The sequence below is a fragment of the Streptomyces purpurogeneiscleroticus genome, from assembly GCF_020024005.1.
Taxonomy (GTDB): Bacteria; Actinomycetota; Actinomycetes; order Streptomycetales; family Streptomycetaceae; genus Streptomyces; species Streptomyces purpurogeneiscleroticus.
Map to the genome: position 1 here is coordinate 1 of NZ_NHSG01000170.1, position 57,671 is coordinate 57,671.

The 57,671-nt window shown below is 68.9% G+C and carries 42 protein-coding genes (1 of these 42 running past the window's edge); 32 read left to right on the forward strand and 10 right to left on the reverse strand.

What is annotated here, in order from left to right; genetic code table 11:
• Positions 1-514: 514 nt before the first annotated feature.
• The 3 genes from CCS38_RS09905 to CCS38_RS09915 form a co-directional block, all read right to left on the reverse strand.
• Positions 515-1,255 carry a class I SAM-dependent DNA methyltransferase gene (locus CCS38_RS09905; protein ID WP_223732837.1) on the reverse strand — a complete coding sequence of 247 codons (741 nt, stop codon included), beginning with the start codon at positions 1,253-1,255 and terminating at the stop codon, positions 515-517.
• A 152-nt stretch (positions 1,256-1,407) separates the two neighbouring features.
• Positions 1,408-2,241 (reverse strand): aldo/keto reductase, encoded by an 834-nt coding sequence (locus tag CCS38_RS09910; protein ID WP_308050780.1) that lies wholly within the window; start codon positions 2,239-2,241, stop codon positions 1,408-1,410.
• Between the two features lie 165 nt (positions 2,242-2,406).
• Positions 2,407-4,233 (reverse strand): AMP-dependent synthetase/ligase, encoded by a 1,827-nt coding sequence (locus CCS38_RS09915; RefSeq protein WP_223732838.1) that lies wholly within the window; start codon positions 4,231-4,233, stop codon positions 2,407-2,409.
• 637 nt (positions 4,234-4,870) lie between these two features.
• On the opposite strand from CCS38_RS09915, the gene CCS38_RS09920 reads away from it, so the two are divergent.
• The 10 genes from CCS38_RS09920 (at position 4,871) to CCS38_RS09965 (ending at position 16,098) form a co-directional block, all read left to right on the forward strand.
• A complete protein-coding gene (locus CCS38_RS09920) occupies positions 4,871-5,941 on the forward strand; it encodes a glycoside hydrolase family 43 protein (protein ID WP_223732839.1) in 1,071 nt (356 codons plus the stop codon).
• 240 nt (positions 5,942-6,181) lie between these two features.
• Positions 6,182-6,835 carry a TetR/AcrR family transcriptional regulator gene (locus CCS38_RS09925; RefSeq protein WP_223732840.1) on the forward strand — a complete coding sequence of 218 codons (654 nt, stop codon included), beginning with the start codon at positions 6,182-6,184 and terminating at the stop codon, positions 6,833-6,835.
• 55 nt (positions 6,836-6,890) lie between these two features.
• Positions 6,891-7,874, forward strand: coding sequence for an ABC transporter ATP-binding protein (locus tag CCS38_RS09930; RefSeq protein ID WP_223732841.1), 984 nt, complete (start codon positions 6,891-6,893; stop codon positions 7,872-7,874).
• Between the two features lie 21 nt (positions 7,875-7,895).
• Entirely contained in the window at positions 7,896-9,029 is a 1,134-nt protein-coding gene (locus tag CCS38_RS09935) for an ABC transporter permease (RefSeq protein WP_223732842.1), read from the forward strand.
• Positions 9,030-9,075: 46 nt separating this feature from the next.
• A complete protein-coding gene (locus tag CCS38_RS09940; RefSeq protein ID WP_223732843.1) occupies positions 9,076-10,182 on the forward strand; it encodes an ABC transporter permease in 1,107 nt (368 codons plus the stop codon).
• Between the two features lie 64 nt (positions 10,183-10,246).
• Positions 10,247-11,878 (forward strand): NAD(P)/FAD-dependent oxidoreductase, encoded by a 1,632-nt coding sequence (locus CCS38_RS09945; protein ID WP_223732844.1) that lies wholly within the window; start codon positions 10,247-10,249, stop codon positions 11,876-11,878.
• A gap of 41 nt (positions 11,879-11,919) precedes the next feature.
• Positions 11,920-13,173: a cytochrome P450 gene (locus tag CCS38_RS09950; protein ID WP_223732845.1), complete on the forward strand. Its 1,254-nt coding sequence runs from the start codon at positions 11,920-11,922 to the stop codon at positions 13,171-13,173.
• Between the two features lie 9 nt (positions 13,174-13,182).
• Positions 13,183-13,626 (forward strand): SCP2 sterol-binding domain-containing protein, encoded by a 444-nt coding sequence (locus CCS38_RS09955; protein WP_223732846.1) that lies wholly within the window; start codon positions 13,183-13,185, stop codon positions 13,624-13,626.
• The gene (locus tag CCS38_RS09960; RefSeq protein ID WP_223732847.1) at positions 13,619-15,247 is read left to right on the forward strand and encodes an FAD-dependent monooxygenase; all 1,629 of its coding nucleotides are present in this window, start codon (positions 13,619-13,621) and stop codon (positions 15,245-15,247) included. The genes CCS38_RS09955 and CCS38_RS09960 overlap by 8 nt, the downstream gene beginning before the upstream one ends.
• A 113-nt stretch (positions 15,248-15,360) precedes the next feature.
• Positions 15,361-16,098 (forward strand): response regulator transcription factor, encoded by a 738-nt coding sequence (locus CCS38_RS09965; protein WP_223732848.1) that lies wholly within the window; start codon positions 15,361-15,363, stop codon positions 16,096-16,098.
• A 55-nt stretch (positions 16,099-16,153) separates the two neighbouring features.
• Here the strand turns inward: CCS38_RS09965 and CCS38_RS09970 are convergent, their stop codons facing one another.
• Positions 16,154-20,797: a beta-ketoacyl synthase N-terminal-like domain-containing protein gene (locus tag CCS38_RS09970; RefSeq protein WP_223732849.1), complete on the reverse strand. Its 4,644-nt coding sequence runs from the start codon at positions 20,795-20,797 to the stop codon at positions 16,154-16,156.
• A 234-nt stretch (positions 20,798-21,031) separates the two neighbouring features.
• On the opposite strand from CCS38_RS09970, the gene CCS38_RS09975 reads away from it, so the two are divergent.
• The 12 genes from CCS38_RS09975 (at position 21,032) to CCS38_RS10030 (ending at position 41,701) form a co-directional block, all read left to right on the forward strand.
• Positions 21,032-22,714 (forward strand): NAD(P)/FAD-dependent oxidoreductase, encoded by a 1,683-nt coding sequence (locus tag CCS38_RS09975; RefSeq protein ID WP_223732850.1) that lies wholly within the window; start codon positions 21,032-21,034, stop codon positions 22,712-22,714.
• Positions 22,715-22,805: 91 nt separating this feature from the next.
• Entirely contained in the window at positions 22,806-24,137 is a 1,332-nt protein-coding gene (locus CCS38_RS09980) for a cation:proton antiporter (protein WP_223732851.1), read from the forward strand.
• A 32-nt stretch (positions 24,138-24,169) separates the two neighbouring features.
• Entirely contained in the window at positions 24,170-25,312 is a 1,143-nt protein-coding gene (locus CCS38_RS09985; RefSeq protein WP_223732852.1) for an acyl-CoA dehydrogenase family protein, read from the forward strand.
• Entirely contained in the window at positions 25,309-26,775 is a 1,467-nt protein-coding gene (locus CCS38_RS09990) for an AMP-binding protein (RefSeq protein WP_223732853.1), read from the forward strand. Before CCS38_RS09985 ends, CCS38_RS09990 begins: the two co-directional genes overlap by 4 nt.
• The gene (locus tag CCS38_RS09995) at positions 26,772-27,335 is read left to right on the forward strand and encodes a flavin reductase family protein (protein ID WP_223732854.1); all 564 of its coding nucleotides are present in this window, start codon (positions 26,772-26,774) and stop codon (positions 27,333-27,335) included. Before CCS38_RS09990 ends, CCS38_RS09995 begins: the two co-directional genes overlap by 4 nt.
• Positions 27,332-35,887, forward strand: a complete 8,556-nt coding sequence (locus tag CCS38_RS10000) for a type I polyketide synthase (protein ID WP_223732855.1) — start codon at positions 27,332-27,334, stop codon at positions 35,885-35,887. The genes CCS38_RS09995 and CCS38_RS10000 overlap by 4 nt, the downstream gene beginning before the upstream one ends.
• Positions 35,888-35,889: 2 nt before the next feature.
• Positions 35,890-37,218: a crotonyl-CoA carboxylase/reductase gene (gene ccrA, locus CCS38_RS10005; RefSeq protein ID WP_223732856.1), complete on the forward strand. Its 1,329-nt coding sequence runs from the start codon at positions 35,890-35,892 to the stop codon at positions 37,216-37,218.
• Between the two features lie 29 nt (positions 37,219-37,247).
• Positions 37,248-38,264, forward strand: coding sequence for a 3-oxoacyl-ACP synthase III family protein (locus tag CCS38_RS10010; RefSeq protein WP_223732857.1), 1,017 nt, complete (start codon positions 37,248-37,250; stop codon positions 38,262-38,264).
• 36 nt (positions 38,265-38,300) lie between these two features.
• Positions 38,301-39,185, forward strand: a complete 885-nt coding sequence (locus CCS38_RS10015) for a 3-hydroxybutyryl-CoA dehydrogenase (protein WP_223732858.1) — start codon at positions 38,301-38,303, stop codon at positions 39,183-39,185.
• Positions 39,169-39,927 (forward strand): thioesterase II family protein, encoded by a 759-nt coding sequence (locus CCS38_RS10020; RefSeq protein WP_223732905.1) that lies wholly within the window; start codon positions 39,169-39,171, stop codon positions 39,925-39,927. Before CCS38_RS10015 ends, CCS38_RS10020 begins: the two co-directional genes overlap by 17 nt.
• Positions 39,928-40,031: 104 nt before the next feature.
• Positions 40,032-40,298, forward strand: coding sequence for an acyl carrier protein (locus CCS38_RS10025; protein ID WP_223732859.1), 267 nt, complete (start codon positions 40,032-40,034; stop codon positions 40,296-40,298).
• A 59-nt stretch (positions 40,299-40,357) separates the two neighbouring features.
• The gene (locus CCS38_RS10030; protein ID WP_223732860.1) at positions 40,358-41,701 is read left to right on the forward strand and encodes an NAD(P)/FAD-dependent oxidoreductase; all 1,344 of its coding nucleotides are present in this window, start codon (positions 40,358-40,360) and stop codon (positions 41,699-41,701) included.
• A 194-nt stretch (positions 41,702-41,895) separates the two neighbouring features.
• Here CCS38_RS10030 and CCS38_RS10035 read toward each other — a convergent pair whose 3' ends face one another.
• The gene (locus tag CCS38_RS10035) at positions 41,896-43,437 is read right to left on the reverse strand and encodes an acyl-CoA carboxylase subunit beta (protein ID WP_223732861.1); all 1,542 of its coding nucleotides are present in this window, start codon (positions 43,435-43,437) and stop codon (positions 41,896-41,898) included.
• Between the two features lie 558 nt (positions 43,438-43,995).
• Between CCS38_RS10035 and CCS38_RS10040 the strand changes: the two genes are divergently transcribed.
• From CCS38_RS10040 to CCS38_RS10050, 3 genes are all read left to right on the forward strand, one after another.
• Positions 43,996-44,781 (forward strand): AfsR/SARP family transcriptional regulator, encoded by a 786-nt coding sequence (locus CCS38_RS10040; RefSeq protein WP_223732862.1) that lies wholly within the window; start codon positions 43,996-43,998, stop codon positions 44,779-44,781.
• A 94-nt stretch (positions 44,782-44,875) separates the two neighbouring features.
• Positions 44,876-45,421 carry a TetR/AcrR family transcriptional regulator gene (locus CCS38_RS10045; protein WP_263301890.1) on the forward strand — a complete coding sequence of 182 codons (546 nt, stop codon included), beginning with the start codon at positions 44,876-44,878 and terminating at the stop codon, positions 45,419-45,421.
• A gap of 207 nt (positions 45,422-45,628) precedes the next feature.
• The gene (locus CCS38_RS10050; RefSeq protein WP_223732864.1) at positions 45,629-46,714 is read left to right on the forward strand and encodes an NAD/NADP-dependent octopine/nopaline dehydrogenase family protein; all 1,086 of its coding nucleotides are present in this window, start codon (positions 45,629-45,631) and stop codon (positions 46,712-46,714) included.
• Positions 46,715-46,761: 47 nt separating this feature from the next.
• On the opposite strand, the gene alr is transcribed toward CCS38_RS10050, so the two are convergent.
• Complete coding sequence (alr, locus tag CCS38_RS10055; protein WP_223732906.1) at positions 46,762-47,871, reverse strand: alanine racemase; 1,110 nt, start codon at positions 47,869-47,871, stop codon at positions 46,762-46,764.
• Positions 47,872-48,118: 247 nt separating this feature from the next.
• Between alr and CCS38_RS10060 the strand changes: the two genes are divergently transcribed.
• From CCS38_RS10060 to CCS38_RS10085, 6 genes are all read left to right on the forward strand, one after another.
• A complete protein-coding gene (locus tag CCS38_RS10060) occupies positions 48,119-49,084 on the forward strand; it encodes an ABC transporter substrate-binding protein (RefSeq protein ID WP_223732865.1) in 966 nt (321 codons plus the stop codon).
• 70 nt (positions 49,085-49,154) lie between these two features.
• Positions 49,155-50,036, forward strand: a complete 882-nt coding sequence (locus CCS38_RS10065) for an amino acid ABC transporter permease (protein WP_223732866.1) — start codon at positions 49,155-49,157, stop codon at positions 50,034-50,036.
• 14 nt (positions 50,037-50,050) lie between these two features.
• Positions 50,051-50,803 carry an amino acid ABC transporter ATP-binding protein gene (locus tag CCS38_RS10070; RefSeq protein WP_223732907.1) on the forward strand — a complete coding sequence of 251 codons (753 nt, stop codon included), beginning with the start codon at positions 50,051-50,053 and terminating at the stop codon, positions 50,801-50,803.
• Positions 50,803-52,065 carry a M20 family metallopeptidase gene (locus CCS38_RS10075; RefSeq protein ID WP_223732867.1) on the forward strand — a complete coding sequence of 421 codons (1,263 nt, stop codon included), beginning with the start codon at positions 50,803-50,805 and terminating at the stop codon, positions 52,063-52,065. Before CCS38_RS10070 ends, CCS38_RS10075 begins: the two co-directional genes overlap by 1 nt.
• Positions 52,066-52,394: 329 nt before the next feature.
• Complete coding sequence (locus CCS38_RS10080; RefSeq protein ID WP_223732868.1) at positions 52,395-52,769, forward strand: ATP-binding protein; 375 nt, start codon at positions 52,395-52,397, stop codon at positions 52,767-52,769.
• A gap of 73 nt (positions 52,770-52,842) precedes the next feature.
• The gene (locus CCS38_RS10085) at positions 52,843-53,016 is read left to right on the forward strand and encodes a hypothetical protein (protein WP_223732869.1); all 174 of its coding nucleotides are present in this window, start codon (positions 52,843-52,845) and stop codon (positions 53,014-53,016) included.
• A gap of 104 nt (positions 53,017-53,120) precedes the next feature.
• Here the strand turns inward: CCS38_RS10085 and CCS38_RS10090 are convergent, their stop codons facing one another.
• From CCS38_RS10090 to CCS38_RS10105, 4 genes are read right to left on the reverse strand one after another with little or no spacing between them, the layout of a single operon-like run.
• Complete coding sequence (locus CCS38_RS10090) at positions 53,121-53,969, reverse strand: carbohydrate ABC transporter permease (RefSeq protein ID WP_223732870.1); 849 nt, start codon at positions 53,967-53,969, stop codon at positions 53,121-53,123.
• Positions 53,966-55,123 carry a carbohydrate ABC transporter permease gene (locus CCS38_RS10095; protein WP_223732871.1) on the reverse strand — a complete coding sequence of 386 codons (1,158 nt, stop codon included), beginning with the start codon at positions 55,121-55,123 and terminating at the stop codon, positions 53,966-53,968. Before CCS38_RS10095 ends, CCS38_RS10090 begins: the two co-directional genes overlap by 4 nt.
• Before the next feature lie 4 nt (positions 55,124-55,127).
• Positions 55,128-56,366, reverse strand: coding sequence for a sugar ABC transporter substrate-binding protein (locus tag CCS38_RS10100; protein ID WP_223732872.1), 1,239 nt, complete (start codon positions 56,364-56,366; stop codon positions 55,128-55,130).
• A 57-nt stretch (positions 56,367-56,423) separates the two neighbouring features.
• Complete coding sequence (locus CCS38_RS10105; protein WP_223732873.1) at positions 56,424-57,464, reverse strand: LacI family DNA-binding transcriptional regulator; 1,041 nt, start codon at positions 57,462-57,464, stop codon at positions 56,424-56,426.
• Positions 57,465-57,598: 134 nt separating this feature from the next.
• On the opposite strand from CCS38_RS10105, the gene CCS38_RS10110 reads away from it, so the two are divergent.
• Positions 57,599-57,671, forward strand: partial view of an amylo-alpha-1,6-glucosidase gene (locus CCS38_RS10110; RefSeq protein ID WP_223732874.1) — the 5' portion only. The gene runs 2,027 nt beyond the window's last position; only the first 73 of its 2,100 coding nucleotides appear in the window; its start codon is at positions 57,599-57,601; its stop codon lies beyond the right edge, outside the window.

Genomic DNA, 57,671 nt, shown 5'->3' on the forward strand with positions numbered 1-57,671 from the left:
CCCCACACCGCGACCAGCCACCACTTCCCCCGCCGTGACACTGTTCCTCCCCAGTCCTGCCGACTGCCGCCGATCGTACGGTAGTTCGGGGAGCTGCTGGGCAAGGTGTCGGCGGCCGGGTGCGGAGCACAATGCCGTCATGGACCCAGGAGGAGCGGAAATCCGCCTACCTGGCATTTCAGACCGCCATAGGGAAGCCGGCCCGGGAGTACCAGAAGGGCGAGAGGCAGGTGAGGGACTACTGGAACGGTGGCGGATAGGGGCCGGACTGGCGGAAGTTGGCGGGCCCGGTCACATGGGGGACTCGGCAAAGGGTGTCAGCAAGGAGCTCCGAGCGGCAGTTGCCTATCTCCGATGGATCTGCCTGCATCCGAATGTGCTCACCGACGAGGTCGTCGAGGAGAACTACCAACAATCGATGGCCTTGCACCACGCCGTCAGCGACTTCATCAATCAGGCCCTCGGGGTCCTGCGGCAGCCGCCCAGATGATCGAAGACGGCCCGGTGGCAGACATCAGGTCGGCTTGCGCCACACGGAGATGTGCTTCGCGGAGTCCTGGGTGAACGGTGTCCCGTCCCAGTCCGCGACGCGGCGTTCGAGCTCGAGCCCGACGATCCGCGCCATCAGGTCGAGCTCCGCCGGCCAGGCGTACCGGTGCCGGGAGTTGTCGCGGCGGTAGCGGCCGTCGTCGCCGTCGTGCGTGAAGTGGTGCGAGACGAGAACCTGCTCGACCAGGTCGAAGGTGTCGAAACCGAGATGCCGCTCGGAGACGTCGAACGGCACCGCAACCTGGCCGGGCGGCAGGAACCGCAACGGCGGTACACCCAGCTCGATGACGAATCGGCCGCCGGGCGCCAGATGACGTGCGGCGTTGCGGAAGCACTCGACCTGCTCGTCCTGCGTGAGCAGGTTCGTGATGGTGTTGTAGACGAGATAGACCAGGGTGAACTCGCCGGGGACGGTGGTCGTGGCCATGTCGCCGATGGTGACCGGCAGCGCGTCCTCGTCGATCTTGCGCCGCAGGACCGCTGCCATGTGCTCGGACAGTTCGATGCCCACGACCGGCACACCGCGTTCCCGGAGCGGGACGCCCACTCGCCCGGTCCCGATGGCGAACTCCAGTGCCCGGCCATCTCCTGCGAGCTCTGCCAGGAAGGCAAGAGTCGGCCCGAGAACGGCGGCCGAGGACATCTCGTTCTCCTCGGCGTCGTAGCGGTCGGCGGTCGCACGGGTCCACAGCTCACTGCTCGTCACGGGCGGCCACTTTGCCGCGTGCGGTGGGGCGCTGTCGAGGCATTTACCCCGGACGGCCCCGGCGCGCCGGCGGGCCGGGAGAACGGCGACGGCGCCGTCGCCCCGGTGAAGGGGGCGGCGGCGCCGTGCCGGTGTGCCGGTGTGCCGGTTGGTCAGGCGACGTCGAACGTGGCCGGGTCCGGGCCCAGGCGCTTGTCGGCGTTGAGGCCGGCGAGGGTTTCCATGTCCTCGGCGGTCAGCTCGAAGCCGAAGACGTCGAAGTTCTCCTTGATCCGGGACGGGGTCGCGGACTTGGGGATGACGACGTTGCCGAGCTGGAGGTGCCAGCGCAGGACGACCTGGGCCGGCGTCTTGCCGTGCTTCTCGGCGAGCTTGCCGATCGTGGCGTTCTCCAGGAGGCCCTTGCCCTGGCCGAGCGGCGACCACGCTTCGGTGGCGATGTCGTGCTCGGCGTGGAAGGCGCGGGTCTCGGCCTGCTGGAGCTCGGGGTGCAGCTCGATCTGGTTGACCGCGGGGACGACCGAGGTCTCGTTCAGCAGCCGCTGGAGGTGCGGCGGCTGGAAGTTGGAGACGCCGATGGCCTTGGCGCGGCCGTCCGCCTGGATCTTCTCGAACGCCTTGTAGGTGTCGACGTAGGTGTCACGGGCCGGCAGCGGCCAGTGGATCAGGTACAGGTCGACATAGTCCAGGCCCAGCTTGGCGAGCGAAGTGTCGAACGCGCGCAGGGTCGAGTCATAACCCTGCTCGGTGTTCCACAGCTTCGTCGTCACGAACAGCTCGTCACGGGCGATGCCGGAAGCGGCGAGGGCCTTCCCCGTGCCCTCCTCGTTGCCATAGATCGCGGCGGTGTCGATGCTGCGGTACCCGGCCTCCAGAGCGTGGCCGACAGCGGTGAACGCCTCGTCGTCCGGGATCTGCCAGACACCGAAGCCGAGCTGCGGCATGGTGACGCCGTTGTTGAGGGTGATGTGGGGAACCTTGCTCACGAGCGAATCGGTCCTTTGATCGGCGTACAGGTACTACGAGACTCAACGATCATCCGACGGCACACATTCCCGCGCACGCCGACGGGCTGAGACGGACCGGACGGACTGAGTCGTCACCCGTTCCGCCGCCACGGATACTCGTACATCCGTTCGAGCAATGCCGACTTACCGCTCGTACAGCGCTGCCACCTCGGCCTCGTACGCCGTCTCGATCGACTTCCGCTTCAGCTTCAGCGACGGCGTCAGCAGCCCGTGCTCCTCGGTGAACTGGTGGGCCAGTATCCGGAATGTCCGGATCGACTCGGCCTGCGAGACGAGCGTGTTCGCGGCGACCACCGCCCGCCGGATCTCGGTCTCCAGGTCGGGGTCGCGCACCAGGTCGGTCGCCGGCAGGGACGGCTTGCCGCGCATCTGCAGCCAGTGCGTCACCGCCTCCGCGTCCAGCGTGACCAGTGCGGCGACGTACGGCCGGTCGTTGCCGATCACTATGCACTGGGCGACCAGCGGATGCGCCCGCACCCGCTCCTCCAGCGGTACCGGCGAGATCGTCTTGCCGCCGGAGGTCACCAGGATCTCCTTCTTGCGGCCGATGATCGTGAGGTATCCGTCCTCGTCCAGCTGCCCGAGGTCGCCGGTGGCCAGCCAGCCGTCGTGCAGTACGGCGTCGGTGGCCTTGGGGTCGTTGAGGTAGCCCTGGAAGACCTGGCCACCGTGCACCCACACCTCGTTGTCGTCCGCGATGTGCACGGTCGTACCGGGGATGGGCAGCCCGACCGTGCCGAACCGGGTCTGCTCGGGCGGATTGGCGGTGGCCGCGGCGGTGGACTCCGTCAGGCCGTACCCCTCGTAGATCGTGACGCCCGCGCCCTCCCAGAAGAGGCCGAGCCGGCGCTCCATGGCCGAGCCGCCCGACATCGCGTGCCGGACCCGGCCGCCCATCGCCGCCCGGACCTTGCTGTAGACGAGCTTGTCGAACAGCTGGTGCTGCATGCGCAGGCCCGGGCCGGGCCCGGAGCCGGTACCGAACGCCTTGTGCTCCATCGCCTCGGCGTACCGCCGCGCCACGTCGACGGCCTTGTCGAAGGGGCCGAGCTTGCCGTCCGACTCGGCCTTGCGCCGCGCCGCCGCGAACACCTTCTCGAAGATGTAGGGCACCGCGAGGATGAAGCTCGGCTGGAAGGACTGCAGGTCGGGGAGGAGTGCGATGGCCGAGAGGTTCGGCTGGTGGCCGAGCTTGACCCGGCCGCGGATCGCGGCGACCTGGACCATCCGGCCGAAGACGTGCGCCAGCGGCAGGAAGAGCAGGGTGGACGCCTCGTCGCCGGGCTTGGAGTGGAAGACCTTCTCGTACCGCGCGACGACGTTGTCGGCCTCGGCCATGAAGTTGGCGTGGCTGATCACGCAGCCCTTGGGCCGGCCGGTGGTGCCGGAGGTGTAGATGACGGTCGCGGGCGCGTCCGGGGTGACGGCCATCCGGTGCCGGTGCACGACGTCGTCCTCGATGTGCGCACCTGCCGCGGTCAGCTCGGCGACCGGATCGGCGTCCAGCTGCCACAGCCGCCGCAGGTGAGGCAGCCGGTCGATGACCGAGCCCACGGTCATGGAGTGGTCCTCGTGCTCGACGACGCACGAGGAGACGCCCGAGTCGTGCAGCATCCAGAAGACCTGCTCGGCGGAGGAGGTCGGGTACAGCGGTACCGGCTGCGCACCCACCGACCACAGGGCGAAGTCGAACAGCGTCCACTCGTACCGCGTCCGCGACATGATCCCGACGCGGTCGCCGAACCGCACGCCCTGGGCAAGCAGCCCCTTGGCGAGCGCCATGACCTCGTCGCGGAACCGCGCGGCGCTGACATCCTCCCAGCGTCCCGCGTCGTCCTTACGGCAGAGCGCGACCCGGTCAGGGGCGGACTCGGCATTTTCGAAGACGGCGTCCGCCAGACCGCCGACCCGGGGCGCCGTCGCCAGTGGGGGGACGGAGTACTCGCGCAATGACCCGCTCCTCGTGGTGCTCCATGCAGCGCCGCGACCGTACCCCACAAGAGCGCCCGAACGGCAGCGACTGCCAAACGTCCGAACCGTGGCCATAGGCCCAGGTCATCCGACGAAAACGGGCTACTCTCGGAGAACCCCGGACATGAACCCGCGAGTAACATGCCGAATGATCACGTCACAGGGACCGTTTCTGCACCAAATCTTTCCGATCGGAATCAGCCATGGCAAGGCCGGGGTGGCCGGCCTGCTTCTTGAGGTGCTCACGGTGGGCCGCCCGCCGGCTGCCGGAGCTTGCGGGTGCCAGTGTCGAGGTCATGGGTGAGCCGGCCGGTGAAGTGCGCGGAGCTGGTACTGCCGGACGCCGGCCGGTCAAAGCCCGCTGCGGCGTGCACAGTTGATGCGGCCGTCCGCGTTTGTGGCTGACGGAAGTGTTGACACGCCCGGTGCCGATAGTGATGCTGTGAGCGCTCTTTCCATCGATGTAAACATCGGCGCGGAAGGGGAAGAACTCAACGGCCGGGCCCGCACTCACAGCCTCCCTCGAGCGGCCTGACCAGGCGTTGTGCAGGCGCCGACGAATCTCTGCCGGCCGCTCGCACACGTCGAGAACGGAGGCCGACCATGGGACGGAACCATGAAGCTTTCTCGTTGTCTTTCCGGCGCCGCCGCCGTAGTGCTGTCCGGCGTCATGGCCACTGTGATGTCCCTGTCGTCCGCCGAGCCGGCCCGAGCGGAGCAGACCGCTCTCCGGGCGGCGGACCCGAGTGTGCTCCGGGTCGGTGACACCTACGTCTCGGTGCAGTCGACCGGTGGCGGCATCGTCGTACGGCAAGCTCGATCAACGGCCGGTCTCGCCTCGGCACCCGCCCGGCAGGTCTGGTCGGACACCCGTGACCTCGGGGAGGTCTGGGCCCCGGAGATCGTGCGGGACGGCGGCCGCTACTACATCTACTTCGCGGCCGGCCGCGGACCGGCCCACCGGATGTACGTCATCAGCTCCGCCGACCCGGACAGTGGTTACACCGCCGAGACGAAGCTGGCGCTGCCGGACGACAAATGGGCCATCGACGGGACCCTGTTCACCTTCAACGGGCAGCGCTGGTTCGTCTGGTCGGGCTGGGCCGGTGACACCAACGTCGAGCAGAACCTCTACATCGCCCGGATGAGCAACCCCACCACGCCGACCGGTGCACGGCATGTCATCTCGCAGCCGCGGGAGAGCTGGGAGCGGGTGGTCGGCGACCCGTTCATCAACGAGGCACCCGAAGCCATCAAGGACCCGAACGGGCAACTGCACATCGTGTACTCCGCCAACGGCAGCTGGAGTGAGCAGTACTGCCTGGCCGACCTGCGCCTGCGGGCCGGCGGCGACCCGACCCACGTATGGGACTGGTACAAGTCGAACGGCTGCCTGTTCGGCTCCAACCGCGCGACGATGATGTCCGGCTGGGACCCGACGCTGCACGTCAACGGCCCCGGCCACCACAGCTTCGTCCTGCTCAACGGTGACATCAACACCAGTCCGCCCGCGGGATCGAAGTTCCCCCTGATGTTCCACGCGGTTCCGAAGGGAACGCCGTACTCGTGGGAGAACCGGTACTGGTACACCGGCTCATTCGCCTGGTGGGGCAACACCACCTACAGCCGCGCCGACGTCCCCGGCCCGAACACGGACACCGGCTGGAGCATCAAGTTCTTCGAGTAGAAGTCGGTCCACTCAGGTGACCCGCCCGCGGGTGCCCCCGGTTCGTGGGTGGAAGGCACGCCACGCCACGAGGTGGCGTGGCGTGTCATGCCCTCGCGTGGCCTCGCCGACTGCGACGTGCGCATTGCAACGCCGGCTCGTAGCGGGCCACTTGGGGCCAGGTCCCCCTTCGCTTCGTGTTCACGTGACGGCAGGCGCATCCTCCTTGCTAAATAAATGAGCGCCCGCTAAGTTTTGAGCATGACGAGCAGACCTGCGTCCCGCCGCGGGCCGGGCCGGCCAAAGCGGTCGGACCTGTCCAACACCAGAGAGCGGCTGCTGGAGGCCGCGCTCGAACTCTTCGCGGAGAAGGGCTTCGAGGCGACGTCCCTTCGGGAGATCGGCGCCAAGGTCGGAGTGCAGAACAGCGCCATCTACGCGCACTTCGACAGCAAGAAGCAGATCTTCGAGTTCCTCATGGACTCGGCGGGGCTGCTGGACCTCGGCCTGTTGGGCTTCGAGACCGGGACCCTCGCGCACACCCGGCCGGAGGAGGCGCTGCCCGCTCTGGCTCAGAAGATCATGGCAGGGTTCGACACGCCCGCCGCGCGCATGTTCGCCAGCGTCATGATGCGCGAGGGTCTCTTCGGTGCCGCCACCGGTGCCCGCACGCTCGCCGGCTCCATCGCCGAGGTGCAGGAGCAGTTCCACGAGCCGTTCCGGCAGTGGGCGAAAAACGGCTGGCTGCGCACGGACTTCGAGCCGGAACACCTGGTCTGGGAACTGCTCGCGCCACTGGCCAACGCGCGTTTTGTCTACCTGCACGCGCAGGCAACGCCGGAAGACCGGCGAAAGGGTCACGAGTGGGCCCGCAAGCACGTCGACTTCTTCGTGAAGTGCTGCGTGCTCCCGTAGGCGAACGACTCCAACGACAGCCCGGGGAGGGCTTGTGTCACGGACGACGTCAACGATGACACGAACTGCGGACGACTCGGGGGACGACGTTCCCAGCCTCGTCCTGGACCACGTATGGGTGCGGTTCGGCAAGGGCCCCGATCCCTTTGTCGCACTCGGCGACCTGAGCCTGAGCGTGGAGCGGGGAGAGGTGTTCTGCCTGCTGGGCCCCAACGGGTCCGGGAAGACCACCACCATCAACCTGATCAGCGGCCTTCTCACGCCGAGCCAGGGAAAGGTACGCGTCTTTGGACACGTACCGGCCCGCGACCGTAACGAGGTACTGAGCAAGATTGCGGTGGTACCACAGGAAACCGCCCTCTACGAAAGCCTCAACGCCCGCGAGAACCTGCAGTTCCACGGCCACTACTACGGCGTGCCGGCCGACCAGCTCGCCTCCCGCATCGAGCACGTTCTCGAACTGGTCGGACTCACCGACCGAGCGAAGGACCGGACCGGCACCTACTCGGGCGGCATGCAGCGCCGCCTGACACTGGCCCGCGCCCTCCTCACCGAACCGAGAGCGCTCCTCCTGGACGAACCGACCCTGGGGGTCGACGTGCAGTCCCGCCGGGCCTTGTGGGACTGCGTCCGCGACCTGGCGGACGCGGGAGTGAGCATCCTGTTGACCACCAACTACATGGAGGAGGCCGAGGCGCTCGCCGACTACATCACCATCCTCGATCACGGCAAGAAGATCGTGGAGGGCACCACGGCCGAACTCAAGTCCCGCCTCGCGGCGCAGAGCCTGGTGATGCGCTTTCGCAGCACACCGGCCGCCGAACGCGCACGGGATGTCATGAACCTGCCATGGGGCGCGGTGGAGACGACCCAGACGACCGTCAAGGTGGGTCTGACCGATGCCAAGGAGGCGCTGCGCGTCATCGGCGACCTGCGCAACGACACGGTGCTGCGGGACGAACTCGACAGCTTCGAAGTCGCTGAACCCAATCTGCAGGACGTCTTCCTGCAGTACACCGGGCGCGCGCTGCGCGACTGAGGGAACGGGAGAGAGCTCCTCATGCTCACGGCAGTTCGCGCCATCGTCGCCAAGGACCTCCTCATATCGCGGCGCAGCCCCACCTACTTCGCCCTCAGCGTCGTCGTTCCCGTGATGTTCGTGCTCCTTTACGCCTTCATCGTGCAGACGGCGACCACCGCGCCCATCGGCTTCGCCGTGAAGTCCCACGGACCGCACACCCAGCAGTTCATGTCCGCAATCAAAGACATGAAGTCCGAGGACGGCGACGCGTGGGAGATCCGCACCACCGACCCGGCGGAAGCCAAGGCGATGTATGACAGCGGCGAGACCATCGGCATGGTGGTCCTTCCGCCCACCTTCGAAGCCGATGTCACCGCCGGCAAAGCGCACATCGACATCGTGTCCGACAACATCAACTCCGACATCACCAAAAACCTGCAGCTCCGCGTGGACACTGCCATCGGCGCCGTGCAGAAGAGCATCGACCCGGAGCACACGGTCGGCGTGAAAGCGGTCGACCGGTGGGCGTCACCCATGAGTTTCACCCGCTACATGGGCGCCAGCTTGCTGATGTTCGCCATCCTCTACGCCTCGATGGTCAACACCGGCAGCCTGGTCGCCCGGGAGTGGGAGGATCGCACTGCCAAGGCCGTCGTCCTCTCGCCCCGCGGACTCGCGCCCCTCATCGCAGGCAAGTGGACAGCGGCTTTCGTGCAAACGTGCATGACCATGGTCCTGGTCGGGCTGACCCTCTGGCTGACTCTGGACTATCCGCTCACGCGACTCGGGCCCGGCAGCTGGGCCCCCCTGCTGCTGATGTTCCTCTATGGATCCGCACTGGGCGTGCTCCTGGGCGTCACCCTCCGCCGCTCACTGCCTCTGGTCCCCATTGCCGCGGTGCTGGCCGTCGTGCACTTCCTCGTCGTCGGTTTCGAGTCGTACATGCGCGGCTACGCACACGCGGGCCTGGTGGAATTCCTGTGGCAGATCGCCCGCTACTGGCCGGTCTCCGGGGCGATCGACCAGATCCGCTTCACCGTGGAAGGACAGCAGCCGTTCTACATCGGCAGCCAGACGCACTACCTGCTGTGGCTGTCCGCCGTGATCATCGTCCTGATCGGTGCGGCCACCTACGTTCTCCGGAAGCGACTGCGCTTCGCGCAGGGGCAGTGAGCATGTCGACCGGCCCGGTCGGACCGGAAAACAGAAAGGTCGATCGATGAAGAATCTGCATGCGTTCTTCGCCGTCCACCGGCGGAACATGCTGCTCCTGCGGCGTCAGCGCTCCCTGCTCATCCAAGCGGCCATCGTGCCGGTGGCCATGCTGATCCTTTCCACCATGGTCTACGGCGGCTTCGGTGACGCCTACCCCGTCGGGCTGGTCAACAAGTCGAGCAGCGCACAAGCCAAGTCCCTCGAACACGACATCCGCACCGCGCACTCCGACATCACCCCCTGGTTCAACGTCGTCACCCACGACGACTCCGAAGCACGCTCCCTGGTCTCCTGGGGACGGCTGAACACCGTCATCGAGATCCCGCGCGACTACGCCCACACCCATGACCTCACGGTGCGCAACTACAACGTCAACTCCGACGCCGTGAAGAACACCATGGGCCGCATCCAACTGGTGATCAACCGGGCGGAGGTGCCGGGCGCGAAGCTGCGGATCGAATCCAGGATGGCCGGCGCCCACCCTCACGACGTGTGGCGGACCGCCTACCTCGGCGGCTCCTCCGTCCTGCTCGCCCTGTTCTTCGGGGCCATGCTGCTGGCCTCCAACCTCTTCATGTTCGAGAGGGAGAACTCCACCCGCAAGGAAATCCTGCTCACGCCGCTGCGCCCAGTGACCGCCGGCCTGGCGAACGTGTTCTCCGCGATGGTGGTGACGATCCTCCTGTCCCTCATCCCCCTCGGCCTGTCCTACTGGATCGCGCACTTCGAGGTCGGCCCGGGAAAGGTGCTGCTGCTGTACCTGTACATGCTCCCCGTGATGATCTTCTGCGCGGGAGTCGGCATCTTCGCCGGGCACTTCCTGAAATACTTCCGCGCTGCGCAGCCCGTCATCGTCCTCGGTTCCATGGTCACCTTCTTCATCGGCGGCGGCTTCACCATGGTCTCCTGGCTCCAGCCCGCCGCCCGCGCCTTCGACGCGTGGTGGCCCTTCTCCCGCATCTTCACCTGGATGAACCCGTTCCTGTACGGATTCCGCGGCCTGACGGCCGCCCAGCTGACCACGCTGCTGCTCGCCGCGCTGGTCGGTGTGCTTCTGGTCTGGGCCGGTTACCGCCTCGAGGGGCGCAGCAAGGACTCTCGCAGCATGTGAGCACCTCCGCTGCGCCGGGCGTTCCACAGCGCACCGGCACGCATCCCCAAATGAAAGGACACCCATGCAAACACAGCCCGCCACGGAACAGCGGTGGCACGTCGCCGTCCTGGACGGTGGTCTGACCGGGGCAGCCCTGGCGGCGATCCTGGCCAGACGCGGGCTGCGGGTCCTGATGCTGGGGGAGCGTCCCTCGGCGCAACGCGCCGGGGGCGAGCTCGTCATCCCCTACACCGCGATGCTGCTGCGCACCCTCGGCAAGCGCTACGACGTGCCCGAACTGGCCGGGCTGGCCGCTGTCACCCCCACCACAGGGGCCGGCCGCAGCCTGGGCTTCTTCTACTACGGCCCCCACGGCACACAACATCCCGACCAGGTGCACCAGATCGCGGCGCCGCGCCGGATGCCTCCCGAGCCGGCCCTGTTCCGTCCGGATGCCGACGCCGCGGTCCGGGCCACCGCCCTGCGCTACGGAGCCATTGCCCCCGAGGCCGGCGACGTCGTGGAGGTCGACACCGGCCCGGGCGGCGTGCAGATCCGCACCGTGCGCGCCGAGACCTTCCACGCCGACTACGTGGTGGACTGCGCCGGCCAGGACGGTGCGCTGGGCCGGCAGCCCACGCTCATCGGCAGGCCCCGCCGCCTCCCCGCTCAACTGCACTCCATCTCCACCCACATGGCCGGGGCGGGCCGTCTGGCACCCCTCGCGGGACAGGCGCGCCAGGCGCCGTGCAGCTGGGACGAGGGCACCGTGTACCACATTTTCGACGGCGGCTACCTGTGGTGCACCCCCTTCGACAACCACCCCGACGCCGTGCACCGGCTCACCAGTGTCGGCGTCTGCCTGGATGCCCGCCGCCACCGGCCCGATCCCGACCCCGAGGCCCAGTTCAGCGAGCTTCTCGCCCAACTCCCCTTGGCTGCACGGCAGCTGGCCACCGCCCGGCCCACCGAGCCCTTCCGCAGCACCACCCTGCAGGACTTCGCCGAAAACCGGGCCGGCGAGCGCTGGTGTCTGCTCCCGGAGTCCTCCGCCACCGTCGACGGCCTGTTCTCCTGGTCGCTCAGCAGCGGGCTGGAGCTCGTCAACGCCCTGGCGCACCGGCTGATCACCGCGGCACGCACCGGTGACTACGCCGGCTCCGGGCTGCCGCAGATGGACCGGATCGCCAGGAACCAGATCTCTGCCGGTGTCTTGGCGCACCGCATGTTTCTGGACGCCACGACCGACTCCCACCTGCTCACCGCGGCCCTGAAGGTCCTCAGCCTGGGCACCATGCTGGGTACCTTCCAGCTGGGGGACTACCTGGCGCGCATCGACAGCACAGCCCCCGACGCCCTGCACGCCGCTCACGAGACGGCCTCGTGGCCTGCGCCGTACTTCGCCGGACACGCCGGCTACCGCGACCTGGTGATGCTGGCAGCGGAGGAGTGCGCGGCCGCCGGTGCCGGGCGCATACCTGCCGAGGCGGCCTCCGCCAACATATTCGCCGCGATCGCCGAGAGCGGCTTCGCGCCGCTGCCGTTCGGATTCGCCGATCCCGGCGCACGCTTCTACCATCCGGCACCCGAAGACATCGGCGCGGTACTCGAGTGGGCCGAGACCGCCCCCGACCGGAAGGTCGGCGCACTGGTGCGCAGCACACTGCTCGCCGCTGTCTCCGGCTCACACGCCCTCCGCCCCACGCATGGCTGATCCGGCACGCCGACGAGCACAGAAAGCCCGGTGAGTGACACGTGACCATCCAGGACTTGACACCCGCCCTCGACGAGGACCGTATCGCCGATGCCGCCCTCGCCGAGATCCTCTTCTCCCCCGAAGGCGTCCAGGACCCCTATCCCCGCTACCGGACTCTGCGCGAGACGCGGCCGGTGCACCACAGCAAGCTGGGCATGTGGGTCTTCACCTCCTACGACGACGTGCTGGCGATGCTGCGGGACAAAGCGGTGGGCAAGAACGTCGAGGGCTTCATGCACGGCCGGTTCGGCGGCCAGTGGCAAGAGCACGCCGCCCTTCGGCGCATGGGCACCTCCATGCTGTGGGCCAATCCGCCCGAGCACACCCGGCTGCGCCGGCTGGCCGGCAAAAGCTTTACCGGCGCCATGGTCGAAAGACTGCGCGACCGCATCCAGCACACCCTGGACGAGCTGCTCGACCCGATAGCCGAAGCCGGCGGCGGCGACATCGTCAACGACGTGTGCTATCCGCTGCCGCTGTACACGGTCGCCGACCTGCTGGGCATGCCCCGCGAGGAGGCCCCGGCACTTCGCGAACCCATGCGCAACTTCCAGCGCACCTTCGAACTGGGCCTCACCGCACAAGAACTGCGAGAGGCCGATGAGGGCGCCCAGTTCTCCGACGACTACTTCGCCGATCTCATCGACCGCAAACGACGACAGCCCGGGGACGACCTCGTTTCCGCCCTCATCGCCATCACCGATGCCGAATCCGGCCGACTCAGCCCGATCGAACTCATCGGCATGTGCAACATGGTCATCGGCGCCGGCTTCGAGACCACCACACACATGCTCGGGAACGGCGTACGGGCCTTCGCGCAACACCCTGCCGAAGCACACAGGCTCCGGGCGGACATGAGCTTGCTGGACTCGGCAATCGACGAAGTCATCCGCTACGACGCACCCGTCCAGATCGTCGTGCGCACCCTGACCGAGCCCCGGACCGTCGGGGGTGTACAGATCGAGGCCCCGGCCCAGCTCATCCTGGGCATCGGCGCAGCCAACCACGACCCTGCCCACGTCTCCCGGCCCGAGGAGTTCCGCATCGACCGGCGGGAGACGGCCTCGGTGTCCTTCGGCGCAGGCATCCACACCTGCATGGGCTGGCGGCTGGCGAAGCTGCAGGCGGAAGTCTTCCACAGCACGATGCTGCGCCGTTTCTCCGCCTTCGACCTGCAAGAACAACCCGTCTACCGGCCTCGGTTGACCCTGCGCGGCGTCGAGAGCCTGCGCATCGCCGTCGTCAATGCCTAGGAGAGCAGCATGACGAGCCCCACCGCCGCCACGCCGTCGGCAACTCCCCCCGGCCAGGTCGGGAACCTGCAATTCCTCACCGAGGAGTACTTCCGGCACTTCGCCGCTCTCGCTGAGGCCCTGCCCAGGATCGAGCGCGCCAACGTGGACGTGCACTACGCCGTGCATCAGGCCCCGGGCGGCGACATCGACTACTCCCTGCGCATCAGGTCCGGTCGGGTGGCCCGGATCGGCCTCGGCGCCCTGAAGCGACCGAATCTGCGCATCAGCGTCCACTACGAAGATCTCCGAGACCTCCACACCGGCCGGCAGCACCCGGCTGCCGCGTTCATGAAGGGCGTCATGAAGGTGGCCGGGGACCGAGCCGCCCTGATGGACCTGATGCTGGTGCTGCAGACAGCGCAGTACCAGCAGCTCATGGCACGTCTGGCACAAGAGACCAACCATGGCTGACGCCGCCGGCCCGGACGTCCTCATCGCCGGCGCAGGGCCGACGGGGCTGATGCTGGCTGCGGTCCTGCTCCGCCACGGCATTCAGCCGCGCCTGGTCGACAAGCGCCGAGCCGCCCACGACGAAAGCCGGGCGCTGGCCCTGGCTGCCCGCACGCTGGAAGTCTTCGACGGCCTGGGGCTGGTGGACGACGCGCTCGCCGCCGGGCGTCCCATGGTGGCCATCGAACTGCATCACAACCGCCGGTCGGTGGCCTCTCTCGGCCTGGACGAGGTGGAGTCGCCCTTCCCCTTCGGTCTGTGTCTGCCGCAGAACATCACCGAGGACTTGCTGTGCAACGACCTCGTCCGGCGCGGCCTCACGCCACAGCGGGGCGCGGAGGTCACCGGGTTCACCGACCACGAAGACCACATCGAGGTGCGCCTGCAGCACGCCGACGGCACCGTGGAGCAGGTCCGCAGCCGCTGGCTGGTCGGGTGCGACGGTGCGCACTCCACCGTCCGCCACCTCGCCGGCATCGCCGATCACGGCAAGGACCTGGAACGCAACTGGATCCTGGCGGACTGCTCGGCCAACTGGGACCTGGACGGCAACCGTCTGCACGCCTTCTTCAACGACGAGGGGGCGTTCGCTGCCATCCCCCTGCCCGAACAGGACGGCTGGCGGGTGCTGTGTCAGTACGAGGGACCCTCCCCGGGCGCCGCGCCGCCTCTTGAGCTCGTCTCCCGGCTGGTGCAACAACGCACCCCACTGGACCCCCGGCTGTTCGCCCCCCGGTGGACGACGTACTTCGGCAGCCGCCAGCGCCGGGCAGCCACCTTCCGCTCGGGCCGTGTCCTCCTCGCCGGTGACGCCGCCCACTCGCACAGTGTCATTGCCGGACAGGGAATGAACACCGGCCTGCAGGACGCCCACAACCTCGGCTGGAAGCTTGCCCTGGTGCTCGCCGGCAGGGCGGGGGAGCAGCTGCTGGACACCTACGCGCACGAACGCACCCGTGTGGCCGCGGGCGTGCTCCAGCTCACCGAGCGTGCCACCAAGGCAATCACCTTCCGCGGTGTACCCGCAGCACTGCGCCAACATATGGCCGCCTTCGCCACCCAGTTCAAGGGCGTACAGGAGACGGTGACCCGGAACATCAGCGAGCTGACCATCGACTACCGCACCAGCCCGCTCGCGTCGGACCGGTGGCGCCACGGCGCCGAGGACGGATCCGCAGGCCACATGGTGCCGCAGGCCGGTGACCTGAGCCCGGACGGCTATCTGCACACCGCCTCCGGCATCACCCGGTTGCGCCGGGCGCTGGACCAGCAACGCCATACCGTCCTTGTCTTCGTCGGGCACGAGATGCGCCCGGCCGAACTCCGGCGTCGGCGGGAGCAGGCCCGGGCCGCGGCCGCTGGTTACGGGGAGGCCCTTCTCATCACCCGCGGGCCGCTGAGCAGCCTCCCCGAAGGGGTGCTTCTCGACCGCACCGGGGAGGTCCACAAGCGCTACGGAGCGGAAGGGGGGCCCGCGCTCCACGTCGTCCGGCCCGATCACTACATCGCTTACCGCGACGATCGACTCGACTTCTCGCGGCTGCGCAGCTACTGGTCCCGATACGGCTCCGGGAGCAGCTGACGGCGTCGGCACCCGCCGCGACCGGTGGTCCACCAACGAGTAGCACCACGCTATAGGCGTGCTACGCCGCTCCTGGACCGCTCCTCGAGCCACAGCCGTGACGCTGTCCCCCGTTGCTTGTCAACCTGCACAACTCACCCACGGGGAGCATCGTGGTGCGTGGAGAGACGATCAGGGTAGTGGTCGTAAGCCGGAAGGAAGTGACCCGAGCAGGCTATCGGTTCCTCCTTGACGCCCAGCCGGATTTGATTGTCGTTGACGATGCCCCGGACATCGCCGAGGTGATGGGCGGCCCGCAGGCGAGCCAGCCCGACGTTGTCGTCTTCGACACCGGCGACGGTCTGGATGTTTCCTCCAGCCGCCGGGCCCTGAACCGCAGTGCGTCCGCCGCGCGGATCCTGGCGCTGGTCGACCAGCGCCGGCCCCTGCCCCATGACACGCTGGGAGACGGTGTCCGCGGCGTTCTGCTCAGCCAGTCGACCCCCGAACAGATCGCCGCTGCCGTACGCCTGATCGCGGCCGACTACACCCTGAGCTCCCTTCCCCAGGGCGTCGAGCAGGCCCAGGCCGGCAGCGTCGTGTGCCGTCCGGAGGGGGAGGACGGGCCGGCGGAGGCGGACCTGGCGCATCTCACGCGCCGGGAGGCCGATGTCCTGCGACTCCTTGCCCGCGGCTTGAGCAACGCGGAGATCTCCGCCGCGCTGTTCGTCAGCGAGAGCACGGTGAAGTCCCATGTACAGCACCTGCTCACCAAGCTCGAACTGCGTAATCGCGTGCATGCCGTCATCTACGCCTACGAGATCGGTCTCATGCGGGCGCAGCCGCAGAGGCTCGCGGCGGCCGCCTCCTGACCGGTGGGCGGCTCCCACACCGGTGAGGAGCCGCCCACCGTGCCGGCCGGCCCGGTCATTCATGCTGCGCGGCCACCGACTCCGCCAAGAAGCGCCCCCACTCGTCTGCGGAGATCTCGAAGAACTCGCGTGCCGCCAGCTCCAGTTTCAACTCGCGGCGGAAGCGTGTCAGTGTCCGCATGGCGCCCAGCGAGTCGTAGCCGAAGTCCAGCAGGTCGAAGTCGCCGGTGAACTCGGCCAGGTCCACTCCCAGCTGCTCGGCAAGGCACTGCCAGACGTACTCCTCCAGCCACTGCTCCCGCTCCCCGCTCGGGAGGGACAGCACCCGCTGCAACGCCACGCCGTCGTCCGCCTCCTGTGCCGCAGCACTGCTGGTACGGTCTGCGGCCATCTCCGCCAGCAGGGGGCGTGCCCGCTGGGACTCCAGCAGCGGCCGGACGACCTCCCAGTCCACCTCGGCGACGATGCGGCGCCCCTCACCGCCCGCCAGCAACGCACCCAGGTGGGCCATTGCCCCCTCCGCGTCCATCGGCCGGTAGCCGGTGGCTGCCACCCGCTCGGCCCGGCCACGGCCTCCCAGGCCGCTCACGCCGTCCCAACGGCCCCAGTTGACGACACTTGCCGGGAGCCCGCGCGTCCGTCGGTAGGCGGCCAGGGCGTCCAGGAAGTGGTTCGCCGTCGTGTACGCCGCAAGGTGCGGGGCACCCCACACGGCAGTCACGGACGACATCAGGGCGAGGAAGTCGATCGGCACACCCTCCAGCACGTGGTGCAGTGTCCAGGCGCCGTCCATCTTCGGCCGCAGCACCTCCCTGAAGGCCGCGGCATCCGCCTGCACTATGTCCTCGCCGCTGCTGAGGCCGGCGGCGTGCACCACTCCGGCCAGGCCACCGGGGGCGGTGCGCAGCTGGTCCACCAGCGCACGCATCACCTCTGTGTCGCACACATCCGCCGCTTCGACCCGAACGGTCACTCCCTGTTCCTCCAGCGCCCGTACCGCGGTGATGCGGTCGCACACTGCGGGCGGCAGGTGCGGTTCCTCCCACTCCTCGCGCGGTGGGAGCCCGGTGCGGGAGGTGAGCACCAGCCGGCGCACGCCGAGCCCTGCCAGCCAGTCGGCCACCGTCAGGCCGACGCCACCGAGCCCACCCACCAGCAGGTAGCACGCCTCCGGCCGGATCGTCGGAGTGGCGGACACGGGGGCATCGGTGCGGGGTACCACGCGGGGCACCAGACGCCGCGCACCGCGCAGCGCCACCTGGTCCTCCGCACCGGAGTTCAGGAGAAGTTCGTCCCGCAGAGCATCGAGTTCCGCTCCGCCCCCGGAGAGATCAACGGACCCGCCCCACAGCTCGGGGTGTTCCAGTACCAGACTCTTGCCGAACCCGGCCGCCGCGGCCGCCGCCACGCAGTCGACCTTTTCCTCTTCCTGTGTCGCCACGGCACCATGGGTGATCACCCACAGCCGGCACGGTCGGGAACCTTCGGCACTACCGGCCTTGAGGAGTGACTGCGCCAGGCCGAGGAGCATCTCCGGACCGCGCTGCCGGGCCGCCGCGATGTCCTCACCACCGGCGTCCTCCGCGGTCGGAGCATCCAGGCTCCACAGATGCACCACCCGGTCGAAGGGGCCTTCCTCGGCCACGAGGTTCCCGACCGCGTCGGGCCGGACCGTGTGTCGCGCCTCTCCGGGCTCCGTCCCCGGCGCGTAGCGCAGCAGGCACTCCTCGCCCGCCGCCCGCAGCTTGTGCGCCAACTCCTCGGCCACGCCGGTGGTGTCGGCCAGCAGAAGAGTGCGGCCGGGCGCAGGCGTCATCGGTTCGCGGGACAGGGCGGCCTCCCGCCAGGTGACTGCGTAGACGCCGGGCGCTGCCGCCGGTCCGCTGCGGCCGGGCAGCGGGCCGCCTGCCGGCGCTTCGGCGGGAAAGACATAGCGGCGCCGCTGAAAGGGGTAAGCGGGAACTTCGACCCGCTGCCAGGGCGGGTCCTCCTGGCGCTGCCACACCACCGGCGCCCCGGACACGTACAGCCGCCCCAGGCTCTGCTGCAGTTCGGTCGTCTCCGCGCTGCCCCGGCGCAGCGACGGCAGCCACTGCAGGTCGTGGTCGGGCAGCGCCCGGGTGCCCATGCCCAGCAGGGTGCGTCCCGGGCCGACCTCCACGAAGGTGCCGATACCGGCGTTCTTCAGCCACAGCAGCCCGTCATGGAACCGCACGGCCTGGCGCGCGTGCCGGCACCAGTACTCCGCATCGCGCAGCGTGTCCAGGTCCACCGGGGCGCCGGTGAGGCCGGAGAGCAGAGGGAAGGCGGGTTCGCTCACGGTCACACTCGCAGTGAGACGGGCGAGCTCGGGCAGCGCCGGTGCCATCAGCGGTGAGTGAAAGGCGTGCGAGACCCGCAGCCGCCTGCTCTTGACGCCCTGCGTCCGAAGTTCCCGCTCGATCTGCTCGATCGCCTCGCCGGCGCCGGAAAGGACAACGGATTCCGGCCCGTTGACCGCGGCGATGCCCACACGGTCGGTACGGGGGCCGATCGCCACGTGCGCGGCCTCTTCGGTCAGCGGCACGGCCAGCATGGCGCCGCCGGCGGGCAGGTCGTCCATGGCCCGGCCGCGGGCGGCGACAAGCGCCAGCGCGTCCTTCAGCGTCAGGGCGCCGGCAACGCAGGCCGCGGTGATCTCACCGACGCTGTGTCCCAGACAGGCCGTGGGCCGCACTCCCCGGGAGAGCCAGGTCTGCGCGAGCGCATACTCCACGGCGAACAGGGCCGGCTGCGTCCAGGCCGTCCGATCCAGCAGGCCGGCCTCCGCCGTGCCCTCCTCGGCGAACAGCACCTGCAGCAGCGGCCGGTCCAGATGCGCGCGCAGCCCTTCGGCGCAGCGGTCCAGAGCGTCGCGGAAGACGGGATCGGCCGCGTACAGGCCGGCGGCCATGCCGGGGTACTGGGCCCCCTGGCCGGTGAAGAGGAAGGCCACCTTGGGCCGGTACCGGGGCGAGGCTTTGCCGGATACGGCCGCGCCGGGGCGGCCATCGGCGAACGCCCGCAGCTGCTGGGCCATGGCTGCGGGGGAATCGGCGACCACCGCGAGCCGGTGCGGCTGGTGGGCCCGGCCGGTATGTGCGCTCAGGCAGAAATTGCGCAGCCCGGCCCCCGCACCGGGCTCCTGCTGGGCAAGGGACTCGAGGTGTTCGGCGTAGCGCCGCGCCGTGGCGCGCAGGGCTTCAGGGCTGCGCGCGGAAGCGGCCAGCAGCTGCGTCTCATCGACCGCGGGGGCCGCCACCGCCGGTGCCGGGGAAGCGAGTGGTCCCTCCAGTACCACATGCACATTGGTGCCGCTGGCCCCGAAGGAGCTCACGCCGGCCAGGCGCGCCCGCCCCTCCTCCGGCCACGGGACGGTCCGTGTGGGGATGCGCAGATGCATCCGGTCCCATTCCACCATCGGATTCGGCGTGTGGAAGTGGAGGTGGGGCGGGATCTCGCCGCGCGCGACGACCAGAAGCGCCTTGATCAGGCCGGCCACCCCTGCTCCGGCCTCCAGGTGACCGATGTTGGTCTTCACCGAGCCGACATACAACGGTCGGTCCGCCTCACGCTGCGCGCCCAGCACCGCCTCCAAGCTGCGCAGCTCGATCGGGTCGCCCAGCACCGTCCCGGTACCGTGGGCTTCCACGTAGCCGATGTCCGTGCCGCGCACGCCCGCATCCGCCAGGGCGGCCCGGATGACTTCCTGCTGTGCCGGGCCACTGGGCACCGAGATTCCACTGGCCCGGCCGTCGTGATTGGCGGCACTGCCGCGCAGGACGCCGAGTATGCGGTCGGAGTGGGCCAGTGCATCGGACAGCCGCTTCAACACGAGGACGCCGCAGCCCTCACCGCGGGCGTAACCGTCCGCCGCCGCATCGAAGGTCTTGCACCGGCCGTCCGGCGCCACCGCTCGGGACTGGCTCAGAAGCACAAAGCCGTACGGCGAGAGGATGGCGTTGACTCCTCCCGCCAGCGCCAGGTCGATCTCGCCCGAACGCAGGCCGCGGATCGCCTGGTGGACCGCCATCAGCGACGAGGAGCACGCTGTGTCGATCACCTGTGCCGGCCCGCGCAGCCCCAGAGTGTGCGCCACCCGGCCGGCGATGAAGCTGGACTCCCCGAACAACTGGTAGCTGTCGATGCCGTCCGCCGTCCCGAACTGCTGCCGCATGCGCACGTAGTCGCTGGTGCTGGCGCCCACGAAGACACCGGACCGGGTCCCGTTGAGAGAGTCCGGGGCGATGCCGGCGTGCTCCAGGGCCTCCCAGGCCCCTTCCAGCACCATGCGCTGCTGCGGGTCCATCCCCAGAGCTTCCGGCGGGGAGATCCCGAAGACCTGGGCATCGAAGTACTCGGTGGTGCGCACATAGCCGGCCTCGGTCACATACGCCTTCCCCGGGGTTCCGGGGGCCTCGGCCCGGTACGGCACGGTGTCCCCGCGCTCGGAGGGAAAGGGAGAAATGGCGTCCACGCCCTGCTGCAGCAACTCCCAGAAGCGGTCGGCGGTGTCGGCCTCCCCGGGGAGGCGGACACTCAGCCCGACGACGGCCACCGGTTCATGGGCAGCACGCTCGTGCTCCTCCAATGCACTGCGCAACTGGGAGACGGTGCGCAGCGCCTGGGTGAGTCTGCCGCGGAAATCGGCCCCCTCCGCCGGAGATTCCGTGGACGTCATACGCATCCTCCTGTGGTGGTCACCGTGCCTGCACGAGGCAGGCTTCCAGCGGCCGGCGCGACCGAACAATTGGCTGCAAGGACGATTTCACCGCCCCGCCTTCGTCTCCCGGCGGTTTTTCTCCCCACAAGGGATGAGGCGTTGATTCATCACAAATGACGAAGACGCCGGATCAGGTTCTTGAGTAATCTCCACTGCCGTCGCGTCCTACCCCCCGGAGGAAGGCACATGGGCATGGAGAAGGAAAAGGAGACCGCAGCGCCGACACTGCTGCGCGAACCGGACAACGACGTCATCATTCTCGGTGCCGGAATTGCCGGTTCGATTCTCGGAGCCATCCTTGCACGCGCCGGTGCCCGCGTACTCATCGTGGACGCGGGCGCGCACCCGCGGTTCGCGGTCGGGGAGTCGATGATTCCCTACACGCTCCTGGGCCTGCGGATGCTCGCCGAACGCTACGGCGTCCCCGAAATCGCCACCCTGTCCTCCTACAAGGACTGCACGAAGGAGATCAGTTCTTCCTTCGGGCAGAAGCGCAATTTCGGATTCATTCGTCACACCGAGGGTAGCGAGCCGAATCCCAGGGAAGCCAACCAGTTCAATACTCCCGGCATCATCAACCGCTCCGGGCACCTCTTCCGGCAGGACACCGACGCCTATCTGTTCAATACCGCCATCCGTTACGGCTGCATGCCCAAGCTCGCCTACCGGGTGACCGACGTCGACATCCACGACGACGGCGTGGCGGTCATGGGAGCGGACGGCACCACCCTCCGTGCCCGTTACCTGGTCGACGCCAGCGGCTTCCGCTCTCCTCTGGCACAGAAGCTGGACCTGAGGGAGGACCCGTGCCGGTTCAAGCACCACTCCCGCTCGATCTTCACGCACATGATCGGCGTGCGGACGCCGGACGCCGCCTTGCGTCATCCGCGGCGTGAGTCACCACCGGTGCCCTGGCACTCCGGCACGATGCATCACCTCTTCGACCGCGGCTGGTTCTGGGTCATCCCCTTCAACAATCACAAGGGCTCCAAGAACCCGCTGGTCAGCGTCGGCCTCACGATGGATCCGCGCACCTACCCCAAGTCCGACGCCGCCCCGGAGGAGGAGTTCCGCGAGTTCGCCTCCCGCTACCCAGCGATCAAGCGGCAGTTCGAGGGCGCCACCGCGGTGCGGCCCTGGGTCTCCACCGACCGGCTGCAGTACTCCTCCCGCCGGTCCGTGGGTGCCCGGTGGTGCCTGATGTCCCATGCGGCCGGGTTCCTGGACCCGCTGTTCTCCCGCGGCCTGTCCAACACCGTCGAAGTCATCAATGTCCTGGCCTGGCGGCTCCTCGACGCCCTGCGGCGCGACCACTTCACCGACGAGCACTTCGCCTACGTCCAGACCCTTGAACAGGGGTTGCTGGACTACAACGACGGCCTGGTCAACAGCTCCTTCCTCGCTTTCGACAGCTACGATCTGTGGAACGCCGTCTTTCGCATCTGGGCGTTCGGCTCGGTCGTCGGCGGCTTCCGCCTGCAGCGCGCACTCTCCGCCCACCGGCGTACCCACCAGGACGGAATCTTCCGCGCTCTGGAGGAGGTGCCCAACGTCGGGCTGTGGTGGCCGGACCACGCCGAGTACAAGAAGCTCTTCGACTCCATGGTCACCCAGTGCGAGGCATTCGAGCAGGGGCAGATCTCCGCGTCCGACGCGGCCGCTGAGCTGTTCCGGCAGCTGGCCGAGGCCGACTACATCCCCAAGGGCATCGGATTCGCCGACCCGGACACGCGGTTCCTTTTCCCCACACCGGCCAAGCTCGCCCGGATGTGCTACTGGCTCGCCGCCGAAGCCCCCACGGACATGCGGGAAATGATCGGCGGCGTCGCGGTGGAGATGGCCCGCACCGGACTGCGCGGGCGCCGGCTCTTCTGACCACTTCACCTGACACCGTGCCACCCCGCCGGGAGACCGTCACCGATGCCCCGGACTCCCGGCGGGGTCCCGAAAAGAGCCAGGAGCCGGCATGAGCAGCGCAGCCGACACACAGTGGATCACCGCGATGGCCCTGGGCAGCATCGCTCTGGCCTTGGCGGTGGCAGCAGCCTTCATCGCCCTGGCGCGCCGGTTGCGCCAGCCGGCCGTCGTGGGGGAGATCCTCGCCGGTATCTGCCTGGGACCCAGCCTGCTGGGACTGCTTCCGCATCACCTGCCGGACGTGCTGCTGCCCCCGGCCGTCAGACCGCATCTGACGGTGGCAGCCCATCTGGGCCTGCTGCTGTTCATGTTTCTCCTCGGCTGGGAGCTGGACACCAAGGAGCTGCGCGGACAGCGCCGCACGATCGGCGGCCTGTGGGCCGTCTCCGCGCTCGTGCCCCTCATCCTCGGCAGCGTTCTCGGGGCCGGCCTCTTCGCCACCGCCGACACCGTCAGCCGCCCCGGGGTGCGGCTGGTGGAGTTCACCTTGTTCATGGGCACGGCCATGGCCATCGCAGCGTTCCCCGTCCTGGCCCGCATCATCACCGACCTGAAACTGCAGTCCACCAGTGTGGGCCGGCTCGCGCTCACCCTGGCCACTCTCGATGACGTACTCGCCTGGACGCTGCTGGCCCTGGTCACCGCTCTGGTCCACGCCGCCGGACCCGGGGACTTCCTGCATGTCCTCGGCTGGGGGCTCGTGTATACGCTGGTCATGTTCGCGGTGGTGCGACCGGCACTGGCCCGCCTGGCCCGCCTGGCCCGGCAGTCCGCGCCCCAACTGGGCATGCTGGCCGCCGCCGGCGCCCTGGCCTCCTCCTATGTCACGGCCGAGATCGGCCTGCACCCCATTCTCGGCGCCTTCGTCTTCGGCCTGGTCATGCCGAGGGGGGTACGAGCCCAAGCCCTGCACACCGCGGTACGCGGCCCGCTGGAGAGCCTGGCGAAGCTGCTGCTTCCCGTGTACTTCGTGGTGACCGGCATGTCCATGGACCTCACGGCCCTGGGATGGACCGGAGTCCTCTACATCTTCCTCGCCCTGACCGTGGCCAGCATCGGCAAGGCCGGCGGCGTGCTGCTGGCCGCCCGCATCACCCGCCTCGACCGGCACCAGAGGCTGCCCCTGGCCATCTTGATGAACACCCGGGGTCTCACCGAGCTCGTCATCCTCAACGCCGGTCTGGAACTGGGCCTGCTGAGCACCCAGCTCTTCACCGCCATGACCATCGTGGCACTGATCACCACTGCGGCGACCTCTCCTCTCCTCGGCCTGGTCCTGCGCCGCACCTCCGCCGACGCTGCGCTCGGCCGGCATCGCAGTCCCGCCGACGCCGCCCCGCCGCCCCCGCACCCACAACCCTTCGCCCAGCAAGAGAGCTGAACCGGCCGGCCCCCTGTGCGAGATGAGGAATCGTGGAGTTCGACTGGACCACCGAGCAGACCACCCGGTTCGAGGACACCCTCAAAGCCGTCAGCACGGCCTTCCCGCTGACGGACGACGGCCCGCCCGCCGACTTCTACCGGCGCGAGGACTGGTTGCGGCTGGGCGAACTGGGGTTCCTCGGCCTGTCGGTTCCCACCCGCTACGGAGGGAGCGGGCTGGGCGCCCTGGAGACGGCGCACCTGGTGGAGGCATTGGGCCGCGGCTGCGGGCAGACCGGTCTCGTCTTCGGCGCCAACGCCCACCTGTTCGCCTGCGCGATGCCACTGGCCGAGTTCGCCACCGAAGAGACCCGCCGGCGGCTGTTGCCCTCGATGTGCACCGGCGAGGCCATCGCCGGGAACGCCATCACCGAGGAGACCGCGGGCTCCGACGTCGCCGCACTGACCACCACGGCCCACCGCACCACCGGCGGCTGGATCCTCAACGGCGAGAAGAGCTTCGTCAGCAATGGCCCGGCCGCCGACCTGTTCCTCACCTACGCACTCACCGACCGCGCTGCAGGACCCTTTGCCACCACCGCCTTCGTGGTGCAGCGCACTGCCGACGGCCTGACCGTGGGGGAGCCCTTCGCGAAGATGGGCCTGTCCCAGTGCCCGGCCGGCGGCCTGCGCTTCGAGAACTGCTTCGTCCCCGACTCGCACGTTCTGGGCGAGCCGGGCCAGGGCGGCATCATCTTCCAGCACTCCATGGGCTGGGAACGGACCTGCCTGTTCGCCGCCTACCTGGGCCTGGCCGACCGGCTTCTGGAGCAGTGCCTCCACCACGTCCGACAACGCCGGCAGTTCGGACGTCCGCTGACCGATTTCCAGGCCGTCACCCACCGCATCGCCGACATGAAGCTGCGCACCGAGGCCGCCCGGCTGCTGCTGTACCGGGCCTGCTGGGAGAAGGATCAGGAGCGACCCCACCGGCTGGCAACCGCCCTGTCGAAACTGGCGCTTTCCGAAGGGGTACTGGCCAGCGCGCTCGACACCGTACGGATTTTCGGCGCCCGGGGCTACCGCAGCGCGGACGGCATCGAGGCGGCCCTGCGCGACGCCGTGCCCACGGTGCTCTTCTCCGGGACCTCCGACATCCAGCGCGAACTGATCTGCAAGGAGCTCGGAATATGAAGCTGCACGGCCTGCTGACCGCCGCCGCGCGTCGACACCCGGACGCCCTGGCCGCCGAGGGCCCCGACGGCCGCCTGAGCTACGCCGAACTCGACGCCCTGGCAGAGCACTTCGCCGACGCCCTCTTCCACCAGGGCCTGCGGGCCGGGGACCGGCTGGTCATTTGGAGCTACAAGAGCGTGCAGACCATCGCCGTGATGCAGGCGGCCCTGCGCCTGGGGGCCATCTATGTCCCGGTCACCGGCTCCAACCCGCCCGCCCGCCTCATAAAGATCGTCGATGACGCCCGGCCGGTCCTGGTCCTCGGTGACGAGGCCGCCCTGCGCCGGGCCGACGGGAGGGACCTGGGCGCCAAGCTCCTCGGCTTCGCCGACCTGTACCCAGCGGCCGTCCCCACCCGCGAACGCCCCGCCCCGGAGGGTTCGGTCGACGAACCGGCCTACATCCTCTACACCTCCGGCTCCACTGGCGCCCCCAAAGGGGTGTGCATCAGCCATCGCAACGCTCTCGCCTTCGTCCACTGGGCGGTCAACGAACTGGCCGTCACCGCCGAGGACCGGCTCGCCAACCACGCCCCCTTCAACTTCGACCTGTCCGTCCTCGACCTCTACGGCGCCTTCCACGCCGGCGCCTCGGTGCACCTGGTACCCGAGGAGATGGCGCACGCCCCGGCGCAACTGGTGAGCTTCCTGCACCAGCAACGGATCAGCATCTGGTACTCCGTGCCGTCGGCGCTGACCTTGATGCTGCGCGAGGGCGGCCTGCTGGAAGGCGCACGACCGGCCCGGCTGCGCGCCTGCATCCTGGCCGGGGAGCCCTTTCCCCAGTACTGCGCCCGGACGCTGCACGAGCACTGGCCCACGGTGCGGCTGCTCAACTGGTACGGGCCGACCGAGACCAACGTCTGCACTTCCCATGAGATCACCGAGGCGGACCTGGTCGACGACGCGCCGCTGCCCATCGGCCGGGCCTGCTCCGGTGACACCGTGACCATCGACGCCGACCCCTCCGGCCAGGGTGAGATCACGGTCAGCGGCCCCACCGTGATGCTCGGCTACTGGGGCGGACGCCCCCACCAGGGGCCCTACCGGACCGGGGACATCGGCCGGACGGACGCACGCGGCGTCCTGCACTACGTCGGTCGCCGCGATCACATGGTCAAAGTCCGCGGCCACCGCATCGAACCAGCAGAGATCGAGGCCGTGCTGGCCGCCCACGAGGCAGTGGCCGAGGCCGCCGTCCTGGTGACCGGATCCGCGCTGAACGCCCGGTTGCTGGCCGTCGTCGTACCCCTCCCCGGCACCCCTCCCTCCCTGCTCGCCCTCAAGCGGCACTGCGCCGAGAGACTGCCGACCTACATGATCATCGACAGGCTGCTGCTGCGCGACCGCCTCCCCAGGACCGCCAACGGAAAGGTCGACCGTCCAGCCCTGCTGGCCGCGGCCGAGGGCGGACAGTCATGAACAGGGTCGGCGCCCGACCGGGCGCGCCCCTCAGCGAACCGGCCCCGCCCTCGGTGGACCTGCCCACCTTCCGCACCCTCATGGGATCACTGGCCGGCGCCGTGAGCATCGTCACCACCCTCGATGCCGACGGTGCACCCCGTGGCTTCACCTGCTCGGCGCTCTGCAGCGTTTCGGCCGACCCTCCGCTGCTGCTCGCTGGTGTCAGCAGCGGCAGCGGCACGCTGTGGGCCATCCAGGAAGGCCACCGGTTCGCCGTCAACATCCTCAGCAGCCAGGGCCGGCCGCTCTCCGACCTCTTCGCCTCCCGTAACGCCGACAAGTTCGCGGGCCTGGACTGGACGCCCGGAAAGGTCACCGGCATGCCTCTCTTCGAGGCCGCCGTCGCCCACACCGAGTGCGTGCTGGAGCGGACCATCGAGGCCGGCGACCACCACCTCGTCCTGGGCCGCGTCGTGGGCGGCTCCACCCGGCCCCAACGCACCCCGCTGGCCTACTGGCGCGGCTCCTACGGCCACTTCGTTCCTGCATCCCGCCGGTCACCCGAGGAGGAGTCATGAGCGTCCACGACGAGGAGGCCATTGCCCTCGTCGGAGCCGGCTGCCGGTTCCCCGGCGACGCCGAGGGCATGGACGGCCTCTGGCGCCTGCTGCGTGACGGCCGGGACGCGATCGGCGAGGTGCCGCCCTCACGGTGGGACCTGGAACGCTACTTCGACCCCGACCCGGCAACCCCGGGCACCATGTACACCCGCTGGGGCGGATTCCTCTCCGACATCGACCGGTTCGACACCGAGTTCTTCGGCATCGCGCCGCGCGAAGCACGGCAGATGGACCCCCAGCAGCGTCTGCTGCTGGAGGTCGCCTGGGAGGCTCTGGAGGACGCGGGCATCGTGCCGGCCCACCTCGCCGGCACCCGCACCGCGGTCTTCACCGGCGGACTGGGCATCGACTACTTCCTCCTCCACGCCCGGCAGGCGGGCATCGAGGCCATCGACCCCTGGTACGCGACGGGGAAGGAGGCCAGCTTCACCTCCGGCCGGCTCTCCTATCTGCTGGGCCTGCACGGGCCCAGCCTGTCGCTGAACACCGCCTGCTCCTCCTCCCTGGTCGCCCTGCACCTCGCCCGGCAGTCGCTGCTGACCGGAGAGTCCGACACGGCGCTGGTGGGCGGCGTCAACCTGCTGCTCTCGCCCGAGCTGACGGTCTTCATGTGCAAAGCCGGTGCCATGTCACCCGAGGGCCGCTGCAAGGTCTTCGACGCCACCGCCAATGGAATCGTGCGGGGCGACGGCTGTGCCGTTGTCGTCCTCAAGCGGCTGAGCGACGCCCTGGCCGACGGCGATGACGTGCTGGCCGTCATCCGCGGATCCGCCGTCAACCACGACGGCCGCAGCGCGGGCCTGACCGTACCGAGCGTGGGGGCGCAAGAACGCCTCATCCGGGCCGCCCTGCACAGCGCCCGCGTCACACCGCAGCAGATCGGTTACGTCGAGGCGCACGGCACCGGCACCCCGCTCGGGGACCCCATCGAAACCTGCGCCCTGGGACAGGTGTATGCCGAAGGCCGCCCGGCCGACCAGCCCCTGCTCATCGGATCGGTGAAGTCCAACCTCGGCCACACCGACGCCGCCGCCGGGCTCGCCGGCCTGTTGAAGACCGTTCTGGCGGCCCGGCACGGCCACATCCCACCGACCCTGCACCTGGACACGCCCAACCCGAACATCGACTGGGAGACCTGGCGTCTCAAGGCTCCCAGCACCGCCACTCCCTGGCCCGACCGGCCCGGCCGGCCGCGCCTGGCAGGTATCAGCGCCTTCGGCCTCAGCGGAACCAACGCGCACGTCATCATCGAGGCTCCGCAGTCCGCCGCCCGCCCCGCCCCCGAGCATGAGCCGGCGGCCGGCGGCACCAGCGCCGGCCGGCTCGTGCTGCCCCTCTCCGCCCGCACCGGCACGGCTCTGCGCGAGCTGGCCGCGGCACACCGCGACCGCCTGGGTTCTCTTTCCGCCCTCGACGGGGACCCGGCCCGCAACCTGGCCTCCTATGTGGCCACCGCCGCGTCCCGCCGAACCCACCACGCGGCCCACCGGCTGGCGGTCACCGGCGAGAACGCCGCCGAACTGGCCGAACGCCTGGCAACGGCGGCGACGGTGCCCGGGGCGAAGGTGACCGACCCACCGGAAGGGGTGTGCCTGGTCTTCTCCGGGCAGGGCGGCCAGTGGCCCGGAATGGGCCGCGGGCTGCTGCAGGAAGAAGCCGTCTTCCGGACCGCACTGGATGAGTGCGATGCGCTGTTGTGGGAGCAGGCGGGCTGGTCGGTCATTGATGAGCTGACCGCGCCGGAGGAACACTCGCGCCTGGCGCGGACCGAGTTCGCCCAACCGGTGATCTTCGCTCTCCAGGTGGCGCTGGCGGCTCTGTGGAGGTCCTGGGGGATCCCGGTGACGGCCGTCGTCGGCCACAGCATGGGGGAGATCGCTGCCGCGCAGGTTGCCGGTGTGCTGAGCGGCGAGGAGGCGGCACGCATCGTCGTGCACCGCGGGCAGCTGCTCCAGCGCGCCGCCGGCCGGGGACGCATGGCCACCATCGCCCTCGGCGAGCGCGCCGTCCAGGATCTCCTCACCCCCTTCGCAGGACACCTGTGGACAGCGGCCGTCAACGGACCGAGCAGCACGGTCGTTGCCGGAGACCCTGAAGCGCTCCAGGCGTTCATCGACACTGCCGGTGCCCAGGGGCACCGCTGCAAGTCGATGCGGGGCGACCACGCCTTCCACACCCCCCAGCTCGCTCCGCACGGACAGGACCTGGTGAGTCTGCTGGACGGGCTGCGTCCGCGCACCCCGCGAATCCCCTTCTTCACCACCACACCCAACGACGACGGAGCCCTGCCGCGGGAACAGCCCGTCCTCGACGCAGCGCACTGGGGACGCAACATCACCCACCCGGTGCGATTCGCCGACGCGGTGCACGCGCTGCTCACCGCCGGACACCGGGCCTTCGTCGAAGTGGGCCCCCACCCCGTTCTGGCACAGCCGCTCAGCCAGTGCCTGGAGGCGGCCGGGACCGAGGGTGTGCTGGTCGCCTCGATGCGCCGCTCGGCGGAAGAGACACAGACGGTGCGTGGCGCCCTGTGCACCCTGTACGAGGCCGGACTGACTCCCGACTGGCAGTCGGTCGGCCCATCCGGCACCTCACTGAGCAGGCAGCTGCCCCGCTACCCCTGGCAGGGCGACCGGCTGTGGTTCCCACAGCGCGCGGAGGACCACAGCGCGGGGACCGCCGGTGCCGACGAAACCGGTGCGGCGGCGGTGGCAGGCAAGGCGGCAACGTCTCTCCCCGCTGCCCGGCCCGACCGGCAGGAGCTGGCCGACCTGGTCGCCACCCTGGCCGCCCGAGTACTGGAACTCCCCGACGGCAGTTCCCTCACTCGCCGGCAGGGCTTCGCCGAACTGGGCATGGACTCCCTCGGCGCGGTGGAGCTGACCAAGCTGCTGGAGCGGTCGTTGCAGGTCAAGCTCTCCCGGGTCGCGGCCCTGGACCACCCCACCGTCGAACGTCTTGCCGACCACCTGCACCAGCAGCTCGCCCAGCACGCCGAGGATGCGCAACCGTCCGCGGAAGAAGCGGACCGCTCCGCCACGACGCCCGCACCTTCGCTGCCCGCACCGGCCGGCCCCTCCGCCGGTGTGGACGGTCCGGAACCTGTCGCCGTGGTGGGACTGGGCTGTCGCTTTCCGGGCAGTGCGACGGGGCCGGATGCCTACTGGCAGATGCTGCACCAGGGCGTCGATGCGATCCGTACCGTCCCCGAGGAACGGTTCGACTCGACCCAGTTGTGGCGGGGCGGCTTCCTCGATGAAGTGGCCGGCTTCGACGCGGCCTTCTTCCGCGTACCGCCTCGCGAGGCCCGGGTGATGGACCCCCAGCAGCGCCTTTTCCTGGAGGTGGCCTGGGAGGCGCTGGAACACGCCGGCCTGCCGCCCACCAGCCTGCACGGTACCCGCACCGGTGTGTTCCTCGGCATGAACTCCACTGACTACACGCAGCTCGTCACCGCTCATCCCGACAACGTCGACGCCTTCTACGGCACCGGCAACTCCTTCACCGCGGCGGCGGGCCGCCTGTCCTACCTCCTGGGCATGCAAGGCCCCAGTCTGGCTGTGGACACCGCCTGCTCCTCCTCCCTGGTCGCAGTGCATCTGGCGCTGCGCAGCCTGCGCAGCGGCGAGAGCAGCGTGGCCCTCGCCGGCGGCGTCAACCTCATCCTCACCGACACCATCCACCGGTCCACCAGTGCCATGGGAGCGCTCGCCCCCGATGGCCGATGCAAAACCTTCGACGCCTCCGCCGACGGCTACACCCGGGGTGAGGGCTGTGGCGTGGTGGTGCTCAAGCGCCTGACCGACGCCCTGGCCGACGGGGACCGGGTGCACGCCGTGCTCCTGGGCTCGGCCGTCAACCAGGACGGCGCCAGCAGCGGCCTGACCGCCCCCAACGGGCCGGCCCAGCAGGCGCTGGTACGCCAGGCTCTTGCCGACGCCCACGTGGCACCGCACGAGGTCGGGTACGTCGAAGCGCACGGCACGGGCACCCCGCTGGGTGACCCGATCGAACTCCAGGCGCTGGGTGCCGCGCTGGCACCCGCGGCACAGGCCGACGGCCAGGCCGCTCCCCGTTGCTGGGTGGGCTCGGTGAAAACCAACCTCGGCCACTTGGAGGCCGCTTCCGGTATCGCCGGCCTGATCAAGACGGTGCTGATGCTCGGCCACGAGGAAATTCCCGCGCATCTGCACTTCACCCGCCCCAGCCCGGCCATTGCCTGGGACGAGCTGCCCTTCGACGTGCCCGTACACCCCGTTGCCTGGCCCAGGAAGGAGGGGCAGCGGCGGGTGGCCGGCGTCAGCGCCTTCGGCTTCAGCGGTACCAACGCCCATGTCGTGCTTGCTGACCCTCCGCCGGTGCAGACGTCCGCCAATCGCCGGCCGGACATGGACACAGGGCGAGAGGTACTGCCGGCGATCTTCACGATGCCGCTGTCAGCGGCCACCCGCCCTGCTCTGCAGGATCAGGCCCGTGCCTACCGCGATGTGCTCGCCACCGTGGACGATACGGACCTGCCCGCTCTCACGCGGACGGCCGCGCTGCGACGCAGCCACCTGGAACAACGGCTGGTGGTCGCCGGCACCGACCGACAGGCACTTACCCAGCGACTGGATGCGTTCCTGCGCGGCGAAGACGGCCCGGGCATCAGCGTCGGACGGGCGGGGGAGACCCCCCGGCGCGGCCCCGTCTTCGTCTTCTCCGGACACGGCTCCTACTGGCAGGGCATGTGCCAGGACCTGGTGCACGACGAGCCCGTCTTCCGAGCCGCAGTGGAACGCTGCGATCACGCCCTGCGGCCCCACATCGGTTGGTCGGTGACCGAGACGCTGCTCCGGGGCAGCGGACCGGAGACGGAACTGGACCAGCAGTTCCTGCTCTTCAGCGTGCAGTACGCCCTTGTGGAGACCTGGCGCCATCTGGGCATCGAGCCGGCCGCCGTGGTGGGGCACAGCATGGGTGAGGTATCCGCCGCCCTGTGCGCCGGCGCCCTGAGCCTGACGCAGGCTGTTGAGGTGATGGTGCACCGCACCGAGGTGCTCAAGGACCTCATGGGCCGCGGCGGCATGGCTGTCGTCGGACTGGACGCGGACCGCACGGCACAGGAGCTGCGCGGCCTGGAGGACCGGCTGTGCGTCGCGGTGGTGAACAGCTACCGCTCGACCGTCGTCTCGGGTGAGAAGGCGGCCCTGGCCGCACTCGAAGCACGGCTGCGGCAACGAAACATCTTCTTCCGTACCGTGGCTGCCGGTGCGCCCGCGCACAGCCCGCTGGCCGAGCCTCTGCGCGAACGACTCGTGGCCCTGCTCGAGGGGCTTGCGCCCCACCCGCCCCGTACGCCGATCTTCTCCTCGGTCACCGGCGGCCGGGCCGACGAGTCGCTGGACGCGGCCTACTGGGGACGGAACCTGCGCGAGACCGTCCGGTTCGCCGACGCGGTACGTGCCCTGGCCGCCGAAGGCCACGACACCTTCGTCGAAATCTCCCCCCACCCGCTCCAACTCAATCCGTTGGGCCATGAAATGGAGGCGGCGGGGGTGGCGAACGCCCTGCTGGTGCCCTCGCTGACGCGGGAGTCCGACGCGGGCCTGTCCCTGCTGACCGCCCTGGGCGACCTGGCCGTCCACGGACGCTTCACGCATTGGGAGAAGCTGCACCCCCAGGGTGGCGAACCGGTCTGCCTGCCCGCCTACCCGTGGCAGCACAAGCCCTACTGGGTCGAGCACACCGCACCGCCCGCCACCCGGGGCGGCAGGGGCGGCCACCCTCTGCTCACCCGCGACCTGCGCCCGGCGGGAGGTGGGGCCTCCCGTCTCGTCGAGGCCGACATCGATGCCGCACTGGCCCACGACCTGGGTGCCGCCGACGTCCACGGCACCCGGCGGCTGCCCACCGCCGCCTGGATCGAAATGCTGCTCGCGGCGCTGGCACAGGAGCACCCGCACCGCGGCTACCGAGTGGAGCAGCTGCGTCTTCCGCGCCCCTTCCACATCAAGTCCGGCGGCACGGCCGTCGCCCAACTCGCGCTGGACACCGAGCCCGGCGGAGCGGTCGCGTTCGCACTGCACGCCCGCGACACCGGCGCCGCAGAGCCCTTCCGCGAGTTCGCCACCGGCAGCGCGCGACCGTACCGCTGCCCCCGCGCCGCGACGCGAGAAGCGGTGCGTTCCCACACCGAACCGGACGAGTATCTGGCGCAATGGGTGACAGCGCGGACCAGGCCGGGGCCCGAGGCGGAACCGACCGCCCGAGCCCTCTCCAGCTGGCGCACCGCTGACGCCCTGGAGATCGAGACCGAGCACAAGCCGGCCGGCCGGCGCTGGAGGTTCGCGCCGAGCGTGCTGGAGCTGGCCCTGGGCCTGCCCGGCCTGCTCCTCGGTGAGGCGGCCGGCAACCCTGCAACGGACCTGTACGTCGACCGGATCGGCTCGGTGGTCATCCATGGCACGCCCGGGAACCGCGTGCGCATCGGCGCTCGGCTGAGCGGGCACGGAAGCGAAGCCCGCGGCCGGGTGTGGCTGACCGACCCGGACGGAACCGTCCTGGCCGAACTGGACGACATCCGTCTCGCCCGCGCGCCCGGCACCGTGCCCACTGCGCAAGAGCGGCAGCGGGTGGCCGGCCGCCTGTACGAGACCGCCTGGCGCGAGGTGTCCCCCTCCGAAACCACCGACGGCGCGTCCCCCGAGGACGGCTGGCTGCTTCTCGCGGACAGCGGCGGGGTGGCCGATGCACTGGCGCGCCTGCTGCGGGACCACGGCCGGACTGTGCGCGTCCTCGCGCCGGCAAGCACCGGCGCGACCCCTCCCGATCTGCCGTCGGCACTGCAGGATCTGCTGCCCGGCCCGGGGCGACGGCACGTGATCCACATGACGGCGCTGGACCTGCCGGACCACATGCCCACCTCCACCGACCTGACCGCCATCGCCGACGCGACGGAAGCCGTGCGGGCCGCCTTCGACGCCGCCCGGGCTGCATCGGCCCCCGACGCACCGGTGCGCGTCCTCTGTGTCACCCGGGGCGCGCAGACCACCGGCCCGGGCGACCATCCCGCCCCGCTCCACGGGCCGGTCAGCAGCCTCGCCGCCGTCTCCGGCGTCGACTTCCCGGGCGTATGGGGCGGCACCATCGACCTCGACCCGTATACGACCGGCACAGAGGACCAGGCCGCAGAGCTGCTCGGCGCACTCCTGTCCTGCGGGCAGGCGGACAACCTCGCTCTCCGGGAGGGGCGCCGCCTGGCGGCCCGCATCGTGCGCTGCCCCGCACCGCCTCCCGTGCTCGAGCCCCTTGCGCTGCGCCCGGATCGCACCTATCTCGTCGCCGGCGACGACAGTGCCCTGACCACCCACATCACCCGGTGGCTGCACGACCGGGGCGCCCGCACGGTGATTTCGCTCGGGGCCCCGCACGTCTGCCCGGACGCCGTGGACCGCGTCCTCAAGGAGGCGACCGAGGCCGGCGTTCCGGTCGCGGGGGTGATCTGGGCCGGAGCCGACTGGCACTTGGCCGCCGCCGACGACGCCCCGCTGACCCGGGTGGACATCGAGGCTCTGGTGCGGGAACGAGGACTGGGCCCCTGGGTCCTGCACGATGCCTGCCTGCGGCAGGGCACGCAGCTGGACCTCTTCGTGCTCTTCGGCTCGGTTGCCTCGGTCTGGGGTTCGGCGGGCGCCGACCGCCACGCCGTGCCCCACGGCCTCCTCACCGCCCTGGCCGCCCACCGACGCGCCCTCGGGCTGCCGGTGCACGACATTGCCTGGGGGCCGTGGGAGGGCGTGGAGTTGCTCGACGAGGCCGGCCGCGACCTGCTGGTCCGCAGCGGCCTGACCCCCCTGACCCCGGATGACGCGACGGAACTGCTTACCCACGTCACAGCCGGCGAACGCGGTACCTCCCTGGCGGCAGCCGAAGCCGACTGGAGCCTGCTGCTGCCGCTGTTCCGGCAGTCCTTGCCGTGCTGGCCGCTCTTCGATGAGCTGGAAGAATCCGCCGAGGTGCCAGCGCGGGACACCGATGCCCTCCTGGCACGGCTGCGCGTTGCCCCCGCGCACGTCCGCGACGAACTCCTTCTGGATTGCGTGATGGAGGAGGTCTCCGTCGTCGTCGGCCTGGAGGACCCCGCCGAGCTGGACCCGCAGCGCGGCTTCTTCGAGATGGGCCTGAGCTCGATCACGGTGCTGGAGCTGCGCGTACGCCTGGAGCGCCGATTCGGCTGCCGTCTGCCGGCGACCCTGGCCTTCGACCATCCCACCAGCGACGCGGTCGCCCGGCATCTGGCCACTGACGTCCTGCAGTTGACTCCGCAATCCACCGATACGGCAGGGCCCCCGGAGGAGGCAGGTACGCCCGGCACCGACTCCGAAGCCGACCTGCTGGCCGCGGACTCCTCCGACGAGGAACTGCTCGCCCTCCTCGACAAGGAGATCGCCGCCGCGAGCGACCTGATGCGCCCCGGCTCCCGGCACGCTCGCCGCCCGGCCGACCCCCTCGGAAACGAACAGGAGTGACCATGGACCCCCTTGCCGAAGCCGTTGCCTGCGGAGCCTCTCCCCAGGTGCTGCAAAGCACCGCGGTCCCCGACAGCTACGTGGCTGCTCACCTGCGCAAAGAAGACGTCGGAATGTTCGCCGGCGTGCAGGACAAGGACGTGCGGAAGTCGCTGCGGGTGGGCCGGGTGCCCATGCCCCGGCTTGCACCGGACGAGGTGCTCGTCGCCGTAATGGCCAGCTCCGTCAATTACAACAGCGTCTGGTCCGCGATGTTCGAGCCGCTGCCCACTTTCGACTTCCTCGCCCGTTACGGGCGCGAAGGCGGCTACGCGACCCGGCACGACCAGCCGTATCACGTCCTGGGGTCGGACGCGGCCGGCGTGATCGTCCGTGTCGGTGACGGCGTGCGCAAGCACAAGGTCGGCGACCACGCCGTGATCAGCTGCATGCAGGTCGATGACCAGGAACCGGCCACGCACGCCGATGGCATGCTCGGCGCCGGCCAGCGCGCCTGGGGATTCGAGACGAACTTCGGTGGCCTGGCGCACTACGCCATCGCCCGAGCCAGCCAGATCCTGCCCAAGCCCGCCCATCTCACCTGGGAAGAGGCCGCCAGCACCATGCTGACGGCCACCACCTCCTACCGCATGCTCATCAGCGACAAGGGCGCCCGCATCAAGCTCGGTGACATCGTCCTGATCTGGGGAGCGACGGGAGGGCTGGGAGCCTTCGCCGTCCAGCTGGTCAAGCACGCCGGCGGCATCCCGGTGGGTGTGGTCGGCTCGCAGGAGAAGGTGGGACCGGCACAGAAGCTGGGCTGCGATGTAGTGATCAACCGCCAGGAAATCGGCATGGGCGGCGAGGTCACCCCCGAGCGGACCATCGAGCAGGGCAAGCGCCTGGGAAAAATCATCCGGCGAGAGGTCGGGGAGGACCCGCACGCCGTCTTCGACTACGTAGGCCGTGCGACGTTCGGCATCTCGGTCTTCGTCGTCCGCCGCGGTGGCACGGTGGTCACCTGCGGGTCCAGCACCGGCTACCAGCATCTCTACGACAACCGCTACCTGTGGATGAACCTCAAGCGGATCGTCGGCAGCCACGCCGCGAACCTCCAGGAACAGGCCGAGTGCAACCGCTTGTTCAGCCTCGGCAAGCTCGCTCCGGTGCTCTCCGCCGTCTACTCCCTTCAGGAGACCCCCGAAGCCGTTCGGCTCGTGCAGCAGAACCGGCACACGGGCAAGGTCGGAGTGCGTTGCCTGGCCCCCCGGGAAGGACTCGGTGTCACCGATCCCCAGCTGCGTGAACACCTCGGACCGCAGCGTCTGAACCCCCTGCGCACGCTCGGTTAGTCCCCCTTCGAGGAACGGATGAGCGAAGAATGGCCAAGCAAGCAGTCGGCATCCTCGGCACCGGGTCCTATGTGCCCAAGGAAGAGGTGACCAACGCGGAGATTGCCGGCCGCGTGGGCGTGGAGACGGAGTGGATCGAGCGCAAGACGCAGATCACCGCTCGCCGCTACGCCGCCCCGTCGGAGGCGACCTCGGACCTGGCCGCGGCCGCAGCCCGCAAGGCTCTGGAACAGAGCGGCCTGGAAGCGCCGGAGATCGACTACCTCATCGTCGCCACCTCCACCGGTGACCTGCCCCAGCCGCCCACCGCCTACCTCGTTCAGGACCTGATCGGGGCCACGAACGCTGCCTGCTTCGACATCAACGTGGTCTGCAGTGGCTTCGTATACGGTCTCGCGTTGGCCCAGAGCCTCATCCAGCAGCGTCCGGCCGTGCGGGCCCTGGTCATCGCCGCCGACGTCTACTCTCGCTGCCTGGACTTCTCCGACCGGCGCACGGCCGTGCTGCTGGGAGACGGCGCCGGGGCCGCGGTCCTGGGCGCCACCTCCTCCCCGTACGGGTTCGTGGGCTTCGAGCTCGCCAGCCGGGGCGACGCCCAGCGCCTGATCCGGGTCGAGGCGGGCGGCAGCAGGCTGCCGGCCTCGCACACCACCCTCGCCGAAGGGCAGCACTTCTTCCGTATGGACGGCCGCGGCGTCCGCGACTTCGTCATGGAGCACTTCCCGCCGCTGGCCCGCAAGCTCGCCCACAGCGCCGGCGTGCCGCTGGAAGAGGTGCAGCACTTTGTACCGCACCAGCCCAACGGTGTGCTGCTGACCCGCCTGACCGAGCACGCCGGCCTGACGAGGGCGCAGACCCACCGCACGCTGGAGCGCTACGGGAACATGGGCAGCGCCTCCGCCGCCGTGACCCTCGACGAGGCCCATCGAGCGGGGCGGTTCAACGACGGGGACCTCCTGCTGATCGGCACCTTCGGCGGTGGCATGTCCCTGGGCGCGGCCCTTCTGCGCTGGGGCGCCTTTCCCCCTCCCGCCGCGGCCGCCTGAGCCGGCCCATTCCCTCCCGACGAACAAGGAGACGCAATGACGCCATCCGCCGTGCCCAACGGCGCAATCCAGCGTGTCGGCATCGTCGGATGCGGCCTGATGGGCTCAGGCATCGCCCAGCTGTGCGCCGGTGCCGGCCTGGACGTCCGCATCGCCGTACGGACGCCCACGGCGATTCCGGCTCGGCGCCGGGAGCTGTGCGCAGCGTTCGACCGTGCCGTGCGCAAGCGGCACATGACCGGGGCCGCTCGGGACAGGGCACTGGAGCGCATCGACTTCACCACTGAACTGACCGACCTCGCGGACCGGCAGCTCGTCATCGAGTCGATCACCGAGCAGAAGTCGGCCAAGGCGGAGCTGTTCGCGGCCCTGGACAAGATCCTCCAGGACCCGGAAGCCGTACTGGCCTCCAACACTTCCTCCGTCTCCATCACGAGCCTGGCCGCTGTCACCGATCGGCCGAGCCACGTACTGGGCATGCACTTCTTCAGTCCCGCACCGGTCATCCCGCTCGTCGAGCTGACGCCCTCCCTGCACACCGAGCCCGCGGTGACGGCACACGCCGAAACCTTCGTCACCACGGTGCTCGGCAAGAAAGCCCTGCACACTCCCGACCGTGCCGGCTTCCTGGTCAACTCCTTGCTCGTGCCCTATCTCGTCTCCGCCATCCGCATGCTGGAATCCGGGCAGGCCAGTGCGGCGGTCATCGACCAGGCGATGGTCCATGGGTGTTCACACCCGGTCGGCCCGCTGAAACTGGCGGACCTCATCGGCCTGGACATCATCGCCTCGGTGGCCACCGCCCTGTACGAGGAGTTCAAGCAGCCGCTGTATGCACCACCGCCCCTGCTCGTGCGCATGGTCGAGGGCGGGCTGCTGGGCAAGAAGACGGGGCGTGGCTTCCATGTCTACGAGCAGTAGGAAGCCACAGCTCACGCTCTACTGCCTGGCGCACGCCGGCGGGAGTGCGGAGAGCACGTTCGCCCAGTGGCCCTCCTTCCTGCCGCGCGAGGTGGAAGTGGTGCCCTTGGAACTGCCCGGTCACGGCAGACGGCTGCGCGAGCCGCTCCTCGACAGCGTCGAGAGCATCGTCGCCCTGCTCGCCGCTCAGGTGCGCGAGCGGACCGGCCCCTTCGCGTTGTTCGGGCACAGCCTGGGAGCCGTGGTGGCCTTCGCGCTCGCCCGGCACCTCGCCGACCGGGGAAGGCATGCCGCGGCACTGCTGGTCAGCGGACGCAACGCGCCCGGTGAAGCTCCCTCGCACCGGCTCCTTCACGACCGCCCGGACAGTGAGTTCCTCAACGCGCTCGTGGAGTACGGGGGACTGCCGCAAGCCCTGCTGGACGAGAAGGAACTGCTGGATCTGTACCTCCCCGTACTGCGCAACGACATCCGTATCGCAGAGACCGGCACACTGCCTCCTGACGCCCTGAACATTCCCCTCATGGCATTCGCCGGCCTGCACGACCGGCTCACCCATGTCGCAAGGGTCGCAGCATGGGAGAGCCACACCACCGCAGGATTCGAGCTGTGCCTGATAGAAGGCGGACACTTCTATCTCACCGATCAAGAATTCCGTTGCGAGCTGGCTCGTCAGCTGCGGCGTATCGCCGGCGACGTGAGCATATCCGTCCGGTCTCACCGCTGTGCCCAGAAGTGTTGAGCAGGGCAAAAGCGTAACTGAACCGGGCCCCTTCACCATGTAGCCGTTGCGGAAAAAGCAACCGCAGTGCGGCCACCCAGAGATTCTCCGGAGGAAAAGTGGCGGTGACGGACCGTGAAATCATCCACGATGCGATCAGGGAGTACATACGGAAGAACTTTCTCGACGGGTCGGAGATCGAGGAGCTGACCGGTGACACCCCGCTGCTGGAATGGGGCGTGCTCACTTCCATGAACACGACGCTGCTGTTGACGTTCATCCGTACCGAACTGGGGGTGAACGTGCCTCCCCTCTACATGACCGGAGGCCATTTCGCCGACATCGACTCGATAGCGGACATGGTGTGCAAGCTGTCCGTCGAATCGGCGTGAATGCACACGGACTGCATCGTGCCGACCGCAGTGCACGGCCACATACACAGGAGAGGCTTGTGGAAGCAGAGTTCGACATCGGCATCATCGGCGGTGGCCCGGCGGGAGCGACGGCCGCCTCGTACCTGGCCAAAGCGGGGCTTTCCGTCGCGGTCTTCGAGAGCGAGACATTCCCCAGGGAGCACGTGGGGGAGTCCCTGGTCCCCGCCACGACTCCGGTACTGCTGGAGATCGGGGCCATGGAGGCGGTCGAGGCCGCCGGCTTCCCCAAGAAGTACGGAGCCGCCTGGACCTCCGGTGAGCAACGGGACATCGACCACCTCGGCTTCCGCGGCCTGACCCACAACTTCCAGGCTGCCGAAGTGCTGTTCAGCGAGCGGGACCAGCCCGGCGTCGACCGCGACTACACCTTTCACGTGGACCGCGGGAAGTTCGACCACATCCTCCTCAAGCACGCCGAGAGCCTCGGGGCGAAGGTATTTCAGGGGGTGCGGGTCGGCAAGGTCGACTTCGGCGGTGAGATGCCCGTTCTGCGCGTCGGACTGGGAAGCCGGAGCGTCGGAATACCGGTGCGGATGGTCATCGACGCCAGCGGGCGGCGGACGCACCTGGGGAATCAGAAGAAGTTCAAGATTCCCGATCCCGTCTTCAATCAGTATGCGGTGCACGCCTGGTTCGATGGATTCGACCGCAAGGCATTGGCGGTGGACAAGGAGCAGGCCGACTACATCTTCATCCACTTCCTGCCTGTCAGTGACACCTGGGTGTGGCAGATCCCGATCACCGACACCATCACCTCGGTCGGAGTGGTGAGCCAGAAGCAGCGGTTCAAGGAGTACAACGGTGACCGGGAAACCTTCTTCTGGGACACCGTCGCGAGCCGTCCCGAACTCCTTGAGGTGCTCAAGAACGCCGAACAGGTCAGGCCGCTGAAGACGGAGGGCGACTACAGCTACGGCATGAAGCAGATCACCGGCGACAACTTCGTCCTGATCGGTGACGCGGCGCGCTTTGTGGACCCCATCTTCTCCAGTGGAGTGAGCGTGGCGCTCAACAGCGCCCGCATCGCCTGCCAGGACATCATCGCCGCGGCACAGGCCGGCGACTTCTCCAGGAGCCGGTTCGCCTCCTACGAGAAGAAGCTGCGCCGCGGCGTGAGCAACTGGCACGAGTTCATCTCCATCTACTACCGGCTCAACATCCTCTTCACGGCGTTCGTGCAGGACGACCGTTACCGTCTCGACGTCCTGAAGATGCTCCAGGGCGACGTCTACGACGAGGACGAGCCCAAGGCGCTGGCGGCGATGCGGGAGATCGTCGAGGCCGTCGAGAACGACCCCCACCACCTCTGGCACCCGTATCTGGGCGACCTCAAGGCCCCCGCCAGCGCGCCGAGCTTCTGAAGCGCTGCCCCGACCACCGTGCTCCCGTGCCGGCCGCCACCCGGGCGCGGGAGCACGGTCCGTGACACACGGCTCGGCCGACGACCAGGAGCCGGTTCGATCTGCGTGCGGCGACGGCCGCGCGAAGTCCAAGAGGTGACGTGCCGGTTTGCGTGCTTTCCCGGAGCGGCCGGCCGTCACCGGCACAACGAGATTCAGAGCGGCACGTTGCCGTGCTTGCGTTCAGGAAGCGGGGCGTGCTTCTGGCGAAGGGCCTCCAGCGAAGCCACGAGCACCTGCCGCGTCTCACCCGGGTCGATGACGTCGTCGACCAGGCCACGCTCAGCGGCGTAGTACGGGTGCATCAACTCCGCACGGTACTGCTCCACAAGACGCCGCCTGGTCTCCTCCGGATCATCGGCCGCCTCGATCTGCCGGCGGAACACCACATTGGCCGCGCCCTCCGCGCCCATGACCGCGATTTCGTTGGTGGGCCATGCAAATGACAGGTCCGAGCCGATGGACCGGGAGTCCATGACGATGTAGGCACCCCCGTATGCCTTGCGCAGGACGACCGAGATGCGGGGAACCGTGGCGTTGCAGTAGGCGTACAGCAACTTCGCCCCGTGCCGGATGATCCCCTCGTGCTCCTGCGTCACGCCAGGCAGAAAACCCGGCACATCCACCAACGTCACCAAGGGAATGTGGAAGCTGTCGCAGATGGAGACGAACCGAGCCGCCTTCTCGCTCGCGGCGATGTCGAGGACGCCGGCGAGTACCTGGGGCTGGTTGGCCACCACGCCGACGACATGACCGCCGAGCCGGGCGAGCATGCACACGATGTTCCTCGCCCACGCCTCGTGCACCTCCAGAAACTCCCCGTCGTCGACGACCTCTGCGATGACATCGCGCACGTCGTATCCCCGTCTCGGCGAGGCGGGCACCAGATCCACCAGTGCGTCCGTGCGCCGGTCCGGTGGGTCGTCACAGGGGACAACGGGCGGCAGACAGCGGTTGTTGGCAGGCAGCAGCGACAGCAGGTACCGGACCTCCTCCAGGCACTCGGCCTCGTCGTCGTGGACGAAGGCAGCGACACCGGACTTGCGCGCGTGCACATCGGCACCGCCCAGATGCTCGTGACTGACCTGTTCGCCTGTGACGGCTCTGACAACATCCGGACCGGTGATGAACATCTGCGAACTCCCGCGCACCATGAACGTGAAGTCCGTCAGTGCAGGGGAGTAGGCCGCGCCGCCCGCACACGGGCCCAGCAGCACACTGATCTGAGGGATCATCCCGGAGCATTCGACGTGCCGGCGGAAGATCATGCCGTACCCGGCCAGCGCCGTGACACCCTCCTGGATCCTGGCCCCCGCACCGTCGTTGAGGCTGACCAGCGGAGCACCGGCAGCGCAGGCCAGGTCCATGATCTTGTGCACCTTGGCGGCATGCGCCTCTCCCAGTGCGCCGGCGAAGACGCGGAAATCATGGGCGTAGGCGAACACCTTTTTCCCGTGGACCGTTCCCCAGCCGGTCACCACACCGTCCCCGTCCGCCCGTCGCGACTCCATCCCGAAGCCGTGCGCCCGGTGCTGCCGGAAAGGCTCGATCTCCCGGAAGGAGCCCGGGTCGAAAAGAACGTCCAGGCGTTCGCGAACCGTCAGTTTTCCCTTGGCATGCTGCTTGCGTGTCGCCTCCTCAGGGGCCGATCGAGCCCGGGCCTTGCGGAGCGCCAGGTCTTCCGTCGCCCTGCGCATACCCGATTCCGCCCCTTGCGGGGAAAGCGCAGCTGTGTGATGACTGCTCATCGCCTCACCGTGAGACGCGCGCCTCAAAATTTGCTACAGACCCCTGTCGGGCAAAGCGGGCGAGGCATGTCGCGAACGGCGCGCCGCAGTCAGTTGACCAGTGTGGACACCTTCCGGCCCCCGCCGGCCGGGGTACCCAGGCTGGGACGTCGGTCGAGGGCGTTGGGACGAGCAGCGGAGGGCTAGCTTGGCAAAAGCACCGAAGCGGAAGCCGTCACCGAAGCCGCACAGAAGGGCACCGGCTGCATGAAGATGCTGGTCAGCGTCTCAACCCTGGACACGAGCGCCGGCGCCCGCGGAATGAGCCCCAAGGAGGTCGGGGTGCTTCCCGCCCGGTGCCTTGCCCGCCCGTGGGCCGGCAACAGCTCCGGTGCCGCGCGTCGTGGAGAGGCGGTGTGAACGCAACGATGAGGCGTGTACACGGGCGGGCCTTCTGCAGTGGTCGACCAGGGACGACATGAAGCACCGACTCGGGTGGAACCGGCGATAGACAGGGGGATCGGAACAGTGGCTGAGATCAGCGTCCTAGGGCCGTTCAGCGCATCCGTGGACGGCGTTTCCATCGTGCCGAGCGCTACCAAACCGCGACAGGTTCTGGCGCTTCTGGCACTGCAGCAAGACAGGATCACCACCTGCTCCGTGCTGATGGAGGAGCTGTGGGGAGAGAACATACCCAAAAGCGCTCGGACGGTCCTGCAGACGTACATCGTCCAGCTCCGCAAGAGAATCGCGGCCGCGCTGGGCAGGGGCGACACCGGACCGGCAAAGAAAATGCTGGTGACGCGTCAGGACGGCTACCTGCTGCGCTCCGACTCGGGATGGCGGGACTACGAGGAATTCGACCGCCTCGTCGATCGTGGGCGCAAGGCAGCGACGAGAGGAGACGACCGGGACGCCTCCGAGAACTACCGGCGAGCGCTCGGCCTGTGGAAGGGGCCGGCCCTGGTGGATGTGCGGGTGGGCAGCATGCTGGAACTGGAGCGCCTGCGCCTGGAGGAGAACCGCATGGCGGCCCTGGAGCAGCGCATCGACGCCGACCTGCGCCTGGGGCTTGCCGCGACGCTCATTCCTGAGCTGAGCGTCCTGGCGGCCCGGTATCCGCTGCACGAGAACTTCTGCGCCCAGCTGATGACCGCGCTCCACCGGGCGGGCAATTCCTGGCGCGCGCTGGAGGCGTATCAACGCCTTCGCCACTCCCTCGCCCGGGAGCTCGGAGTGGAGCCGTCGGTAAGGGCGCAACGCGTCCGGCAGTCACTGCTCGCCGGCGAGGACCCCGCAGTCCATGTCCTCTGAACGCGTTCGGGAGTCTGCGAAGCAGAAGGAGGGAGAGAGCCGGCGAGGCAGTCAGGGGTCCGTGCGCAACAGTGCGCGGTCACGCGCGGCCCTGTTGAAGGCCGCCAGACAGCACTTCGCCGCACACGGTTTCGTCCGGGCCACCGTACGCGGTATTGCCGCGGACGCCGCGCTCGACCCGAGCCTGATCAACCGGTATTTCGGCGGCAAGGAGGAGCTTTTCGCGGCCGCGGTCGCCATCGACCTGACGCTGCCCGACCTCGCCGGTCTTGCCCGACACGACGCCGGCAGGGTCATGGCCCGGGAATTCATCGAGCGCAGCGAAAGCGGCGTGGTCCACGATGTGCTCCGCGCCCTGCTGCGCTCGGCGGCGAGTCACGCCCCCGCCGCCGAGCGACTGGAGGAGTTCCTCCTGGCTGCTGTGCGGCCAGGTGTCGATGCCTTCGCGCCCGACCGCCGGGAGGTGCGCGCCGCCCTGATAGCCAGTCAGCTGCTCGGCGCGGTGTCCTGCCGTCACACTCTCGCCCTGCCCGGCCTCGCGCAGCTGGACAGCGACGCCCTCGCCGACCACCTCGCCGGGGGGATCCAGCACTGTCTCACCTCCCCGCTGGAGCGAGGCGGTGAAGGAGCTGGGGCGTAATGCCGTCACTCCGGGAGCCCCGGGTTCGTCTCAGCAGCCAGGACCGACACACCTCGAGGCGGGCGAGAGGAGCACTCCAGTGCGCCTGTGGGCGCGACACCTGGGCACCCTGACGGTCAGCGCGACCGGTGCACCCACCCGGGGATTGGCATCCCCCGGCCTGCTCTCCAAGCTGGAGACACGCTTGATCGATGGGAAAGGGAACCCGTGTCCACACAGTACTGGCCCGAAGGGGTTGGGGTCCTGGGCGCGGGCGGTGAGGGCCTGGCCCTCGCCGCCCACCTTGCCGCACACGGCGAATCGGTCCACCTGTGCACCAGAGACCCCGCGAAAATCGCAGGCATCCACCAGCGCCGCTCGATCCGCGCCCGTGGGGTCCTCGAAGGCCGACTGCCACTCGCCACGGTCGGCAACGATCCTGGTGAACTGGCCCGGCGCTGCCCGACGTTGTTCGTCGCCACGGTGACCACCGCCTATCCGGAGGTTGCCGCCCGGCTGGCCCCGTACCTGAACTCCGGGCACACCGTGGTGCTGTTCTCCGGCAAGCTCTGCGGCAGCATCGAGTTCGCCCACGTCCTCGCACGGAACGGGCACACCGGAGCCGACATCCTGGAGACGGATGCCTTGTTCGCCGCGCGGCCCTGGGAGGACCACGGGGTAACAATCCACGGCGTGAAGAAGTGGAACCTTTTCGCAGGCACCCACAGCGCTGTCACCAAGCGGCATGCCGACCGCCTGCAATGTCTTTTTCCCGGCCTGCAGCCCGGGCGGAACGTCATCCAGCGGGGCCTGACAGACTTCGGTGCCGTCGCCCATCCCTCCATCGCGCTCGCCAATATCAGCAGGATCGACCGCGGTGAGAAGCTGCTGTTCTACCGCGAGGGGCTCTCGAAGCGCACCGCGGTCCTGTTGGAGCAGGTGGCGCTGGAGTTCCGGCAGGTCGGCGAGGCATACGACGCGCCGGTGCCGACTCTCGCCGAAATACTGGACCTGTACTACGGGTGTGAGGGCGACACCGCGCTGGACGCCATGCGCACCGTCACTCCGTACCGCACCATCACCGCACCAACCTCGCTGGACCACCGCTTCCTGCACGAGGACGTCTCCTCCACGCTGGTGCCGATGACTGAGCTCGCCCGCAAGGCCGGTCACGCCACGCCCATGACGGATGCGCTGATCGCCTTCGCCTCGACGCTCTCCCGCCAGGATTACCGCAGCAGCGGGCGCACACTGACCAGCCTCGGCTGGGATCGGCTGACACACGCGGAGATCCGCGACGTCCTGAACCGCTGAGCGGCACCGGCTGCCCGCCGCGGACGGCAGTGTGCTGTGCGGCTCCTCTAGCGGTACCGCCGGGCCACTCGTGGGCCCACCCCGGTGACCAGTTCATTGGTGATGGTGCCCAGCAGCCGGGCCCAGTGGGCGGCGGTCGGTTCGCCGCGATCGCCGGGACCGTAGAGGACCACCTCGTCCCCGGGGTCCGCATCGATGTCGCCGAGGTCGATGACGAACTGGTCCATGCAGACCCGCCCGGCGATGGGGCGCCACTGTCCGGCGATGTACACCGGGGCGATGTTGCCGGCGTGCCGCGGCACGCCGTCGGCGTAACCCAGAGGGACGATACCCAGCCGGGTGGGCCGGGTGGTGGTGTAGGTGCTGCCGTAGGAGACGCAGTGTCCCGCAGGTACTTCTTTCACCTGAGCCAGGCGGGCGCTCAGGGTCATGGCCGGGCGCAACCGGGTGGGCCGCGCTGCCACCTGAGGCCATAGCCCGTACAGGGCGATGCCCGGGCGGACGAGGTCGAAGTGGGCCTTGGAGGAGAGGAGGGTTGCGGTCGAGTTGGCCAAGTGCCGGACTTCGGGGCATATTCCGGCGCGTTCCGCCTGGTACACCGCGCTCTGGAACACCTCGATCTGCCGGCAGGAGCGTGCATCGCGCGGATCGTCGCTCGCTCCCAGGTGGGACCACAGGCCCACTACCTCCAGCAGGCCGTCGGCCTCGGCCTTCAGAGCGGCCTCCACCAGCACTGGCCAGGCGGACATCGGGGCTCCGCCCCGGCCCAGTCCGGAGTCCACCTTCAGATGAACCCGGGCCGGCAGGCCGATCTGCGCGGCCGCTTCAATGATCTCGTCGATGGCCCACAGATCGGCGGCGGAGAGGTCCACGCGCGCGGCAATGGCCGTCTTCCACTGTGCGCCCGGAGTGTTGAGCCAGCACAGGAGGGGGGCGAGGATGCCGGCCCGCCGCAGTTGAAGTGCCTCCTCGATGTTGGCTGTACCGAGCCACCGTGCGCCACCTTGAAGAGCGGCGCGCGCCGTCTCCACGGCTCCGTGCCCGTAGGCATCGGCCTTGACCACCGCCATGACGTCTGCTGTTCGTGCCGCAGCGCACAGCAGGGCGGCGTTGGCCTGAATGGCCGAGAGGTCGATGGTGGCGCAGGCGGCTGGCATGTATGTCACGCGCGGAATCTACGCGGGCGGGGAAGCGGCGGCGAGGCCCGGTCGAGACCTCGCCCGGAGTGCCCGATCCGGTACTCCACCCGACACGCGTGGTCACTACACGCAGTTACCCAGGAGCAGGGAGTTAAAATTTTCTGTAAGAGAAATTACTTCTTCACAGTTCAGCTGGCTCTCTGTAATGTTTGTTAGGAGCTCTCCGGCCCACATCGGGCCACTCGTACTGCTGTGAGGAGACCTGATGGTCACCCTGTCCGCAGAGCGACGCCGAGGCATGTCTTTGGGCATCGTTGCGTGCACAACAGCCCTCAGTGCCACCGCGTGTGCAACGGGCGGCCAAGCGACGCAAGCCCCGCCCCCCAGTGCGGCCGCAGTCGTCGACCGGGTGAAGAAGGACCCGGCGCTCCATGCCGAACTGCCCGCCGTGATCCAGCAGGCCGGGGTGGTGCGTGTGGCGTCCGACGTGCCCTATCCGCCGTTCGAGATGTTCACCGCCGACGGGGCCAGCGGTGCCGGCTCCCTCACAGGGCTCGACTACGACCTGGGACGCGCGATCGGCAAACGGCTGGGCGTGCGGTTCGCCTTCACCCCGCACAAGTTCGACGGCATCGTGCCCGCCATCCACGCCGGCAAGTACGACGCGGCCATGTCGGCCATGACCGATACCCGGGAACGGCAGCGGGTCCTCGACTTTGTCGACTACTCGCTCTCCGGCACCGGCCTGTTGGTGCGGCAAGGCAACCCGACCCGCATCAGGGAGCTCAAGGATCTGTGTGGCCGCAAGGTGGCCGCACAGGCAGCCACCAACCAGGCCGCGCTGATTCGCAAGAGCCAGTCCCTGTGCACGACGGCGCACCGCGCCCCCATCGAGCTGCTGACCTACCCCAAGGACTCGGATGCTCAGCTGGCCCTGAGCAGCCGGAAAGTGGACGCCTCGGCGGTCACCAAGCCGGCGGCCGGCTACATCGCGAAGACGGTCAACCGCGGCACGACCTTCGACCTCGTCGAGGATCCCCGGGCTCCCGGCGGTTACGACGCCACTCCCAACGGGATCGCCGTGACGAAAAAGCTGCCGGCCCTGACCCGGGTCCTGCGCAAGGCCCTCCAGTCGCTCATCGACGACGGCACCTACACCCACATCCTCGACACCTATGGCGTGGGCAGTATCGGCCTGCGTCAGGCCACGATCAACGCGGCAAAGGACTGAGATGCCGACATCCACCACCCCGAGCTCGGCCCGGACCCCCGCGCCACAGACTTCGCGTGACAGCCATACCGTGCCCGTGCGGCACTACGGGCGGTGGGCCGCCACCGCACTGGTCCTGCTGGCCACCGCCGGTCTGCTCTGGTCACTGGCCAAGAACCCCAACGTCGACTGGCCCACCGTCGGCCACTACCTGTTCCACCCTCTGGTGTGGCAGGGGATGTGGACCACGGTCTGGCTGACCGCTGCCGCCATGGTGCTGGGCCTGCTCGGTGGCACGGTCGTCGCTGTCATGCGGCTCTCGCCCAATCCCGCCATGTCCGGCATCGCCGGCGCCTTCATCTGGATCTTCCGCGGCACGCCGGCCCTCATTCAGATCATCTTCTGGGGCTATCTCGCGGCCCTCTACCAGAACCTCAGCATCGGCGTGCCGTTCACGCACATCACCTTCTTCTCCATTCCCACCAATGACCTCATCACCCCGACGATGGCGGCCCTCCTCGCCCTGGGCCTCAATGAAGTCGCCTACGCCGCGGAAGTCATCCGCGGCGGCATCCGCTCCATCGACAACGGCCAGTCCGAAGCGGCTCAATCCCTGGGCATGACACCGCTGTTGACCATGCGCCGCATCATCCTGCCGCAGGCCATGCGCGTCATCATCCCGCCGATGGGCAACGACACCGTCACCATGCTCAAGACCACCGCCCTGGTCTCGGTGATCGCCGGTCACGACCTGATGTCCAACATCCAGGACGTCTACGCCCAGAACTACAAGGTCGTTCCCCTCCTTTTCGTCGCAGGCATCTGGTACCTGGTGCTCGTCTCCCTGCTCAGCGTGCCCCAGCGATGGCTCGAACGCCGCTACGGCGATACCTCTGACCGGCCCAGCACCTGGCGCCGCCTCACCGGCCTCACCCTCGCCCGCAGCCGAGGCGCGAAGGAGCGCACGTCGTGAACACCACCCCTCCCATGGTCCAAGCCGCCGGCGTCACTAAGGCATTCGGCTCCACCCAGGTTCTGCAGGGCATCGACCTGACGGTCCCGCGCGGCAGTGTCTGCTGTCTCCTGGGTCCTTCCGGCTCGGGCAAGTCCACCATGCTGCGCTGCATCAACCACCTCGAGCGCATCGACGGCGGCGAACTCAGCGTCGACGGGGAGCCCGTCGGCTACCGCCGCCGTGGCAACACCCTCTACGAACTGCGCCCGCGGGAGGTGGCCCAACGCCGCCGGAAGATCGGCATGGTCTTCCAGCGCTTCAATCTCTTTCCCCACCTCACCGCGGCCCAGAACGTGATGGAGGCCCCTGTCCGGGTCAAGCGCACACCGCGTGCCGAGGCCCGGGACCGGGCGGCCCGCCTGCTGAGCAAGGTCGGTCTCGCCGACCGGGCCGACCACTGGCCCAGCCAGCTGTCCGGTGGTCAGCAACAACGCGTCGCCATCGCCCGTGCGCTGGCCATGGACCCCCAACTGATGCTGTTCGACGAGCCGACCTCCGCCCTGGACCCCGAACTCGTGGGCGACGTTCTCGACGTCATGCGCTCCCTGGCAGCCGAAGGCATGACCATGGTCGTGGTCACCCACGAGATCGGCTTCGCTCGGGAAGCAGCCGACACCGTCGTCTTCATGGACGGCGGCCGCATCGTCGAAGCCGGGGCCCCGCAGGCCGTGCTCGACGCCCCGACTCACCCCCGCACCCGCGCTTTCCTGAACAAGGTCCTGTAATGCCGCACACGCCCTCCTCGCACCCCGATCCTTCTGCCACCCAGCAACTGCACGCCCATATCGCCGGACTCCGCAGCTCCTACCTGCGCAGCCTGCAGCGAATGGTGGCCATCGACTGCGGGTCCTGGAATGCCGCAGGCGTCAACGAGGTCGGCGGCCTGGCCGGAGAACTGCTCCAGGGCATCGGCTTCAGTGTGGACCGCATCCCGGTACCCAACGCCCGGGGACGCCGACTGGGCGACGCCGTCATAGCGCGCCGCATGGGACGTCTCGACCGCGAAGCCGGAGGCCGGGTCATTCTGCTGCTGGCCCACCTGGACACTGTCTTCCCCGACGGCACTGCCCGCGAGCGTTCCTTCCACATCGACGGTGATCTTGCCTATGGTCCCGGCGTCACCGATGACAAAGCCGGCGTCCTCAGCGCCATCACCGCCGCCCGTGCCCTGGTCGAGACCGGCCGGGAACACTACGCCGAGCTCATCATTGCCCTCACCCCCGATGAGGAGATCGGCTCTCCCGGCAGCCGCCCGCTCATCGAGCGCCTGGCACAGGCCGCCGACTACGCCCTGTGCCTGGAATGCGCCCGTGAGAACGGAGACATCGTCCAGGCCCGCAAGGGCGTCGTGGACCTCCGGGTACGGATCAAGGGCACCGCTGCACACGCTGGAGTGGAGCCCGAGCGCGGCGCCAACGCAGCCCTCGCCGCGGCCCGGCTCATCGTGGCCATCGAAGAACTCAACCTGCGCAACCCCGGAGTGAGCATCAACACCGCAGTCATCCGCGCCGGCACCCGACCCAACGTGGTCTGCGACCTCGCCGACATCGAACTGGAGGTCCGCGCCGAGACGCTCGCCGCCCTGCTGGCGACCCAGCGCGATATCGAGAACCTGGCCAACCGCTGCTGGGTCAAGGGCACCACCACCACTGTTACGGCCGGTGAACTGTGCCCTCCCATGGAGAGCACCTCCGCCTCGCGCGCCATGGCCGCCACAGCCGCTGCCGTGGCGAACAACCTGGGCTTCGGGTTCGAGGCCGTCCGCACCGGCGGAGTGGCCGACGCCAACTACGTCTCCAGCTGCGGCACCCCGACCCTCGACGGTCTCGGTCCGGTCGGCGGTGCCGATCACAGCCCAGGGGAGTGGCTGGACCTCTCCTCCGTCGTCCCGCGCACCACCATGGTGGCAGACCTCATCACCCGCTTGGGCAGTGGGCACCTTGCCGCCGAGGCGGCCCCGCAGGCCGCCGAGACGGCCCCGCAGTAGGCGGCCACAGGAACTCCCGTCCACGACGACGGCAACCACCCGCACTGAATGCTCCACGAGAAAGGATCCACCGTGCGACATCACCTCACTCGTACCCGGCTTCACGACCACCAGCCCACGCCTCCCGGCCGGCTCGACTCACCCGGTGCCGCCGCGTTGACCTCGGCTCCCGTCCGTCGTCTCGCCGCCGACCAGGACGGACAACGCGGACGGGGTGACATCTCATGACTTGGGCCGCGAACCCTGCGAACCCCCCTGCCCCGTCTCACGGCACAATCGAGGACGGCGGGCGCACCTGGTCCCTGCCACGCAGCGACCGCGCCTCGTGCGTGGCACGCCGCCTCCTGCGCGACCAGCTCATGCTGTGGCACGCCACCGCTCTCACCGACGATGCCCTGCTGGTGACCTGCGAACTGGTCACCAACGCCGTAACGCACGGACAGGGCGAGGTCGCCTTGTCGCTCAGCTGCCGGCGCCTGGCCTCGGGCGCCCGCCAGCTGCGCATAGAAGTCAGCGACCAGGGCTCCGGCATCTCCCGCCGGCAACGCGCCGTGACGGACAGGGCGGGCTGCTGCCCAGCCCTGGGAACCGGCGGCCGAGGTCTGTATCTGGTGCGTGAACTGGCCGACAGCTGGGGCGATACTCCGGCCGCAGGCGGGCACACCACTTGGGCAGTCCTCTCCCGGTCCGCACCGGGAAGTTGATATCTTGCGTGCCATCCTGCACGTCATGCCGCCGCTCGCCGGGCCGCACCTATCCTGAAGGACACAACGCGCCGTGACGAGCAACACCGACGCACCGATCTACCAGCGCCTCGTCAGCGAACACGGAGATGTCATAGACGCAGCACGCCGAGCTGCTCACGACGTCACCGAGGCAGCCGACCGGCTCCTGCGCTGGGGCCACGTCGGGCATCCCGCCGCTCAGCAGCGCTGGACCGCCCGCGGCTGATGACCGGCGCACGGTCACCCCGCGGTTCCGCCACGCCTCGGGCCAGGAGTCGGCGTACTCGTGACCGAGCACGTGCAGCTGTACGCCGGCACCAGGCATCGGCGTCATTCCTTGACACTGTCGCTGTTGGCGCCCCGGACGAAATACCGCTGGAAGCAGAAGAAGAGCACCGCCACCGGAATCGTCGACAGCAGTGCTGCGGTGAGTTTGAGCGGATACTGCGTGCCGTTGCCCAGCCCACCGGACACGAAGCGGGCCAGGCCCGTGGTCAGCGTCTCGTACTCCGGGGACTGCGTGGAGACCAAGAAGTGGGTGAACTCGTTCCACGATCCCTGAAAGGACAGGATCGTCAGAGTGATCAGTGCCGGTCTGGCCATGGGCAGGATGACCGACCAGAAGGTCCGCACGATGCCTGCGCCGTCGATCCGGGCTGCCTCCTCCACCTCCCGCGGGATCGAGGCGAAGAACTGCTTCATGATGAACACCCCGGCCGCGTCCGCGATCAGCGGGAGCACCATGCCGGCATAGGTGTCGAAGATGCCGAGGGTGTTCAGGACCAGGAAGCGAGGAATCAGCAGCACCACACCCGGCACCGCCATCACGCCGATCACCAGCGCGACCAGGACGCCACGGCCGCGGAACTGCAGTCGGGCGAGGGCGTAGCCGGCCATGGAGTCGAACAGCACCCGCCCCGCTGTGACCACCAAGGTCACCACGGTCGAGTTGCCCAGCCAGCGCAAGAACGGCACGCTGTCCCCGCCGTCGAGGCCGAAAAGCCGCCGGTAAGCGGCAAGACTGAGGGGGTCGGGCAGGAGCGACAGCGGGTGCGCGGCAGCATCCGGATCGGTCTTGAAAGACGTCGCCACCTGGATCGCAAAGGGCAGGAGAAACAGCGCCGCGCACAACGCGAGAAGCGTGAACCCGACGGCACGCAGGGAATGGTTCGGTTTCACTGATCGGCCTTCCGCATCGTCCGGCGCTGCTTCGTTGTCCGGCTGAGGAAGCGGGAGCCGTCGCGCTCCCGCAGCAGCCATCGCTGTACCAACGTCAGCGCCACGATCACGGCGAGCAGCACGAAGGCGATCGCCGCGCCCTTGCCGTAGTGCCCGTCGTTGAAGCCGGCGGTGTAGGACAGGTAGGCGGGCGTGAGCGTGGTGTTTCCGGGAGCGCCCTGGCTCATCACATAGACCTGGTCGAACACCTGCCAGGTGCCGATCAGTCCGAGCGTGAGTACGAGGAAAACCACCGGGCGCAGAGCCGGGAGCGTGACGTGACGAAAGACCTGCCACCGGTTTGCCCCGTCGATCCGGGCGGCTTCCTCCGTCGCCGCAGGGACATCCTGCAGGGCCGCCAGAAAGATCAGCATGAACGTGCCCGAGGTCGTCCACACGGCCAGGGCGATGATGGTGCACATTGCCACCGACGGCCCGGCCAGCCATTCCGACCATGGCAGACCGAACAGCTCATGGCCGGCAAGAGCGGCGGGAGGACGTGCGGAGTCGACCAGCCCCAAGGCGTCAAGGACGACCCAGGTCAGGCCGCGGGCATCGGTGAACCAGTTGGGTCCGTCGATGCCCAGCATGCCGAGCAGGGTGTTGACCGTGCCGCCACCTTGGAAGAGGAAGAGGAACACGGTGGAAATCGCGATGGAGCTGGTCACCGAGGGGAAATAGAACGCCGTACGGAACAGGCCCCGAGCGCGCAGCAGACGCTGATTGACAGCGAGCGCGAGCCCGAGAGAGACGATTGTCTGCAGCGGAACGACCAGCAGTACGTAGTAGAGGTTGTTGCGTACCGCGGTCATGAACTGCTGCCGGTCCAGACCGTCGTGCAGCAGCAGGTCGGTGTAATTGTCCAGCCCTACGAAATCGGCAGAGGAGGTGAAGGGGTTGGACTGCCCGTTCCAGTCCAGCAGGCTGACCCATACCGCCATCAGAATCGGAACCAGCAGGAACAGGCCGAGCACTGTTACCAGAGGACTGGCGAAGATCCACCCCCACAGTCCTTCCCGGCCGCGGATCGGCCGCCGCGGGCGGCGCCGGCGGCCGTCACGGTGGCGCGACTCAGGAGACGCCGCGTGGTCATGCGCAAGAGTCGGTGCGCTCATTGCCTCAGCCTTCGTCCGCCAGCGCCTGTGAGCCGTTGCGCTGGAGTTCGGCGAGGATCTTGCGAGGATCTGCCGATGCCAGTGATTCCAGGCCCGTATCGAACTGATTCAGTACCTTGTCGAATCCGGCCAGGGTCACCGGTCCTCGCGCGCTGCGGGTACCGTCGACGAAGGCTCGCTGGGCGGGGTGACGCTCCTTGTACACCTTCAGCGCATCGTTGCGCGAGGGCATGACGCCGAAGCTGTCGGCGAATTCCAACTGCTGACGGGGAGCGGTGAGCGATTCCACCAGGTCAATGGCCGCCTTGTGATGCGCGCTCTGCTTTGCCACTCCCCAACAGGTGCTGAAGGAGAGGTTGCCCCGGCCCGCAGGGCCCTCGGGCAGGGCAACCACCCGGTACTTGGTGTCGGGGAAATCCTTCTTCAGGCCACCGACAAGCCAGTTGCCTTCGATGGTCATGGCCGCCCGGCCTTTGCCGAATGCCTCCCCGCCCCACCCCGAGTCGATCTGCTTGGGGTACTTCAGGGCCCCCGAGCGCAGCAGGCCGCGCACGTAGGTCAGGGCGCGAACGTTCGCCGGAGTGTCGGCGGTCATCTTCTTCTGGGCACTGTCGGTGATCCAGCCACCGCTCTGCCGCAAGAAGGCACCGATGCGGTTGTAGGTCGGATCGAAGGTCAGGCCGGTCACCTTTCCCCGGGTCAGGGTGCGGGCCACCCGCTGCAGGTCCGTCCAGTCACGTGGGATGTCCTTCTCGGTCAGGCCGGCCTTGCGCCACAGCTCTGTGTTGATGGCCAGTGCCAGTGTGGAGGAGTCCTTGGGAGCACAGACCAGTTTGCCGCCCCGGCTGAAGGACCTCCTCAGGTCCTCGGAGAACGCTTCGACGTCTTCGAGCTGCGTGCCGTAGGGGTAGAGGGAGCCGCCCTCGGCGTAGTCCGCGAACTTCTCGGACGTGGTGTAGAAGACGTCGGGCGGGTTCCCGCCGGCGAAACCCTGACCGAGCTGCTGCCGCAGGTCCTGGGACGGTATGACGGTGACTTTGTTACCGGTGCGCTCGGCCCAGGAGGCCGCCGCCTCCTTCACCGCGGCTCCCTCCGCGTCCGTGGAGGTGGCGATCATGACGCGGAGCGACTGGTGAGCGGATTCGTTCTGCGCCTTCCCGCCGCTGCCGAACCCGCCTCCGCACGCGGTCAGGGCCAGAGAACCGCATCCGACGAGAGCAGCGGTACGTATCCAAGATCGCATCGATTCCTCCGAGAAGCTGCGCGCTGAATGAGACGTACTGGGGATTGGGGGGGGGACTTATGCCGTGAGCGGCACAGGTGCGGTGCTGTCGCGTACCACCAGATGCGGGGCGAGCAGGACGCGTTCTGCGGGCGCCGAAGGGTCGGTGATGCGCTTCAGCAGCAACTGCATGCACATCTGTCCGACGTCCTCCATCGGCTGCCGGAGCGTGGTCAGTCCCGGGGAGAGCAACTGCGCCGCGGGGGCGTCGTCGAATCCCACCACCGAGACGTCCCGGCCGGCGCTCAGCCCGCGGTCGCGCAATGCCAGATAGCAGCCCATGGCCAGCGTGTCGCTCGCGGTGACGACAGCGGAGGCGCCGGCATCGAGCAGCCCACCAGCTGCAGCCGCACCCTGCTCGACCTCTCCCAACGCCTGGGCACGCAGCCCGCGGACCGGCAGGCCGTGTCGCTTCATCGCCTCCTTCCAGCCGCGCAGACGGTCATCGCCCACGGGGGAGCCGGCCGGCCATCCCAGATAGGCGATCCTGCGGTGGCCGAGCTGAACCAGGTGGTCCACGGCCTGGCCGGTGCCGGCGGCGCCGTCGACATCCACCCAGTCCCCGACGCCCTTGGAACCCCAGGTGCGGCCGAAGGCGACGAAGGGGATGCCCCGGCGGTGCAACCACGTCTGCCGCTTGTCGCCGCGGACCGTGTGCGTCAAGGCGAAGGCGTCGACGGAGTGCTCACGCAGCAGTTCCTCGTACTCCTCCAGCTCGGCGGGGCCGGCCGGGGAGGGGAAGAGCAGGACGCGGTAGCCGGCCTCGGCGGCGGATTGCGACAGCGCGTGCAGGAACCGGTCCATCACGTTGCCCCCGCCGTCGGAGGCGCGGATGGCGTAGCCGATCAGTTTGCTACTGCGGGTCCGCAGGGAGCGGGCTGCCCGGTGCGGCCGGTAGTTCAGTTCCGCGACCGCCTTCCGCACCCGCACCAGAGTCTCCGAACGCAACAACTCAGGGGCGTTGAAGGCGTTGGACACCGTCTGCGTGGACACCCCCGCCCGCCGTGCCACAGTGGCCATCGTGACCGGTGCGCCGGGCGCATCCGTCCTGCGCGTCATCGCGCTGCTCCTCGTCCTCCAGCCTGCAACCAGGCCGCTGTCGACATTGATTTATCGATCAAAAAGCGTTCAACTTCCCGATGACTTGGGCCTATTGTGAATTTGATCGATCTAACGAAGAAAGGTTGGCTTCGATGACGTTGCCTGTCAAGAGGAGTGACCACGGGCAGGACGCAGCCCCGATCACCCCGGCCCTGCAGCCCTTCC

What these genes read in the sequence shown, in the direction of transcription:
- CCS38_RS09920 (WP_223732839.1), top strand. Translation starts at nt 4,871, where the DNA reads ATGAAGCTTTCTCGTTGTCTTTCCGGCGCCGCCGCCGTAGTGCTGTCC.
- CCS38_RS09925 (WP_223732840.1), top strand. Translation starts at nt 6,182, where the DNA reads ATGACGAGCAGACCTGCGTCCCGCCGCGGGCCGGGCCGGCCAAAGCGG.
- CCS38_RS09930 (WP_223732841.1), top strand. Translation starts at nt 6,891, where the DNA reads ATGACACGAACTGCGGACGACTCGGGGGACGACGTTCCCAGCCTCGTC.
- CCS38_RS09935 (WP_223732842.1), top strand. Translation starts at nt 7,896, where the DNA reads ATGCTCACGGCAGTTCGCGCCATCGTCGCCAAGGACCTCCTCATATCG.
- CCS38_RS09940 (WP_223732843.1), top strand. Translation starts at nt 9,076, where the DNA reads ATGAAGAATCTGCATGCGTTCTTCGCCGTCCACCGGCGGAACATGCTG.
- CCS38_RS09945 (WP_223732844.1), top strand. Translation starts at nt 10,247, where the DNA reads ATGCAAACACAGCCCGCCACGGAACAGCGGTGGCACGTCGCCGTCCTG.
- CCS38_RS09955 (WP_223732846.1), top strand. Translation starts at nt 13,183, where the DNA reads ATGACGAGCCCCACCGCCGCCACGCCGTCGGCAACTCCCCCCGGCCAG.
- CCS38_RS09960 (WP_223732847.1), top strand. Translation starts at nt 13,619, where the DNA reads ATGGCTGACGCCGCCGGCCCGGACGTCCTCATCGCCGGCGCAGGGCCG.
- CCS38_RS09970 (WP_223732849.1), bottom strand. Translation starts at nt 20,797, where the DNA reads ATGACGTCCACGGAATCTCCGGCGGAGGGGGCCGATTTCCGCGGCAGA.
- CCS38_RS09975 (WP_223732850.1), top strand. Translation starts at nt 21,032, where the DNA reads ATGGAGAAGGAAAAGGAGACCGCAGCGCCGACACTGCTGCGCGAACCG.
- CCS38_RS09980 (WP_223732851.1), top strand. Translation starts at nt 22,806, where the DNA reads ATGAGCAGCGCAGCCGACACACAGTGGATCACCGCGATGGCCCTGGGC.
- CCS38_RS09990 (WP_223732853.1), top strand. Translation starts at nt 25,309, where the DNA reads ATGAAGCTGCACGGCCTGCTGACCGCCGCCGCGCGTCGACACCCGGAC.
- CCS38_RS09995 (WP_223732854.1), top strand. Translation starts at nt 26,772, where the DNA reads ATGAACAGGGTCGGCGCCCGACCGGGCGCGCCCCTCAGCGAACCGGCC.
- CCS38_RS10000 (WP_223732855.1), top strand. Translation starts at nt 27,332, where the DNA reads ATGAGCGTCCACGACGAGGAGGCCATTGCCCTCGTCGGAGCCGGCTGC.
- ccrA (WP_223732856.1), top strand. Translation starts at nt 35,890, where the DNA reads ATGGACCCCCTTGCCGAAGCCGTTGCCTGCGGAGCCTCTCCCCAGGTG.
- CCS38_RS10010 (WP_223732857.1), top strand. Translation starts at nt 37,248, where the DNA reads ATGGCCAAGCAAGCAGTCGGCATCCTCGGCACCGGGTCCTATGTGCCC.
- CCS38_RS10015 (WP_223732858.1), top strand. Translation starts at nt 38,301, where the DNA reads ATGACGCCATCCGCCGTGCCCAACGGCGCAATCCAGCGTGTCGGCATC.
- CCS38_RS10020 (WP_223732905.1), top strand. Translation starts at nt 39,169, where the DNA reads ATGTCTACGAGCAGTAGGAAGCCACAGCTCACGCTCTACTGCCTGGCG.
- CCS38_RS10035 (WP_223732861.1), bottom strand. Translation starts at nt 43,437, where the DNA reads ATGCGCAGGGCGACGGAAGACCTGGCGCTCCGCAAGGCCCGGGCTCGA.
- alr (WP_223732906.1), bottom strand. Translation starts at nt 47,871, where the DNA reads ATGCCAGCCGCCTGCGCCACCATCGACCTCTCGGCCATTCAGGCCAAC.
- CCS38_RS10060 (WP_223732865.1), top strand. Translation starts at nt 48,119, where the DNA reads ATGGTCACCCTGTCCGCAGAGCGACGCCGAGGCATGTCTTTGGGCATC.
- CCS38_RS10070 (WP_223732907.1), top strand. Translation starts at nt 50,051, where the DNA reads ATGGTCCAAGCCGCCGGCGTCACTAAGGCATTCGGCTCCACCCAGGTT.
- CCS38_RS10075 (WP_223732867.1), top strand. Translation starts at nt 50,803, where the DNA reads ATGCCGCACACGCCCTCCTCGCACCCCGATCCTTCTGCCACCCAGCAA.
- CCS38_RS10095 (WP_223732871.1), bottom strand. Translation starts at nt 55,123, where the DNA reads ATGAGCGCACCGACTCTTGCGCATGACCACGCGGCGTCTCCTGAGTCG.
- CCS38_RS10100 (WP_223732872.1), bottom strand. Translation starts at nt 56,366, where the DNA reads ATGCGATCTTGGATACGTACCGCTGCTCTCGTCGGATGCGGTTCTCTG.
- CCS38_RS10105 (WP_223732873.1), bottom strand. Translation starts at nt 57,464, where the DNA reads ATGACGCGCAGGACGGATGCGCCCGGCGCACCGGTCACGATGGCCACT.